The organism is Veillonellaceae bacterium (genome assembly GCA_025992895.1).
Taxonomy (GTDB): domain Bacteria; phylum Bacillota; class Negativicutes; order Veillonellales; family Dialisteraceae; genus Dialister.
On sequence record DAJPGA010000001.1, the window covers coordinates 964,042 to 1,021,712 of the forward strand.

Consider the following 57,671-nt stretch of genomic DNA (forward strand, 5'->3'; position numbering starts at 1 on the left):
ATGCGTATGGCAAAGATCACGGTGGAAATGCTCCGCGACATTGATAAGAATACGGTCGATTTCGTACCGAACTACGATGGATCCCTGCAGGAACCAGTCGTTCTTCCGTCCAGAATCCCGAACCTTCTCGTCAATGGTTCTTACGGCATCGCTGTCGGCATGGCAACGAACATTCCGCCGCACAACTTGAATGAAGTCATCGACGGCCTCTGTGCTATGATCAACAATCCGGAAATCACGGTCGATGAGCTGATGAAGTACATCAAGGGCCCGGATTTCCCGACGGCTGCTATCATCCAGGGACACAAGGGCATCGAAGACACGTACCGCACAGGCCGCGGCAGCATCACTGTCCGTGCCAGAACGGACATCGAAGAAATGCCGCATGGCAAGAACCGTATCGTCGTAACGGAAATTCCGTACCAGGTCAACAAGGCCCGCCTCATTGAGACGATCGCCGATCTGTCCAGGCAGAAGGTCTTAGACGGCATCACGGCTCTGCGCGATGAATCCGACAGAACGGGCATGCGCATCGCCATCGAGCTCCGCGCTGACGTGAACCCGGAAATCATGCTGAACAATCTCTTCAAGCATACACAGATGCAGATCAACTTCGGTGCTATCATGCTGGCGCTCGTCGATGGACATCCGCGTATCCTGAATCTGCGCCAGATTCTGTACTACTACCTGAAGCATCAGGAAGAAGTCGTTACCAGAAGAACGCAGTATGAACTGGACAAGGCAAAGGCCAAAGCCCACATTTTGGAAGGCTTGCTGATTGCTCTTGATCATATCGATGAAGTCATCCGTACGATCAGAGAGTCCCGCACGGACGACATCGCAAGAACTTCCCTGATGGAAAAGTTCGGCCTCTCTGAAAAACAGGCTACCGCAATCCTCGATATGCGTCTCAGAAGACTGACCGGTCTGGAACGCGACAAGCTGGAACAGGATTATAAGGATGTGTTGGAAACGATTGATTACCTGACCGATCTCCTCTCCAGCCGTGACAAGCTGATGGGCGTCGTCAAGGACGAACTCCTCGATGAGAAGAAGAACTTCGGCGATGAACGCCGTACGGAAATCGCTGAAGCTTCGAACGACTTCACGATGACCGATCTCATCCCGGATGAACCGATGACAATCACGCTGACAAAGCAGAACTATATCAAACGCATGGATTCCGCTGATATCCGCGTCCAGAGAAAGGGCGGCCGCGGCGTATCCGGCATGAAGATGAAGGATGAGGACTATGTCTGGAAGCTCCTCAGCACCTCCACTCATAACAGGATCCTCTTCTTCACGAACAAGGGCAAAGTCTACATGAAGACAGCCGTCGAATTCCCGAAGTCGGGCAGAACGGCAAGAGGCAGCGCTCTCATCAATTTCATCCCGGGTCTTGCTCCGGATGAAAGGGTGACCGAGCTCCTCGATATCGATGCAGGCGATAAGGATATGAAGTACCTGCTCATGGTCACGAAGAAGGGCTATATCAAGAAGACGGAAATTGCTGAATACAAGAACATCAACAAGAACGGCCTGATCGCTGTCCGCCTGAATGACGGCGACCGTCTCGTCACTGTCCTTGCTGTCAAGGGTGATGAGGAAATCATCATCGGCACCCGTCAGGGCATGGCTATCCGCTTCTCCATCGGAGACGATGAAGTCCGCACGATGGGCCGCACTACTGCAGGCGTCCATGCAATCCGCCTGTCTGATGACGACGGCGAGCTCGACGAAGTCGTAGGTGCAGTTCTTGCTACGGATAAGGATATCTTCACGATTTCCGCTGACGGCAATGCGAAGAGAAACAAGTCCTCCGCATACCATCTCCAGGGAAGAAACGGACGCGGCGTCCGCAACTTCAAGAAGGGGTACGAAGTCGTCGCTCTCGTAGCCGCTGATGACAATGATGAACTCGTCGGTGTATCTGAACAGGGCATCACCATCAAGACAAAGGCCAGCCAGATCTCCAGCAAGAAGGCAAGAGCCGGCCAGGGCGTCATCCTCCAGAGACTGGAAGACGGCGACCGCATCGCATCAATCGATGTCATTTCCAGCGATGACGACGTCGATGAAGACGAAGAATAATCATTTAATAAGGATGATATAGTATAAAGAAACAGATGTGAGATACTGCAAATGGTATTTCACATCTGTTTTTTATTGTCATTGCTGCCTTGTCAGCTGTCTTTTGCCGTTTGTCCTTCTCATTTAAAAAATATTTAGGAAAATTTTCATGGAAATGCGCTTCTGGAAATGCCCATAAAAAGGGAAAAAATGAGGCATCGGGTTTCATTTTCTTCGATATAACAGGCCTTCCGGGGCATGCATTTCCGCCGCGCCCGATTCTATCGGGAACTTGATAGTTCTTATGCATAACTACCATATATAGGATGCAATTAGTGAATTTGACACCATATAAAGTATTTGGTACTATAGTCATGCACTAAGAAATACATACCCCAGACACCCGGGCGTCTGGTCAGAAACATCTGAAATTATCTTATAAAAAATATCCATTAAAGTGGGGGATCGTTATGAATCACTGGTACGACAATGAAATCAGCCAAGGCATCTTGAGAGAGAAGTATTATCACAAGGGTGAAACAAACCCTGAACAGTTCATGGACCGCGTCAGCTCTATTTTTGATGATGACCTGCGTCCAAGAGTGAGAGGATATCTGGAAGAAGCTTCCTTCTGTCCGGCAGGCCGCGCTCTCTATGCTGCAGGCTCCAAGGGCAAGTTCAAGGTTTCTCTTTCCAACTGCTATATCCTTCCTTCTCCAAAGGATGATCTGGAATCGATCTTCAAGTCCAACTACGAGATCGCCCGCATTTTCTCTTACGGCGGCGGCATCGGCATCAATATTTCGGGCCTTCGTCCAAAGGGCAGTGAAGTAAGAAACGTGGCAAGAACTTCTACCGGCGCCGTTTCCTTCATGAAGATTTTCAACGTGACTGGTGAAGTCATCAGCCAGAACGGCAGAAGAGGCGCTATGATGGTCGGACTGAACTGCGATCATCCGGACATCTATGAATTCCTGCACATCAAACAGAATGAAGAAAAGCTGTCTTCTATGAATATTTCCATCCTCTTCACGGATGAATTCATGGAAGCTGTCAAGAATGATACAGATTACACTCTCCGTTACCATGTAGAATCCACAGGCGAAAATATCGAACGCGTCATCCGCGCAAGAGATTTCTTCATGGAATTCTGCGAAACCCAGTGGGACTGGGGTGATCCGGGCGCGCTCTTCTCTGACCGCCTGAATGATTACCATCTGCTGGCCGGTTATCCGGAATACAAGATCGAAATCACCAACCCATGCGGCGAATTCGGCGGCAATGCGTACAACGCATGCAACCTGGCAAGCATCAATCTCTACAGCATGATCGATGACAAGTTCAGCGATGAACCGAAGTTCAATGAAGAAAAGTTCCGTCAGACTGTTTATGACGGTATTGCAGCTCTTGATGAAATCGTTTCCTATGGCTATGACATTCAGCCGCTCGATGAAAACAGAACCTGCATCGACGACTGGAGATCTCTGGGACTTGGCCTCTTCGGCGTAGCAGATGCTCTCGTTGCCATGAAACTGAAATATGGCAGTGAAAAGGCAAATGCATTCATGGGCGAAGTCATGAAGATGATGCTCCTGACAGCTCTCCGCTCTTCCTGCGACAGAGCCAAGAAGCTCGGCACCTTCGGCAAGTACCGCTGGGAAGCTACCAAGCAGTCCCCGGTCATGGATCTGGTGAAGGAACTCGATCCGGAACTGTATGAAGACATTCATCAGCATGGCCTCAGAAACGGCACACTGCTTGCCATCGCTCCGACCGGCACCATCTCCCTCCTGATGGGCAGCTATTCTGGCGGATGCGAACCGCTCTACAAGATTTCCTATGAAAGAACCACGCATAAGATGGAAGATGTACACGGCAGCTTCCGCGTCTATGCGCACAGCGTCAAGGATCTCCTTGAATACCACAACCTTCCGCTCAACCTGACAGATGAAGAAATCATCGAACGTTTCCCGTGGATTGTGGAAAGCCATGAAGTGCCTTTCGATGACCGCGTGAAGCTGCAGGCTGTCATGCAGAAGTATGTGGATAACTCCATTTCCAGTACCGTCAACCTGAAGCACGATGCAACTCCGGAAGATATCTTCCAGATTTACATGGATGCATGGGAAAGCGGATGCAAAGGCATCACAGCATTCCGTGACGGCTGCCGCCGCGGCAACATCCTGGGCGTCGATGAAAACGCCAAGGCTGATGAAAAGAAGGCTGAAGGCAAGGTAGAAAAGGTTGATTTCGAACCGAAGAAACAGGAACCGACCTGCCCGCACTGCGGATCCCACCAGATCCACGTCGAAGGCCACTGCACCACCTGCAACGAATGCGGATGGTCCACCTGCAGCCTCGTCGAAGGAGCTTGATGAATAACTAAACAAAAAAAGGCTGTGACGAAATGATTGCACATTTCGTCACAGCCTTTTTATATTGTCACATACGGATCAGCGGAATTATTTCAGCATCTGATTGAAATCATTATTCAGCTTCTTTTCAGACTGGTTCAGCTGGTTTTCTGTGGATGCAACCCATGCTTCGTTGTTGGCCAGATCCTTCTTTGCCATCTCGATCATCTTATTGAGTTCAGATGGCTGCGGTCCGCCTTTGACGGCGCGGTTATGAACGATAGCGACAGGATCCTTTGCATTCTTCCATTCCTCTGCTGTCATCGGGAAGGTCTTCGGGATGGACGGGTCTTCCCTGGCAACATCGGCTACGGATTTAGCGTAGATGGTCCTGGCATCTTCATAGGAGAAGTCAGCCGGGGTGATGTTGTTGGCTCTTGCATAGGTAACGACATCAGAAGCGAAGTGGTGGCCTACGCGGAAGGGGATGCCGTACTTCTTCATGAGCTGGTCGGCGATTTCCTGCGAGCAGGTCCAGTCAAGGTTCAGTTCTTCCAGCGAACGGTCCGGATGGATGACAAGGTTGTTCAGGATGCGGTCGAATTCAGTGAGGACTTTCGTTGCCTGCGGCACGATGTCTCTTCTTCCGCTCAGACGTCCGTCAGCCATGCCGGCAGGAATATTGTGGGAGCGGAATGCGGCTTCGACAGACATGCCAAGAAGCGTGGAAGCCTCAGTGCGGCAGGAGTTCAGGATGCCAGGATTTCTCTTCTGCGGCATAGCGGAGGAGACGTACGTATTTCCGCCGCCTTCCTTGAGGAGGATCCACGGACGCGGCTGTGCGTACTGCTGCATGATTTCTTCAATGAAGCTTGTCGTGTGGATGGCGATGGCATTCGTGATGCCGCCAGTTTCAATCGGCGCCTCCTGCGGGAAAATCTGTCCTGCATCGTACGTATTGTAAGCAATGGAGTCAAAGCCGAGGTAATCGGCCATGCGGTCACGGTCAAGCGGCCAGCCGGTGCCGTTCAGGACCATGGAGCCCATCGGGGAACGGTTGAGGCGGGCATAATATTCTCTGACACGCTGCATGTCGCGGTTGTATGCATTGGCATAAGCGATGAGGTAGTGGGCCAGGCTGTTTGGCTGGGCAGCAACACCATTCGTATAGTTCGGGATGATGGTGTCCTTGTTTTCTTCAGCCAGTTTGATCAGGGAGCGCTGCACATTGTCGAGCTCTTTGGCCATAGCCATGAGATGTTCTCTCTGTTCCATGATGCCGACAGTCGTCAGCATATCCTGAGAAGAACGGCCTGCATGGATCTTCGTGACTTCCGGGCCTGCTGCCTGGATGAGGTATGGTTCGAAAGCGACGACATTCGTCGGACGCGGGCCGCCCGGCTTGTTTCCTTCATCAAGGACCTTCTGGATGCCCTGGGCAATGTTCTTGCCTTCAGCAGGGGTCAGGAGCCCTTCATCGGTATTGATGATATCGGAAGCTTTATTGATCTGGCCGAGCCAGTAGAAGTTGTCTCTGGGTGTCTGGTCAGCGGCGAAAATGGTCGAGCCGGACATCAGCGCACAGAGCGTGAGCGCCATCAATGATTTATTCATAGAATCTCCTTTCAAAACAGCAGGCATAAACCTTATTATAAACGGAATCTGTATTTATTATAACAACGGGAAACGTGTCTTAAGTCAATGAAAGTATTTATAAGAAGAGATAGAAGAAATAGTTATATAATGTAATAATACGTAAGGAGACAAGGAAATTTTCCGGGGAGCTTCAGCAGATTTCCCGCTCCATTTTCGTAGCTTTTGCGGCCTTAAAAAGAAATTTCAAAAAAGATGAGGATGTAAAGTTATTTTGCTTGACATGGCGCTCTCCTCCCTGTATAATGATGAACGTTATGGTGATGCTATGTCTTTAGAAAATGTAGTTCAGAACGGCGAGCTCCTTGATTGTTACGGTGAGCTCCTGACGCCAAGGCAGCGTGAATGCCTGGACTTGTATTACAATGAGAATCTCACGTTGGCTGAGATTGCGGAATATTTTCATATTTCCCGCCAGGCGGTGCATGATGCTATGCGCCATGGCGAGGAGCAGCTCCGGACGTATGAGTCCGCCCTTCATCTGGCGGAGGCAAGGATCCGGAGGCAGAAAGCGACCGAATCGCTGGAGGGTATGATCCCTGAAGCGAAGAAGAGCGAAGCGGAACCGCTGCTGCGGATTTTGACGGAATGAAGGTGACCAGATGCCATTTGAAGGTTTAGGAGATAAGCTGCAGTCGGCTTTTAAGGATCTCCGCGGGAAGGGCAAGCTTTCCGAGAGTGATATCGACGCGGCGCTCCGCGAAGTCAGAAGGGCTCTTCTGGAAGCGGACGTCAATTTCAAGGTAGCGAAGGATTTCATTGCTCATGTGCGTGAAAAAGCGATGGGCGAGGAGGTCTTCGGCAGCCTGAAGCCAGACCAGACGGTTATCAAGATCGTCAGGGATGAGCTGACAGAGCTTCTGGGCGGGACGCAGAGCAAGATCACGCTCTCCTCTACTGGCATGACGGTGATCATGCTTGTCGGGCTCCAGGGCGCCGGCAAGACGACGACCGCCGGCAAGCTTGCGCTGATGTTCAAGAAGAAGGGACATCGTCCGATGATGGCAGCCTGCGACGTATATCGTCCGGCAGCTATCAAACAGCTCGAAGTCCTTGGTGAACAGACGGATGTGCCGGTTTACCGCATGCCTCCGAATGTGGATCCTGTCCACATCGCAAGGTACGCAGTCGATACGGCTAAGTCATACAACCGCGATATCGTCATTCTCGATACCGCAGGGCGCCTGACGATCGATGAAAAGCTGATGGCCGAGCTGAGAAATATCAAGGCTGAGGTCCATCCGCAGGAGATCCTTCTGGTGCTCGACTCCATGACTGGTCAGGACGCTGTCAATACGGCAAAGGCTTTCGATGAGAGCCTGGGCATTGACGGGACCATCCTGACGAAGATGGACGGCGATGCCAGAGGCGGCGCTGCTCTTTCCATCAAGAGTGTAACGGGAAAACCGATCAAGATGATCGGCGTATCCGAAAAGCTCGACGGCGGGCTGGAAGATTTCCATCCGGACCGTATGGCAGGACGTATCCTCGATCTGGGCGATCTCGAGACTTTGATCGAAACCGCACAGAGAAACATGGATCAGGATTCGCTGAAGGATGCAGCAGGAAAGATCAGGAAGGGTGAATTCACTCTTGATGATTTCCTGAAGCAGCTCAAGCAGATCAGAAAGCTCGGCTCTTTCCAGAGTATTCTGGGCATGATCCCGGGGATGGGCAAGTTCAAGGATCAGCTGAAGGATGTCGATCTTGACGGCAAGGAAGTCAAGCACATCGAAGCTATCATCCTTTCCATGACACCGGAGGAAAGAGCGAATGTCAAGATTCTGAACGGCAGCCGCAGAAAGCGTATCGCTGACGGCGCTGGCGTGAAGATCCAGGACGTCAACCGTATGATGAAGCAATTCCAGGAAATGCAGAAAACCATGAAGAAAATGAAGAATAAGAAGATAAATCCATCCAAGATGGGCGGCCTCGGTGGTCTCCCCGGGATGTTCCATAAATAATCGAGATCATTTCAAGGAGGTGAAATTATGTTAAAAATTCGTTTGACCCGTATGGGCGCTAAGAAGAATCCTTTCTACCGCATCATCGTCATCGACTCCAAGGAAGCTAGAAACGGCGCTCCGACCGATACCATCGGCTGGTACGATCCGGCTAAACTCGACGCTCCGGTTAAGATTGATGAAGAAAAGACTCTGTCCTGGCTTGGTAAAGGCGCTCAGCCGACCGACACTGTTCGTTCCATTCTGAGAAAGAACGGCATCCTCGCTAAGTTTGCTGAAGCAAAGAAATAAGGGGGACGCACCATGAAAGAATTAGTGGAAACACTCGTCAAGGCTCTCGTGAAGAACCCTGACGCCGTCTCTGTCACCGTAGTCGAAAAGGGCAGCCTGGAAATTTATCAGGTCCATGTTGCCCCGGAAGACATGGGCAAGGTCATCGGCAGAAAAGGACGCATTGCCAATGCGATCCGTACCGTTGTCAAGGCAGGTGCTTTGCGTGAAAACCGCAGAGTGGCTGTCGATATTATCTAAGAGGTGTCGCAATGGATGAAATGCAGATTCTTGTCCCTGTAGCCGTTAAGTCAAAGCTGACTGAACAGCTGAAGGCAACGCTCCTCGCTGAGATCGAACAGAATCTCAAGCGTGTAGACCACGATATGTCCCAGCTGGATTTCGAAGCTAATGGAAAACTGGCAGAACAGGCAAAGATCAACGTACAGGCCGTAGCACCCCTTCGTGCTCAGTACGAGGCTCAGAAGGTCCAGATGCAGCAGATGAAGGATAAATTCCTTGCTGATAAGGATCATCTCGAAAGACTCACCATCGGCGCAGAACTCAACCGTGCTCCGATGAACCGTCTGGTTACCATTCATATCGGTGACGACATGAATGAACTGCTCGGCGGTGAAATCCTGGTTGAAGACGGAAAGATCGTTGAATTCCGCAACTGATATGAAACCCGATGAACTGATAGTTGTCGGCCGAATCGTAGCCCCGCATGGTGTGCGGGGTGATTTGCGTATTCTTCCCGATACGGATCGGCCGGAAATCTTCAAGACGCTCAAGCGTCTCAAAATCGGCGGGAAGTTTTATAAGCTGCTTTCGGGACGTCCGCATAAGAATGTATACATTCTTCATGTGGAAGGTGTGGACGACAGGAATACGGCCGAAACGCTGATCGACAAGATCGTCGAAGTGCCGTTTTCCGAACTGCCGGAAAGACCAGAGGGCACGTACTACTATTTCCAGCTCGTAGGGCTTGAAGTAGTGGATGAAGCGGGCTCTTACGTCGGAAAGCTCAAGGAAATCCTCGAGACCGGGGCTAACAACGTCTATGGCGTTGAAACACCGGACGGCAAGGAAATCTATCTTCCGGCCATCCCTTCATGCATCCTTAAAGTCGATCTCGATGAAGGACGCATGACAGTGGCTATGCCGGAATGGGAATAAGCGGACTCCCCTTTTCTGGGGAAGACGCTGTCTTCCCGAAATAGAGGGCGAGAATGAAAATAGATATATTATCCTTATTTCCCGAGTTCGTTCAGGCGTTCTTCGACCAAAGTATCATCAAGAGAGCGCTGGATGCGGGACGTATGGAGATGGCGGTCACGAATCCCCGTGACTATACCATGTACCGCCACCGTCAGGTGGACGATACGATCTACGGAGGCGGGGCGGGCATGCTCATGATGTGCCAGCCCATTTTTGACGCAGTGCATCATGTGCTTCCTGAGAAAGGCCCCCGCGACCGGGTGATTTTCCTGTCACCTGCGGGAAAGACTTTCAATCAGGAAAAAGCCAAGGAACTGTACCGTGATTATGACCATCTGGTGCTCATCTGCGGGCACTATGAAGGCGTGGACCACAGGGTCGAGGAGTATCTGGCAGATGAACTGATTTCCATCGGAGATTACGTTCTGACCGGCGGAGAGCTGGGAGCCATGGTCATCAGCGACGCAGTGGCCCGCATGATACCGGGAGTCCTTGGAGATGCGGGAAGCGCAGCAACCGATTCGTTCTATGAACCGATTCTGGAATATCCGCAGTATACGAAACCGGCTGACTACAACGGCTGGAAGGTCCCTGAAGTGCTTCTTTCCGGGCATCACGCAAATATTGCGCGATGGAGGAGGAAAGAGGCGCTTCGCCGCACCCTCGAATGCCGTCCGGATCTTTTGAGCGGGCTCAAGATGACCGCAGAAGATAAGAAGCTGCTGGCGGAGATCAAACGAGAGAAGGAGGATCAGTGATGGCACCTGTATATATAGGACTGATACACTATCCGATTTATAACAAACATATGGAAGTAGTCACTACGGCTCTTACCAACTATGACCTTCATGATATTGCCAGAACGGACAAGACGTATGACGTGAAACGCTATTTCATCGTGCATCCGGTGGAAGCACAGCGTGAAATGGCAAACCGCATCATGAACCACTGGAAGACCGGCGGCGGTGTGAAGTACAATGTGAACAGGAAAGAAGCTTTCGAAGAGACGGAACTGGTTCCCACCCTCGAAGAAGCGATTTCCCGCATCGAAAGCGAGACAGGCAGGAAGCCTGCCATCGTCACCACCGATGCCCGTGTGTATCCGAATACGGTCTCCTACTGTGAAATGCGCAGGAAAATCCACGAAGAAGATACACCGATTTTCATCCTTTTCGGGACAGGCTTCGGCATGACCAAGGAAATGATGAAGCAGTTCGATTACATTGTGGAACCAATTTACGGGGCAGGCACGTACAATCATCTGTGCGTACGCAGCGCCGTAGCCATCATCCTCGACCGCCTTCTGGGCGAACCCTGGTGGAATAAAAAGGAGGAATAATTTTATGTCCGGACATTCTAAGTGGGAAAACATTAAGCGCAAGAAAGGCAAAACAGACGCCATCCGCGCAAGAATCACCACTAAAATTTCCAAGGAAATTACAATCGCAGCCCGCATGGGCGGCGGTGATCCAGTCGGCAACATGCGTCTGAAACTGGCTTTGACAAAAGCTAAGCAGAACAATGTACCGAAGGAAAACATTCAGCGTGCTATCGATAAGGGCGTTGGCGCAGCCAGCGGCGCAGGCTTCGATGAAGTAACCTATGAAGGTTACGGACCCGGAGGCGCTGCTGTCATCGTCGAATGCAACACCGATAACCGCAACCGCGCTGCAGCTGACATCCGTCACGCATTTACCCATCATGGCGGTTCCGTAGGAACCCCGGGCTGCGTATCCTGGATGTTCAAGAAGAAAGGCACCATCGTTGTCAGCAAAGAAGCTGCTGATGAAGACACCGTCATGATGGTAGCTCTTGATGCAGGCGCTGAAGACGTAGCAGTCAACGAAGACTCTTACGAAATCACAACCGCTCCGGAAGACTTCCTGACCGTATCCGATGCTCTTGAAAAAGAAGGCATTGCGGCAGAAGCATCCGAAGTCGCTATGGTTCCGGACAACTACGTCAAGCTGGAAGGCGATGCAGCCCAGACAATGGCCCGTCTCACCGGCGAACTGGAAGAACTCGATGATGTACAGGAAGTGTACACCAACGCAGAACTTCCGGAAGACATGGAATAATCCGCAAAGAAAGAACCGTGAAAATGATCCGTCATTTTCACGGTCTTTTTTTATGCGCAGATTCCCTAAAGGAGCTGGCTGTCCGGCAAAAGTCTTGCAGCAGAAGCCGTTCCAGATCTTCCTCCATTTATTTCGGAAATTTTCAAAATATCTTTGATGTAACCATTGACGTTACAACAAAATGATGGTATATTAAATGTAACAAAGATAGTTACATCAAATATTTAAAACATTTAAGGAGGAACTTAAAATGAAATTAGCAGTTGTTGCAGCAAATGGTAAAAGCGGTCGCCTTATTGTGAAGGAAGCCGTCGCACGCGGGCTTGACGTTACCGCAGTCGTACGCGGAGAGAACAAGACAGAAGCTCCGCATACTTTGAAGAAGGATATCATGGATCTCACAAAAGAAGATCTGGCAGGTTTTGATGTCGTCATCGATGCTTTCGGTATCTGGGATCCAAATAAGATGGATCAGCACAGCGCAACGCTCGGCCATCTTTCCAATATCCTTTCTGGCAGCGAGACAAGACTTCTGGTCGTCGGCGGGGCAGGCAGCCTCTATGTCGATAAGGATCACAAGACCATGATTTCCGATCTTCCGGATTTCCCAAAAGCGTATCTTCCAACTGCAGTCGGCATGAAGAATTCACTCAATGCTTTGAGAAAACGTGACGATGTCAGATGGACATATGTCAGCCCGGCTGCTGAATTCATCGCTGATGGAGAAAGAACAGGAGAATACATCCTTGCCGGCGAGGAATTCACCACCAACGAAAAGGGCGAGAGCAAGATTTCCTACGCAGACTATGCGCTCGCCATGGTCGATGAAGCTGTCAGCGGCAGCCACATCCATCAGAGAATCAGCGTACTTGGCAAGTAAGACAATAAAATAAGGAAATAAGGATGGCTGGACAAGGCCATCTTTATTTTTCAGAATGAGTATCTAAAAATATAAATGCATTTCGATGGATATAAAAATATTCTAAGGCAGAATCGTTGACTCGGAAATAGGGTGGTGCTATGATAAATGTAACAAGAGATGTTACAGCATCAGAAGGGAAGGCTCCTGCTTCGTCTCTCTGGCACCTTTTCTATTCCCGGCAGGTTTCCAGCATTTAGAATCATTTCTTATGTATTCATTGATCAAGAAAAGGAGAACATCATGAAAATTACAATTTTTGGCAAAGGCAGCATGGGCAAGGCAATCGGAGACAATTTCGATGCATGCGGCAATGAAGTAGAGTATGCAGGCCGCGAGTTTATCGGCGAACTGGGCGATATCATCGTCCTTGCTGTTCCGTACACGGCAGTGGACGGGATTCTCAGAAAATGGGGTCCGAAGATGAAGGATAAGGTCCTCATCGACATCACCAATCCGGTTGATTTTGAAACAATGGATCATATGCTCGTTCCGGACGGCACTTCTGCTGCTGAACTGATCCAGGGGAAAGCGCCGGGTGCATTTGTCGTCAAAGCATTCAACACGAATTTCGCTAATACACTGGCTACTGGCAAGGTAGGTTTCCATGAACAGACTGTCGTTCTCATGGCTTCCGATTTCCTGAATGCCAAGGATAAGGTCGCAGAGGCTTTGACTGGCTGCCGTCTGAAACTGATGGACGCCGGCAAGCTTCGCCGCGCAAGAGAACTGGAAGCCATGGGCTTCCTGCAGATTTCCCTGGCTTCTGCCGGGAAGCTGCCATGGACCAGAGGCTTTGCCATCATCGACTGATCAGGGGATTGATATCATCCGCGGGACAGTGTACACTAGCAGGACATGGAGGAGGTACTGAACATGCAAATATCCAGCCGCTTCACCATTGCTGTCCATATGCTGTGCTATATCGCACTGTTTCAGGATAAGGAGAAAGTGACCAGCGACATCATGGCAGGAAGCATCAATGCGAATCCGGTCGTGGTGAGAAGGCTGCTTTCGCAGCTCAAACAGCGCGGGATGGTCACAGTCAACCGCGGCAGCGGCGGCGCTTTTCTGGCAATGAAGCCGGAAGACATTGATTTCCTTCAGATTTACAGGACAGTGGAGACTGTGAAAAAGGAAGGCATCTTCCATTTCCACGAAAACCCGAATCCCAACTGCCCGGTCGGGCGGGGGATCCATCAGGCGCTCGACTCGAAACTGATGCGTATCCAGGAAGCTATGGCACGCGAAATGAAGTCGATCACGCTTGCTGATGTACTGAAGGATTTTCCAATCGAAAAATAAAAGAAAAGAGGCTGTTCATGCAATCGCATGGGCAGCTCTTTTTTTGCGTGCAGCACACAAATTTCCAATTATTTTCGCATTTAATCAAGAAGATTGTCATTTTCTTTACAAAAACGGGTTGTTAAATAACAAAAACTCATTTATAAAGCAGAGTTTATACTTTTTTAGAAAGTATATATAAGAATCACGAATTATGTTGTATACTATTCTTGTGGCAGATACGTTATATGACGGATTTATGAAATAAGCATACACATAAAACCGCTGACTGCCCGAATTCAGGAAACTGTAATAGAGTGGGAGGAGATTCAATATGTTTCGTTTTACATTACCGAGAGATATCTATGTAGGCCATGGCGCTATTGAACAGCTGTCCGTTTTAGAAGGACACAAGAAAGCTTTCATCTGCACCGGTGGTCATTCCATGCGCCGTGGTGGTTTCCTGCAGAAGACTGAGGAAGCACTGCACAAGGCTGGCATTGAAACATATACCATGGAAGGTATCGATCCGGATCCGTCCATTGAAAAAGTAAGAGAAGGCGCCAAGGCCATGGAAGAATTCGGCCCGGACGTTATCATCGCTATCGGCGGTGGTTCCCCGATCGACGCTGCTAAAGCTATGTGGGTTTTCTATGAATACCCGGAATTGACATTCGAAGAAGTACAGAAACCATTCTCCCTGCCAACTCTCCGTCAGAAAGCTATTTTCGTTGCTATTCCGTCCACATCCGGCACCGCTTCTGAAGTTACTTCCTTCTCCGTTATCACGGACTATTCCACCGGCATCAAATATCCGCTGGCTGACTTCAACCTGACACCAGATCTCGCTATCCTCGATCTGGACCTGCCGCAGACAATGCCGAAGAAGCTCTGTGCTCATACCGGCATGGACGCTTTGACACATGCAACTGAAGCATATGTATCCAAATTTGCCAATGGCTTCACCGATCCGCTTGCTAAGCAGGCTGTTTCCGACATTTTCGACAGCATCATTGATTCTTACAATGAAGACACTGATGCACGCGACAAGATGCACATCGCACAGTGCATGGCTGGTATGGCTTTCTCCAACGGCCTCCTCGGCATCACGCACTCCCTGGCACACAAGATCGGCGCCGTATTCCATATTCCGCATGGCTGCGCAAACGCAATCCTGATGCCGTATGTCATCCAGTTCAACAAGAAGGCATGCCTTGCCCGTTATGCTGACCTTGCACGCGTAGCAGGACTTCCGGGACGCACAGACGCTCAGCTCGTTCAGTCCTATGAAGAAGCTATCCGCTGCCTGAACCGCAAGATGAACATTCCGCTGAACATCCATGACTATGGTGTTCCGGAAGAACTGTATCTGGAAAAGAAAGAAGCCATCGCTCACAACACAGTTCTCGATGCATGCACACCAGAAAACCCGAGAGAAGTCGACGACGCTCTCATGGGCCGCATCCTCGAATGTGCTTACTATGGCAAACCGGTCAACTTCTAATCCCATTTGATGGAATAATGAACATAAAAAGACGCAGCTTCGGCCGCGTCTTTTTTATTGCCTGCGATGTTTAAGTATGAAAAAATCCCTGCTGAAAGACAGGGATTCTGGTGCGAGCGAAGGGACTCGAACCCTTATGCACAGGGCGCAGGATCCTAAATCCTGTGCGTCTACCAATTCCGCCACGCTCGCATGATGTGCTTTCTATTATAAATCAGGAGTGGGAATAAGGTCAATAGGACAGGCTTTTCAGAAGGATTTCTGCATAAGCAGTAGAAAAGAATACGAATTTTTTCTATCGAAATTGATTTATATAGAATGAGATTATGGTATAATAGGAACAGGAAGTTTTTAGGAAAGGGTTTAAGGAACGGAGGCTTTTAAGATGAAAAAATACGTTTGTAAAGTTTGCGGCTGGATTTATGATGAAGCTTTAGGTGATCCGGACAATGGAATCGCTCCGGGAACAAAATTCGAAGACCTGCCGGCTGACTTCGTCTGCCCGCTGTGCGGTGTAGGCAAGGATGAATTCGAAGAAATCGAATAATTCTGGCAACAGAGAGCGGCGTCCTTACGGGCGCTGCTTTTTAATTATTTTGATTGTCAATGATTGTTATTTTATTTCATAAAATTACTTGACAATAATTGTTAATGGCGCTATTATAATAACGTAAACAAAAGAGAGGCCGTCAAGGCCGTGATGACCTCACTCATTGTTGCCGTTCTTTCTCAACAAGTCAACACCTCGGAAAAGCCTCCTGCCAGGAGGTTTTTTCAATTCCTGAAAACAGAAGATACAATCAAAAAAGAGGCTGCAGCAAAATGACTTTTCATTCTGCTGTGGCCTCTTTTACGTTCAAGTCCGCCTCCTCTGCATGGCAGGGGAGGTATCAGGATTCCGCTGGGAAGGGGAATTCATAGATTATTATCATCTTATTTTTGCGATTTGTCAATCTCAAGAAGGAGCTGCGTCCTGCTGTGGACGTAGAATTTCTTGTACAGCTCTGTCAGATGTTTCTTGATTGTGACCTCGGCGACAGTGAGTTCATCGGCGATTTCCCTGTTTGTCCAGCCATCCCTGACACGGCTGATAATCAATTGTTCTCTTGGAGTCAGCGTTGTATCCTCCAGTGCTTTTTCTGAGATCGGAGTGATTGCCATTTTCTTTGCCTGCTGCAGGAATTGGGCGTAGACAGGATCAGCAGCGAGCGGGAGAAGCAGGGGCTTCAGCATATTGTAATGTTCGATGAAGGGCATGATGAAGTAGTCCTGCAGAGATTCATGCAGAGCAGATTTCAGGAGCGCTGATGCTTCCTGTGTTTTACCGAAGTACTGAAGTGCACCGATGCGCGCAATGGCATCGTAGCAGCGGCTCATTTGCGAGGCATTCGCTGACGGATAGGGATCCCTCGTCTCTGTCGTATGGAGAATCAGATTATACTTCTTGAGGCTCAGATTCAGCCTGTGACGGACGGACTGGCGCATCGTCCGCAGGGCACTGTACTCAGGGAGTTCATTGATGGTGTCGATCAGGCGCTCCTGCTTGGGAGAAGGTTCTTCCAGAAGAGATGACATATGGACTGCAACCATGTCGAGAGACGTTTTCGTCAGGTCATCAGTGATGGCAGATTTGAGTTTCTTGTACAGCTTCTTCCAGTCCTTGAATTCGTAAGCTGTTTTCCGGATGAGAGCGATGCGCGGGTAAAGGAACAGAGCTATAATGGCGCGCTGCTGCCGATCGATGGTATTCCAGGGAGATTTCAGGAAATGAAGAAGGATTTCGTCAGCTGTATCAATATTTCCCTGCATATAGTTCAGTTCGGCTTCAGCGGAAGAGTGCCAGAGACGTCCGTTGAAGTCTTTGATAATGGCACCGCAGATATCATAGATGCTCTGGAGGGTATGGACATTTTCCAAAAGCGTGCCGCTTCTTCTGTAATAAAGCCCAAGCTGTCCTACGACGCCCCTGAAAATGCCCTGGAAGTAGTCGCGGGGCAGCTTCACCTCATTTTCCTTGCAGAAGGAAAGAAGTTTCTGAAGATCTGCTTCTACCGTAGCTGAGTCAGGCAGCGAGTCAAGCGCTTCCAGAAAGAGGAAACGGGCATTTTCTTCCGATGACGGTTCCCAGTCTGCCGGGAGATTGATCATCAGGATGTCTCTTTCTTCCCGGGCATCCTGCGGCGAAGCAATTAGGTTGATGGCCAGAAGGATGAGTGCGCAGGCGTTGAAATTCCTTGCTCTTTCAACAGGTGTTGCATCGCGAAGGATCTGCCGGAGTTCCTGCGGAGAACGTTTGTAGAGGATAGCAAGTCCGCCTTCTGAAATGATGCGGAGCGCCGTGGGATAGGATTTTCCCTTGAGTGCCAATGTCAGTGCATAGTCGTAACTTTTTTCATGCAGTTCCCATCTTGCTGCCCGCATGTATGCGTTCTTCTGCCAGCGCCAGGATTCTGCCTTGAATTTCCCCTGCAGGTACTCGCGGAAGACGGGATGGAAAGCATATGTTCCTTTGGAGTGTTCATAAGCCATGAACGGATTTCTTGCCCAGTGGACAAGAAGGCGTTTCATCGTTTTGGCATTCTGGCAGATGAATTCAGCCTGTGTTTTGGAGAATCTGGGAAAAAGAGAAAGAATCATGCAGACTTCCTGCTCCTTCTTTGAGAGAGAAAGGGAAGTCTGCTCAATCAGGTGGTAAAGGGTATCCTTATCCTTGGAGGAGAAAAGGGAAATGTCAGGTGTACGCAGCTTCCTGAAATTCCTGATGCCTTTGCTGATGGCAAAAAGTTCATTGTCCTTGACAGCTTCATAGGCGATAGAATGATTCAGGTAAGCGATTTCCCATTTTTCTTCAGAATTTTTGCGGAAGACAAAAGCGCAGCGCTGATAAGCCTGCAGGTACATTTTGTAGGACGGGTCTGTTTCCTCAAGAGCACAAATCTGTACAAGCCAGAGGTTTTCATTGAGGGGGTAAATCAATTCCCTTTCTTCGCTCATGTGGCAGGGAATCAGCTGGTCTTTTCCCTGACGGAAAATGCGGGCAACGGTGTCCCGGCCGACCGCATTCATTTCCCGTCCGGCGCCTAGCCAGACGACATCGGGTGCAAGATGGTCTATGAGCGGTTCTATATCCATGTCCTCGATATAGGCATGAAGGATATGCCTGCCGAGGATTAGAACTTCTTCAGAGGTGTCCATGAGTCCTCCTTTTTGATATAGGTCTGGTGATTTATCAAGAGCAATCGTGCTCTATTCCAAAAGTGTATACTAAAGTATACTACTTTAATACTTTTTCTCTTTATATAATATAAATGGAAAACTAGGCTTTGTCCACAAACTATATGTTTTGTATGACTAAAAAGTTCTAGTACTTATCAAAAAATCAATTGGAGGAGTGATTTTTTACGATAAGTCAAGCGGGGGACGGAGGATGCGGCAATAAAAAAAGGATGATCTCTGGAAGAGGATCATCTTTTTTATTGCATTATTCATTATTGTATGAACCGCGGGAAAAACTGCAGGAAAAAACCGCCCTGGCCTGGGCGGTTTCAATGTTTCAATTATTTTGCGGCAGCTGCATCATCAATAACAGCGGTGCAGTGCGGGCAGCGGGTAGCATCGTCAGCAATAGCTTCGCGGCAGAACGGGCACTTGCGGGCTTCCTTGGCCGGAGCTTTCGGGAAGAAGTGGTTCATCTGCTTGATGATGAGGAAAATAACAAATGCAACAATCAGGAAATCGATGACGGAATTAATGAATTCGCCATAAGCGATGACCGGAACGCCAAGTTCCTTTGCTTCTGCCACGGTGGAAACCGGGATCGAGCTCAGCGGGATGAAGAGATTGGAGAAATCAATCCCTCCCAGAAGATAGCCGATTGGCGGCATAATCACGTTTGTCACCAAGGACGAAACGATTTTCCCGAAAGCGGCACCAATAACAACGCCGACAGCCATATCGACTACATTGCCGCGGAGTGCGAACTCCTTAAATTCTTTGAGCATACCCATGAGGGAAACATCTCCTTTCACTCTTCTAGAGCGTATTGATATTGTTAAATTTATTGTAGCATACTTTTTTACAATATAGTAATAGAAAAATTGAAAAAATTCGAACAAGTTTTTAGTTATTTTTATGAAGTACAATAAAAAACGCATAAGTTGACAAATTTTCAACAACAAAGTTATTATTTATTAGAAAACAATGTGAATGAGAGAGAAGGGCAAAGGATAAATCGGGATGAAATGTCCTGTAAAACGGCCTTAAAAGGATGAAATAATTTATTGTAGGTTATGAATAACGCTATTCATAAATAAATCCCCATAAAAACGCATCAATTCATATTTAACACTAAATATTTTTTTCATATATATTATTTATTAAAATAGAAATTAATACCAATTTACCACAGGCTATTGAATTTAGCGTTTTGAGTGGGTAAAATGTGAACATAAGCCGTGCACAAGAGGAGTGAAAGATCAACCGGTGCACAGCAGGCCGTCCGGAGGAATGGACGGCTCTGCCTTTTGTTGATCACGAGGGAGGACTCTATGAAACATATACGTAAAGTATTGGTAGCAAACAGAGGCGAAATCGCCATTCGAGCGTTCCGAGCCTGCAGTGAACTTGGCATCCGCACGGTAGCCATTTATTCCAAGGAAGATATTCTGTCTCTGCACAGAAACCGCGCTGATGAAGCATACCTGGTAGGCGCTGGCGACAAGCCGGTCGATGCTTACCTGGATATTGAAGATATCATCCGCATCTGCAAGGAACACAATGTAGACGCTGTCCATCCGGGCTACGGTTTCCTTGCTGAAAATGCGAAACTGGCTCAGCGCTGCGAAGAAGAAGGCATTACATTCATCGGACCGCACGTAGAACACCTCATCATGTTCGGCGACAAGGTCAATGCCCGCATCCAGGCTGAAAAAGCAGGCATCCCGATGATTCCGGGCACTAAGGGCGCTGTCCATGATTTCTCTGAAGTCAAGGAATTTGCTGAGAAGTACGGCCTGCCTGTCATGATCAAGGCTGTCAATGGCGGCGGCGGACGCGGCATGCGTAATGTCGACAGGATGGAAGATCTGGAAGAAGCGTACAACCGCGCTCGTTCCGAAGCAAAGATGGCATTCGGCGATGATGAAGTTTATGTAGAAAAATGCATCATGAACCCGAAGCACATCGAAGTCCAGATTCTTGGCGATGAACACGGTCATGTCGTTCATCTCTTTGAAAGAGACTGCTCCATCCAGCGCCGTCATCAGAAGGTCATTGAAATGGCTCCTGCATGGTCTCTCCCGCAGAGCCTGCGTGACAAGATCAATGAAGCGGCTGTCAAACTGATGAAGAATGTCAATTATGTCAATGCAGGCACCGTTGAATTCCTCGTCGACCAGGATGAAAAGCATTTCTACTTCATCGAAGTCAACCCGCGTGTACAGGTAGAACATACTGTCACTGAAATGATTACGGACGTCGATATCGTAAAGACACAGATCCTGATTGCAGAAGGCTATTCTCTGGAAGGCCCGGAAATCGGCATCGGCAAGCAGAGCGAAATTTGGTTCAAGGGCGTTGCCATCCAGTGCCGTATCACGACCGAAGATCCGCAGAACAACTTCATGCCGGACACAGGCAAGATCATTGCATACCGTTCCGGCGGCGGCCCGGGCATCCGTCTCGATGCCGGCACTGCATATACAGGCGCAGTCATTACGCCGTATTATGATTCCCTCCTCGTAAAAGTCACCGCGCATTCCCTCCATGCAAAGGACACGATTCACAAGATGCTCCGCTGCCTGGATGAATTCCGCATTTCAGGCGTCAAGACAAATATTTACTTCCTGCAGAATATGCTCCGTACCCGCGATTTCCAGGAAGGCCTCTGCGATGTCAACTACATCGACAGAAACCCATGGCTGCTGCAGGAACCGGATACCGTTTCCGACAGAGGCACAAGACTTCTGACCTATATCGGCGATATCACTGTCAATGGCTATGCAGGCGCAGGCCATCAGGACAAACCGTACTTCGCTCCTGTTCCGGTACTCGATGCTTCTCATGAAACCGCACCGAAGGGTACCCGCCAGCTCCTTGATGAGCTGGGACCGGAAAAATTCGCTAAATGGGTCATGGACCGCAAGGAAGTCATGTTCATGGATACCACCTACAGAGATGCGCACCAGTCTCTGCTCGCTACCCGCGTAAGAACGCATGATATCATGAACGCCATCCATTACACCGCAGTCCACGTACCGCAGCTCTTCTCCTTCGAAAACTGGGGCGGCGCTACATTCGATGTAGCTTACCGTTTCCTCGATGAAAGCCCATGGGACAGACTGCGCCAGATGAGAGAGGCAGCTCCGAACATTCTCTTCCAGATGCTGACCCGCGGCGCCAACACGGTCGGATATACGAACTATCCGGAAAATGTTGTCCGTCACTTCATTGATCAGGCTGCTGATGCAGGCGTCGACGTATTCCGCGTATTCGACTGTCTGAACCAGCTGAACCACATGACAGTCACCATTGACGAAGTCAGGAAAAAAGGCAAACTTGCAGAAGCATGCTTCTGCTACACCGGCGATATCATGGATCCGAATCGTCAGAAGTACTCCCTGAAGTACTATACGGATCTCGCCAAGGAAATGGAAAAAGCCGGCGCAAACATCATTGCTATCAAGGATATGGCAGGCCTCCTCAAACCGGAAGCTTCCTATGCCCTGATTTCCGCACTGAAAGATGCCGTAGACCTTCCGATCCACCTCCACAGCCATGAAGGCGGAGGATGCACGCTCTATTCCTATGCAAAGGCTGTCGATGCCGGCGTAGATATCGTTGACGTCGCAACAGGTGCCCTTTCCGGCGGTACAAGCCAGCCGTCCATGACATCCATGTACTATGCGCTGCAGGATAACCCGCGTCAGCCGCATCTGGATATCGATGCACTCGAAACCATCGACCGTTACTGGCAGGGAGTACGCCCGTACTATGCAGGCGTCGATTCCAAGATGTGCAGCCCGAACACCACACTCTACCAGCATGAAATGCCTGGCGGACAGTTCAGCAACCTGCGCCAGCAGGCAACTGCTGTAGGCCTTGGCGAACGCTGGCCGGAAGTCTGCCGCATGTATGCGAAGGTCAATATGCTCTTCGGCGATATCATCAAAGTTACACCGTCTTCCAAAGTTGTCGGCGATATGACACTCTTCATGGTTCAGAACAACCTGACCGAAGAAGATATCTATGAAAAGGGAGTAACGCTCGATTTCCCGCAGTCCGTTGTTGACTTCTTCGACGGCAAGCTTGGCATTCCGTACGGCGGATTCCCGGAAAAACTCCAGAATATCATCCTCCGCGGAGCCAAGCCGCACCTCGAAAGCCATCCGGCTGATGTAGACTTCGAAAAAGTCAAATTCGAAATGAAGGAAAAACGCCTCCCGACCAGGGAAGAAGACGTATCCTCCTACTGCATCTACCCGAAAGTATTCTCCGACTATATGGAACGATACCATAAGTACGGCGACCTCTCCATCCTCGACACACCGACATTCTTCTTCGGCATGAAACCGGGCGAAGAAATCCGCGTCAACGTCGAAGAAGGCAAGATGCTGCTCCTTCGTCTGAACAACATTACAAAACCGGACGCTGAAGGCAACCGCGAGCTCCAGTTCGAACTGAACGGCATGCCGCGTGAGATCAAAATTCACGACAAGCACGTAGCAGAAGCAAGCGCTTCCTCCCAGAAAGCCGATAAGGACGTACCGGGCGAAGTAGGCGCAACCCTCTCCGGCTCTGTCGTCAAACTCCTCGTTGAAAAAGGCGCCTCCGTCAAGAAAGGCGACCCGATCGTTGTCACCGAAGCCATGAAGATGGAAACCACCATCACCGCTCCGATCGACGGCATTATCAGCGAAATCCATGTCAAAGCAGGCCAGAGAATCGAATCCGGTGATCTGCTCATGGTTATTGAATAAGAATAAGTAAAATAAAAAGGCTGCGAGATGCTATGAAATATCTCGCAGCCTTTTGCTATCTCTACAAGGATACAAGAATAAAGGAAGTCATATGAGAATATAAAGGCAGCGGACCGTGAAGAATAGAAATGAAAAGAAAGGTGTGAAGACAGAAGTGGAAACCTGGATCTGCATTGCAGATATCTTTTACCATTTATAATGGCTAAAAGGGAAGTCAGGAGCACTTTCGAAATGGGGGATGCGTTTTTATACCTCCTCCATCATTTTTCTTTGGAAATGCTGGTTCAAAGTCGATCTGGTATCTTGCGTTTTGATAGTTTGAATGCTAAAATGAGCTAGAACGTTTCAAATTGAATTTGTCAAGAGAAAATTAAGCATAAAGATAAATTCAATAGCAAGAAAAAACATTTTTATAAAAGAAAATAATTTAAGCTCATTATTCAAGTTTTCTTGATACTATTTAAGAACCGAAAGGTTGCAATTTTATGTCTTTTGTAGTAAAATTTACCTTTGCAACGGTTCTTATTTGTATATAGTAAATAGTCAAGAGTCTTATAGGAGTAGTCAAGAGTCTTATAGGAGAATAGCAAGGTACATGAATTTCTGTGGCCCTTGCTTATTTTTTCCGAATAAGCGCGAATTGAGTGTTTGAAATGAAAGGGTGAGGCGAGGAATGCCCAAAAGCAAGATGTTCAGACCTGTGCAGGTTGGCAAGAAGAAGAGATACACCTATGCCAGATCGCAGGAAGTCCTGAAGATGCCACATTTGCTCGATCTGCAGACAAAGTCCTATGAATGGTTCTGCAGAGAGGGTCTCAAAGATGTATTTGCAGATATTTCCCCGATTGAGGATAGTGCACACAAGTGGGCACTTCATTTCGGCGATTATTATTTCGGTCAGGGCAAATACAATATTGAGCAGTGCAAGGCGAAAGATGTGAACTATTCTGCACCTCTGTACGTCAAGGTCCGTCTGGAAAACAAAGAAACCGGCGAATTGAAGGAACATGATCTGTTCATGGGGGATTTCCCAGTCATGACGGATACGGGCACGTTTATCATCAACGGCGCGGAACGTGTTATCGTCTCCCAGCTCGTCCGTTCCCCGGGCGTCTACTACAAGAAGGAAAGAGATGCCTTTGATAAGGAAATCTATTCCGCACAGCTGATCCCGAACCGCGGTGCCTGGATTGAACTGGAATCGGATCCGTCTGGTTCTCTTTCCGTTCGTATCGACCGCAACCGCAAGATGCCGGTTACTGTGCTGATCCGTGTTCTCGGATACTCCACCAATGAAGAAATCCTTGAACTGTTCGATCACGACATCCACATCGAAAAGACGCTGGAAAAAGACAGCACAACGGACAGAAAGTCCGCTCTGATTGAAATTTACCACAAGCTGCGCCCGGGCGAACCGGCAACAGAAGAAAGCAGCGCTACCCTGCTGCACAATTTCTTCTTCGACCCGCGCCGCTATGATCTGGCTAAGGTTGGCCGTTACAAGCTGAATAAGAAGCTGTCCTGGAGAAACCGTCTCCTCGGCCACAAGACCGAAGGCCCGATCGTCAACATGGAAACCGGCGAAGTCGTCATTGAAGCAAACAGCCTCATTGATGATGAAGCTATCGCAAAGATTGAAGAAAGCGGAGTATTCAACGGCAACGGCCAGGTTGAAATCATGACCCAGAAGGATGACGGAACACCGGTCAAGGTGATCTGCTCTTCCGGCAACCGTGAAGATAACTTCCGTACACTGGAAAACTGCGACATCATCGCATGCATTGATTACCTGCTGAACATGATGCAGGGCTATGGCAAGAGCGATGATATCGACCATCTCGGCAACCGCCGCGTACGCTGCGTAGGCGAACTGCTGCAGAACCAGTTCCGCATCGGCCTGACCCGTATGGAAAGAGTCGTTCGTGAAAGAATGACCACCCAGGATCAGGACAAGATGACCCCGCAGGCTCTTGTCAACATCCGTCCTGTTGTTGCAGCTATCAAGGAATTCTTCGGAAGTTCCCAGCTGTCCCAGTTCATGGACCAGACAAACCCGCTGGCTGAATTAACACATAAACGCCGTCTGTCCGCATTGGGACCTGGCGGTCTGTCCCGTGAACGCGCAGGGTTCGAAGTCCGCGACGTTCATTATTCCCACTATGGACGCATGTGCCCGGTAGAAACGCCTGAAGGCCCGAACATCGGTCTGATTTCCTCGCTGTCCAACTACGGGATCATCAATAAATACGGCCTGATCGAAACGCCGTACCGTCAGATCGTTGACGGAAAGGTTACGGATGAATGCAAGTACGTAACTGCTGATATCGAAGAAGACAAGATCATCGCGCAGGCCAGTGAACCGCTGGATGCTGAAGGTCATTTCATTCATAAGAACGTAGCCAGCCGCCGCGGCGCTGACGTGCTCGAAGCTGAACCAGACGAAGTCGACCTGATGGACGTATCCCCGAAACAGGTCGTTTCCATCGGTACATCCCTGATTCCATTCCTCGAACACGACGATACGAACCGCGCACTGATGGGTGCTAACATGCAGCGTCAGGCAGTTCCGCTGCTCCGTCCGGAAGCTCCGCTCGTCGGAACCGGTATGGAATGGGTAGCCGGCCAGGACTCCGGTGTCTGCATTCTCGCCAAGAGAGGCGGCACTGTTGAAAGAGTCACCGGTCGTCAGATCATCGTCCGCGCTGACAATGGCGAGCTCGATACCTACGATCTCATTAAATTCATGCGTTCCAACCAGTCCACCTGCATCAACCAGCGTCCGGTAGTATTCAAGGGCGACCGTGTTGAAGTTGGTTCCACACTGGCTGACGGCATGGCAACAGACGGCGGCGAACTGGCCCTCGGCCACAACGTGCTCGTTGCGTTCGTATCCTGGGAAGGGTACAACCACGAAGACGCCGTTCTGATCTCTGAACGTCTTTGCAAGGACGATCTCTACACCTCCATCCATATTGAAGAATACGAATGCGATGCAAGAGATACTAAGCTGGGCGAAGAAGAAATTACCCGCCAGCTGTCTTCTGTTTCTGAAGACGCTGTCAAGTACCTCGACGAAAACGGCATCATCATGATCGGTGCTGACGTTCGTCCTGGCGATATCCTGGTCGGCAAGGTTACCCCGAAGGGCGAAACCGAACTGACACCTGAAGAAAGACTCCTCCGCGCTATTTTCGGCGACAAGGAAAGAGAAGTCCGTGATACATCCCTGCGTGTTCCGCATGGTGAATTCGGCAAGGTTGTCGATGTCAAAGTCTTCACCCGTGAAAACGGCGATGAACTGGCTCCTGGCGTCAACAAACTCGTCCGCGTATACATCGCTCAGAAACGTAAGATCCGTGAAGGCGACAAGATGGCCGGCCGTCACGGCAACAAGTGCGTATGCTCCAGAATTCTTCCAGTCGAAGATATGCCGTTCACACCAGACGGTCGTCCTGTCGACCTGGTTCTGAACCCGCTGGGCGTACCATCCCGAATGAACATCGGACAGATTCTGGAAATCCACCTGTCCTGGGCCTGCCACATGCTCGGCGAAGAAATTCACGAAGCACTGAAGGATCCGGCTCAGTACAAGATCATGGAACAGCGTCTGCGCGACTGCGGATATGATTTCGATCAGTACGGCATGCCTGAACCGACCGAATCCGGTATCCATATCGCAACCCCGGTATTCGACGGCTGCCGCGATGAAGACCTCGCAGCAACACTGAAAGCAGCTGGCCTGCCGGCTAATGCAAAGACTGATCTTTATGACGGCCGCACCGGTGAAAAACTGGACAACCAGGTCACCATCGGCTGGAAATACATGCTGAAGCTCCATCACCTCGTTGATGACAAGATTCATGCTCGTTCCACTGGTCCATACTCCCTCGTTACCCAGCAGCCACTGGGCGGCAAAGCTCAGTTCGGCGGCCAGCGTTTCGGCGAAATGGAAGTCTGGGCACTTGAAGCTTACGGCGCAGCTTACACACTGCAGGAAATCCTGACCGTCAAGTCCGATGATGTCATCGGCCGTGTCAAGGCATATGAAAAGATCGTCAAGGGCGAAAACATCCCGAGCCCGGGCGTTCCAGAATCCTTCAAGGTTCTCATGAAAGAACTTCAGTCCATCGGCCTGGATGTCCGCATCCTGAACGAAAATGGCGACGAAGTCGTTCTGAAGGAACTCGACGAAGAAGATATGGAACAGGGTTACGGCGGCGGAGAACGCTGGCACAGAGATGAAGTCAAGGAAGCTATGGAAGGCGACACTGCTGTCACCGAATCCAGAAATGCCATGGAATCTTCCATGACAGGCGCTCCGGCTGAAGCTCTCCATGATGATGTAGCATCCTTCAACGATGCCCTTGAAGCTGAAGTCACAGCTCCCGCTTATGAAGAAGCAGGATTTAATGAAGAAGAACTCAATGGCGATTCCGGTCACGACGTTGACCGTGACGAATAAGTCCGGAAAGGAGCGGTACACAATTGTTAGATGTAAACGAATTTGATTCCATGAAAATCGGCATCGCTTCTCCGGAAAAGATCCTCGAATGGTCCCACGGCGAAGTAACGAAACCGGAAACGATTAACTACAGAACCCTGAAGGCTGAAACCGATGGTCTCTTCTGCGAGAAAATTTTCGGACCGACAAAGGATTGGGAATGCAAATGCGGCAAATATAAGAAGATGCGTTATAAAGGCACCATCTGCGACAAGTGCGGTGTCGAAGTAACGAGCTCCAAGGTTCGCCGTGAAAGAATGGGCCACATTGCCCTGGCATGCCCCGTTTCTCATATCTGGTATTTCAAGGGTACCCCGTCCCGTATCGGACTGATCCTTGAAATCGCTCCGCGTCAGCTGGAAAGAGTTCTCTATTTCGCAGCTTACATCGTCCTGGATCCGGGAGATACCAACCTCTCCAAGAAACAGGTCCTGAACGAAACTGAATACCAGACTGCCGTTGCTACTTACGGCAAAGGCTCCTTCAAGGCTCAGATGGGCGCTGAAGCTATCCAGTACCTGCTGAAGGAACTGGATCTGCCGGCTCTCGAAAAAGCCCTGAAGAAGGAAATCGAAGAAGGCAGCGGCCAGCGCAAGGTAAAATGCATCCGCCGTCTGGAAGAAGTCGAAGCATTCCTTCATTCCGGCAACAAGCCTGAATGGATGATCCTGACCGTTCTTCCGGTCATTCCTCCGGATCTGCGCCCGATGGTTCAGCTCGATGGCGGCCGTTTTGCTACCTCCGACCTGAATGATCTCTACCGCAGAGTCATCAACAGAAACAACCGTCTGAAGAGACTTCTGGAACTCGGTGCTCCGGAAATTATCATCAGAAACGAAAAACGTATGCTGCAGGAAGCAGTCAATGCGCTGATCGATAACGGCCGCCGCGGCAGAGCCGTATCCGGCCCGGGAAACAGACCTCTGAAATCCCTCTCCGACATGCTGAAGGGCAAACAGGGCCGTTTCCGTCAGAACCTGCTTGGTAAACGTGTCGACTATTCCGGCCGTTCCGTTATCGTCGTAGGTCCTGAACTGAAAATGTATCAGTGCGGTCTGCCGAAGGAAATGGCAATCGAACTCTTCAAGCCGTTCATCATGCATGAACTGATCAAGAGGGGCATCGTCATCAACCTGAAAGCTGCCCGCAAGAAAGTCGACAAGCTCGCTCCTGAAGTATGGGATGTCCTTGGCGACGTTATCAAGGAACACCCGGTTCTCCTGAACCGTGCTCCTACACTTCACAGACTCGGTATCCAGGCATTTGAACCGATCCTCTGGGAAGGCCGTGCAATCAAACTGCATCCGCTCGTATGCCCGGGCTACAACGCCGACTTCGACGGCGACCAGATGGCATGCCATTTGCCGCTGTCCGTAGAAGCGCAGGCCGAAGCAAGAACGCTGATGCTTTCGATCAATAACATCCTTTCGACAAAAGACGGCAAGCCGGTCGCTATTCCTTCTCAGGATATGATCCTCGGATCCTACTACCTGACCATCGTGGAGACAGCAGCTGACAATAAAGTCGACTTCACGCCGGAAGAAAAAGCTGCTCATCCGGATGCTTCCTTCGATCCTGCCAAGGAATGGAAGAAGGCTGAAGATGAGATGGATACCTCCCATCTGCATGCTTACACTGGTTATGACGAAGTCATGCTGGCTTATGCACTGCATGAAATCCGTATCCATGATTTCATCAAAGTTCATATCCCGAAGGAAGACCGTCCGGACGGATTCAACGATGATGATTCCGATCTTGTCATTTCCACTCCGGGCCGCCTGATTTTCAACTATGCGATCCCGAGAGAACTTCGTTATTTCTACAAGCGTCATGAAAAGAGAGTCGACGAAAACGGCAATGTCACCGAAGTTGTCAACAACGGCCTCGGCGTCACCATCGGCAAGAAGCAGATGGGCAAGCTCGTCAACGACTGCTTCAAGAAGCTCGGCTTCAAGGCAACCGGCGATCTGCTTGACTTTGTCAAGTCCCTCGGTTTCCATTACGCTCTCGTATCCGGTATTTCCATTGGCATCTACGACGTAGCCGTTCCGCCTGAAAAGGATGGAATCCTCGAAGACGGCGATGAAAAGGTAGAACAGATCAAGAGATACTTCAGACGCGGCCTCATGACCGACGACGAAAGATACAGAAGAGTCGTCGAAATCTGGAGTGCAAAGACCGACGAAGTCGGCGCTGCTATGAAGAGCTCCATGAGAAAGTTCAACCCGCTGACCATGATGGCACAGTCTGGTGCCCGTGGTAACGACAACCAGATCAGACAGCTGGCCGGCATGCGCGGCCTGATCGCCGATACATCCGGTAAGACCGTCGAACTGCCAGTTAAGGCAAACTTCCGTGAAGGTCTGACCGTACTGGATTACTTCACATCTTCCCACGGCGCCCGCAAGGGTCTGGCCGATACCGCACTGCGTACAGCAGACTCCGGTTACTTGACCCGCCGTCTCGTCGATGTCTCCCAGGACGTCATCGTCCGTGAAGAAGACTGCGACGTACAGGTACTGAACTTCGACCGTGAAGAAGGCATTCTTGCATCCCGTCCGGATGTAAAGAACACCATTCTCGGCCTGAAACCGACACTCCTCGGATCCGTACTCGATGAAGACATCATCGGCCGCAGAAGCGGTGAAATTCTCCTCGTCAAGGGCAAGACCCTCGATGCTGACGATGTCACCCTCCTGAACCGCCATCTGGTGGAATCCGTCACTGTCGTTATTCCAAGCGCTGATGCTGAACCGGAAACGAAGACATTCGACCTCGGTACCGCTGAAGCTGTCAAGGAATATGATCACGCTATGCGTCATCACCTGACCGTTCATTTCGCAGGCAAGGCTCTTGAAGAAGACGCTCTTGACCGCAGCGGAAATGTTGTTCTTACTGCAGGCACCGTCATTGATGCTGATGCTGCTGAAAAGATTCTGGCCGCTGACGTTCCGGTCATCCGTGTACGCATGGATGAATGCGAAGGCGTCGAAGTCACGAAGATCGAAGAAAACAACCGCCTGATCGAATCTCTGGCAGACCGCATCTCCGGACGCTGCCCGCTGGAAGATGTCGTGAACCCGCAGACTGGCGAAATCATCGCTAAGAAGAATGTGGAAATCACCGACGAACAGGCTTCTGAAATTGAAAAGTACTATGACAGACTGAAGATCCGCTCTATACTGACCTGCCACTCTGCACACGGCGTCTGCGCTAAGTGCTACGGCAGAAACCTGGCAACAGGCCGTCACGTAGAAATCGGCGAAGCTGTCGGCATCATTGCCGCTCAGTCCATCGGCGAACCAGGTACACAGCTGACCATGCGTACATTCCATACCGGCGGCGTTGCTTCCGCAGAAGATATTACACAGGGTCTTCCACGTGTCGAAGAATTGTTCGAAGCACGTAAGCCGAAGGGCAATGCGATCATCTCCAAGATCAGCGGTACTGTATCCATTACAAGTGCTGAAGATAACCCGAACGTCAAGATTATCACGATCTCCAACGATGAACAGTCCGAAAGCGAAAAGATCCCGGTTGCCAAGAAGATCATTGTCCAGGACGGACAGCACATCGAAGCTGGCACACGTCTTTTCGAAGGCAACATCAACCCGCACGATATCCTCGAAGTACTGGGTGTCCAGGCTACACAGGATTACATCGTCAACGAAGTCCAGAAGGTTTACCGCAGCCAGGGCGTTGAAATCAACGATAAGCACATCGAAGTCATCGCTCACCAGATGCTCCGCAAGATCAAGATCATTGAACCGGGCGATTCTGGCTGGCTCCCGGGCGAAGTCGTCGACATTGTCGCATACCGCGGCATGAACGGACGTCTGGAAGATGAAGGAAAGAAACCGTCCCAGGGCATCAACCTGCTCCTCGGCACGACAAAGGCAGCTCTTGCTACCGACTCCTTCCTCTCCGCCGCATCCTTCCAGGAAACGACCCGCGTTCTTACCGAAGCCGCTATCAAGGGCAAGGAAGATCCGCTCCTCGGCCTGAAGGAAAACGTCATCATCGGCAAGCTGATTCCTGCTGGTACAGGCATGTCCCGTTACCGCAAGCTGAAAGTCGTTCACAATGCTGAACCTCCGGCTCCTGTAGAAAAAGCTGAATAATAATGACTCAAATACCGCAGCTTAAAAGGCTGCGGTATTTTTATTGCGGAAGAGGCGCCGGATTTATTTCCTGCGGAAATCTTTTACACTTGAACAATCTCCCTTATTTCTCTAAAATAAAGAGAAAGGCTGTAATTGTATTGATAAAGGAGCCATTATGCTGCGTAAATATATAGTCCGTCTGGCTCTTTCTGCTGTGCTTGTCTTAGGGGGCGCGGCCGGAGCCAGGGCGGATGATCTTGTGATTGACGGGCTGGGAAAGATTCCTTTGGGAAATGCGGTTACCGTACAGAACGGTAATGGGACTGACATCCAGAATTTCCTGAAGAAGGGCGCTGAAAGAAAAGGATATGGCAAGACGTCCAATGCTGCCATGTGGACGCTCATGACAGTGCCTCCGGGAATGAATGTGTATCCGGAGAAGCCTCCGTACCCGTATGAAAGCATGGAGCTTTACCAGCTCCGGAAACGGGATGTCCGCGGTGTCTATACGGCAAGCGTCGTCGTCCTTTCAGGAACGCCTGAGGTATTTTTCCATGAAGGAAACCGGAGGGCTGAGAAATTCTGGAGTGATGCCTTCCGCGAAGATGCCAAGCGTCCTTCGACACTCTTTGGTATGCCGAAAATTCAGCTGAAGGAATTCCAAAATGTCGTCGATGAAGTGCTGAAGGACAAGAAGGGCGGGGCCAACAAAGTGAAGGTCCTGACGGTCAGCCCGTGGCGCGCTTACAAGCAGGAAGACGGGGAGTACCGCTGGGGACAGGATGCCAAGATCATCATGACGATGCCAAACGGCCTTTCCTTCCCGCTCTGGGTGGAAAGCTCTGTTTTCAAACAGGGGGATAAATATTACCTCATTATTATCAACGGAAGCCATGTAGCGGCTGATCAGCTCGGCGATCCGCTTCTCTATGGGTTCTACCGGATGGAAAGGAGCAGCCAATGAAATGGAAGACAGCGGCTCTGGCCGCGTTTTTGACAATCGCAGCTTCCACAGGCGCCATGGCGTACGACATGAATACGCTGGCGGAAAAGACGCTGCCAAAGAGCTTCAAGTACATGTCCATTCCGGGGGAGCAGACCATGGAATTCAACGGTGCTGAAGTTCCTTACAAGATGGGGCAGCTGCAGATCACGCTGAAAAGAAGCCAGAAGTTCTATTCCGGCTATATCATCCGCACGACGCTTCCTCCTGAAGTGGCTGATGCCATGCGTCCGTATTTCAGGCTGAATCCGACTGTGACGGAATGGAGGGGGCTTGCTCAGCTCAACCGCGCTCTCATGAACCCGTCCTCACAGCTCAGAAAGGGAATCAACAAGACACTTCTGAACCTTGCCGTCAATGCACTGGGGCAGGTCGCAAAGGAAGATGTCAAAATCGAGATTTCGGACATTGAACCGTTCCGCCGCCTGGATGCCGGCGAAGCGTACGTGTATACGGCAGGCGGCCGCATTGTTTATGATGCGCAGGGGCTTTTGATGCCGATGTATGCGCGTTCCTATTTCTTCCTTGGCGAAAACGGACTTGAAGTCATGATGCTTCTTGCCCCGGATGAAGGCAAGGACATCCTTGTCTATGCTATCGATGATCTGGCCAAGGCAGCCGCTAAGGAAGATCTTCTTGGCGCAGGCGGCTATGCGGATATCAGTGTCATCCTTGGCCGTCAGGAAATGGGACTTGAAAAGGATCCCGAAGCAGGGGAAAGTGAAGCTGACGAACAGAAGGAACAAGAGCGGATCACACAGAAAGCACAATAAGAAGGAGGCTGTGACAAAATGTGCAATCATTTCGTCACAGCCCCTTTTGCTTGTATATTTGATTAGAGTATTGTCCAACATAGATACAGATTTGTGTTAGCTGAAAACATTAAAACCTCGCTACGCTCGAAGGAGATGAACTATTAAGAACAGTACAACCGGACTACGTCCGTGGAAATGCAACTCATCCGCCCCGTACACTACCATATGAGACATTTGTGCTGCTCCCATTAGTTTCAACTGGTATACGGCGCACCTTCCCTTCCAGGGCAAGGTTAAAGGCCACCAGCTCCCCCTGCGGGGCGAGCTCTGACACCCTGAGCGATGATGCTTCGCCTTCTTAGAAACTGCACCTCTTCCGGCGCATGCGCGCCACTTTCTCCTACGGAGACAGCTCTGCGATGAGAAACAAAAGAACTCGGTTCTTATTTGTTTTAAACTTATATAACTTCGTTCGAGAAAAATAAAAAACATCGTTTTAGTGGATTTTGTCACGGCCTCTTTTTTGACCATTTTTGACTATTCCAATTTGGTAAAAATCAGGGCGTTTCCTATGCCTATTTTGTGGAGCAGGTTTTGTTTTTGTGGTAAGATAGGATTGTGATTTTCGGAATTGACGCATTGTCCGTCGCCGCAATATTTTGCGGATTTATTGGAAGGAGTGTTGAACTTTGTCTGCTATCAGACGTTTATATGTACGCAAGAAAGAAGGATTCCGCCAGGGTGAGGAAAGCCTGACTTCCCAGCTGAATGAAGTACTGGGAAACCGCCTTGCGGAAACCGCCGTGTACCACCGCTACGATGTGGACGGGCTGACTGAAGAGGATTATGAAAAGGCTGTCGCAACTGTCTTCTCTGAACCTCCGGTCGATTCCGTAGAGGAAGCGCTCCCGAAGGGAGACCTTGTCATCGGCGTAGAATTCCTGCCCGGACAGTATGACCAAAGAGCAGATTCCGCTGAGCAGTGCCTTGCCATCGTTACCGGCAAAGACGGCGCACGCGTACGCTGCGCGCTCGTTTATACATTCAATGGCGATTTCATTGAAGGCGACCGTGAAAAGATCGTGAAGTTCCTCGTGAACCCGGTCGAATCCAGGGAAGCAAGCCTTGAACCAGCCAAGACGCTCGATCTGCCGATTGAAGATCCGAAACCGGTTCCGACCGTTGAAGGGCTGACAGGCCTCGACGATAAAGGCCTTGACGAACTCATCGCATCCATGGGACTTGCCATGAGCCATGACGATCTCGTCATGATCCGTGACTACTTCCGTGATGAAGAAAAGAGAGACCCGACTGTCACTGAAATTCGCGTACTCGATACGTACTGGTCCGATCACTGCCGTCATACGACATTCTCCACAAGCCTGACAGATATCGGCGTGGAAGAAGGCAAATTCACGGCTCCGATCGAACGCGCTCTTGATGAATATAAAGAAACACGCATCACCATTTACGGCAAGGACACCAAGCGTCCTGTCACACTGATGGATATGGCAACGGCTGCCGTCAAAGCGCTCCGCAAGGAAGGCAAGCTGGAAAACCTCGACCAGTCCGAGGAAATCAATGCATGCACCATCAAAGTGAAAATTGAGACAGAAGCAGGAAGCGAAGACTGGCTGCTCCTCTTCAAGAATGAAACGCACAACCATCCGACCGAAATCGAACCATTCGGCGGCGCAGCTACCTGCCTTGGCGGCTGTATCCGCGATCCGCTTTCCGGCCGTTCCTATGTATACCAGGCGATGAGAGTCACCGGCGCAGGCGACCCGAGAGCTCCTCTTTCCGATACACTGCCGGGCAAGCTCCCGCAGAGAAAGATTACTCTGGAAGCTGCCAAGGGTTACAGCTCTTACGGCAACCAGATCGGCCTTGCTACCGGACAGGTCCAGGAATACTACCATCCTGGATTCATTGCCAAGAGAATGGAAATCGGCGCAGTCGTCGCAGCAGCTCCAGAAGACCATGTCATCCGTCTCCGTCCGGAACCGGGCGATGTCGTCATCCTTGTCGGCGGCCGTACGGGCCGTGACGGCATGGGCGGCGCTACCGGTTCTTCCAAGGAACTCAATACCGAATCCATCGAAACCTGCGGCGCAGAAGTACAGAAGGGCAATCCTCTGACTGAAAGAAAGATCCAGTGCCTCTTCAGACGCGGCGAAGTTACGCGCCTCATCAAACGCTGCAACGATTTCGGCGCAGGCGGCGTATCCGTCGCTGTAGGCGAACTGACTGACGGCCTTGATATCGATCTCGACAAGGTGCCGAAGAAGTATGAAGGCCTTGACGGAACTGAACTCGCCATTTCCGAATCCCAGGAAAGAATGGCTGTCGTCGTCAGACGCGAAGACGCTGAGCAGTTCATCAAGTTCGCAGCAGAAGAAAACCTCGAAGCTACCATCATTGCTGATGTCACCGATACGAAGAGACTTGTTATGAAGTGGAGAGGCGATACGATCGTCGACATTTCCAGAGCTTTCCTCGATACGAACGGCGCTCAGCAGATCAAAGAAGCATATATCAAGAAACCGGCAGACGAAGGTTTCTTCGGCGTGCCGCAGATCAAATCCATCAGGGAAACCTGGCTTGAAGGCATGAAGGACCTCAACAACTGCTCGCAGCAGGGCCTTTCTGAACGTTTTGACTCCACTGTCGGAGCTGCTACCGTCCTGATGCCGTTTGGCGGCAAGTACCAGAAGACACCGACCGACGGCATGGTTGCCAAGTTCCCGGTCAGAAAGGGTGAGACCGATGCAGCAAGCTTCATGGCGCACGGCTTCGATCCCGATCTTGCTACATGGAGCCCGTTCCATGGTGCTGTCTATGCAGTCCTCCTTTCCGTCGCACGCCTCGTATCCATGGGTGCTGACTGGAGACAGGCATACCTCACGCTGCAGGAATATTTCGAAAAACTGACGGACAAGAACAGCTGGGGCAAGCCGGCTGCCGCTCTCCTGGGTGCATTCCATGCCCAGATGGCTCTTGGTCTTGGCGCTATCGGCGGCAAGGATTCCATGAGCGGTACCTTCAATGACCTCCACGTTCCTCCGACACTCGTATCCTTCGCTATCGCTCCGGGCAAAGCTTCTGAAGCTGTCAGCCAGGAACTGAAGAAGGAAGGGGACACGCTGATTCTCTTCGGCCAGCCGAAGGACGCTGAAGGCATGCCTCTCCTCGACGTATTCAAGGCTCATGCTGATTTCCTCTATGAAGAAGTCAGGAAGGGCCATATCGCTGCCATGAAGGCTGTCGATCACGGCGGAGTCGCTGTGACGATTGCGAAGATGGCATTTGGCAACCGCCTTGGCGTGACCTTTGACAGCAAGCTGCCGCTTCCGAAGTATTTCGCAAACTTCTACGGCGCTATTGTTGTCGAAACGACACCGGAACTGGCTGCTGAATATGCAAAACAGCCGCATACGAAGATCCTCGGCACCGTCGGCGGAGATTCCATGAAACTTCTGGGCGAGGAAGTCACACTGGACGAGCTCCTCAAGGCTTACGAAGGCACACTGGACCCGATTTTCCCAAGACGCGCTGAAAACATCGAAAAGGCAGATCCTGTCATTGAAGAAACAAAGGAAATCCCGGATTTCTACGTACATACCAATGTGGCAAGGCCGAGAGTCTTCATCCCGACCATGCCTGGCAATAACTGCGAAGTCGACAGCGCAAGAGCTTTCGAAAGAGCAGGCGCTGTTTCCGATATCTTCATCTTCAGAAACAGAGATTCCGCGGAACTGAAAGCTTCTGTCGATGAAATGGCAGAACGCATCAGCCATGCACAGATCGTCATGTTCCCGGGCGGCTTCTCTGCCGGCGACGAACCGGACGGCAGCGGCAAGTTCATTGCTGCCGTATTCCGCAACGAAAAGCTCAAGGAAGCCATGGAGCAGCTCCTCCACACCCGTGACGGACTGGCTCTTGGCATCTGCAACGGCTTCCAGGCTCTGATCAAGCTGGGACTCGTTCCTTACGGCGAATTCAAGCCGCTGACGGATACAGCTCCGACGCTGACATTCAACACGATCGGACGCCATCTGTCCCGCTTCGTAACGACCAAAGTCGTTTCCACCAAATCCCCGTGGCTTTCTCTCTGCAAGCCTGGCGATCTCTACAGCATCGCTATCAGCCACGGCGAAGGCCGCTTCATCGCATCCGATGAACAGATCAAGGCTCTTGCTGCTAACGGCCAGATTGCTACCCAGTACACGGATCTTGAAGGAAATCCGACTTACGACAGCCGCTTCAATCCGAACGGTTCCTCCTGGGCCGTCGAAGGCATCACCAGCCCGGATGGAAGAGTCCTGGGCAAGATGGGCCATACAGAAAGAAGCGGAGCCAACATTGCCAAGAACATTTCCGGCAACAAAGCGCAGCCGCTCTTCGAATCCGGCGTGAAGTACTTCAAAGGCTGATTCTTACGTTAACCGCATAATAAAAATCCCGAGGGCATGTGCCTTCGGGATTTTTTTATTCGCAATATTTAGCCGGCTTTCATCGTGATGGAGAAGGTGATTTTTCCATCTTTGTACGATACGGAAAGGGGAGCCTGCAGCAGGGAGGATAGTTCTCCTGCAATGGAAAGGCCGATGCCGTAGCCTGCTTTTTCGCTGTTGTGGGACTCGTCGTTCCTGTAGAACCTTTCAAAGAAACGGGAGTAGTCGACGCCCTCGCCTTCCTTGTAATCGTTTGTGACAGAGACCGTGACATTCTTCTTCGTGCCCGATGCCGAGACGGAGATGGTGCCGCCCTTGTCGCAGTACTTGACGGCATTGTCGAGGAAGATATGGATGAGTTCATTCATGCACTTCCAGTCGCTCATGCCTTTCAAGCCTTCCGGGCAGGAGACGGTGAGTTTCTTGCCGCCGTCTTTTACAAGAAGGTCGAATTCACTGGCCGCCGCGGAAAGGAGTTTCTTCAAATCAAGCGGTTCTACCTTGAGCTGCAAACGGCTCATTTCACTCGCCTTGGAAAGAAGGATGAGGTGATTGATGAGGTTGGAGAGGTGGCGCACCTGTTTTAAGATGCCCTCTGTCCAGTCATTCTTGCCGTTCATCATTTCAATCGCTTCTGCATTGACGGAAATGATGGCAAGAGGGGTCTTCAGCTCATGGCTGGCATTCGTGATGAACCGTTTCTGGCTTTCCAGGTTATGCACGAAGGGCGCGATGGCCTTGTTGGAAAGGAACGCGAAGATAGCGACATAGAGAAGGATGCAGAAGAAGCCGAACCAGATGGAATAGCTGAGGAAGGTATGGAAATCGGCAAAGTCTCTTGTACAGTCCATGACGACGATGAGCTTGCTGCCGTCAGGATATTCCGTCTTCATGAAACCGTAACGCGCCTTGTTCTTCTGCATGAAGCCGGTCGCCGATGGAGACTGGAGCGCTGTCTTGGAAAAGGCGATGGCCTGGTCTTCCGAGAAGGCGACGATGTTCTTGACGTTGACGGAAGTCATCCTGTTCTCCGAATCAAGATGAATGGAGAAGTAACGCGTCTGGTAGGCAAATTCAGGGGTGTCTGCCGGGGAATTGGCACCTGGAATCGGGAGCCAGCCGGCAGAGGTGGTATCGTTTTCATGGATCCTTGAAGGAAGCGTGCCGCCGTTCTGCGTAATGGCTGTCATCGTATCGACGACGTGCGAGCGCATGGCCGCATAACCAAGCGTATTGATGAGACCGAGCGCCCCGATCACGATGATAAGGACAGCGACCGTTGCCAGAAGGATGAACTGACGGCGGAGCCGTTTGATGAGGTTCATGTTAATCCCTCCTTGGCATCAGAGTGAATGAACCGCCTTCCTCTCCATCGATCTGCAGATCCGACATGACAGCAAGGAGCTTGCCGCGAAGGTAGGAAATGTAAATCCATACGACGCTTTCATCGACATCTTCTTCCTTGCTCCAGATTTTGTCGAAAATGAATTTCGTATCCAGGCCTTTCAGCGGATTCAGCATGAGGAGCTTCATGAGCTTCGTTTCCTTGCCGGAAAGGCGGATGGAATTATGGCAGGACAGTTCCTGTTCTTCCGAATCAAGGGAAGTGGATCCCACGCTTAGTTTGGACGGCGACATGTCCTGTCCGCGGCGGGTGAGCGAGCGGATGCGGGCGAGGAGCTCGCCGACAGAAAATGGTTTTGTCAGATAGTCATCAGCGCCTGAATCAAGGCCGGAAATGCGGTCGTCGATTTCAGACTTTGCCGTGAGCAGGATGACAGGTGTCACGTCTCCCTTGCTGCGAAGAGTTTTCAGTGCAGTCAGGCCGTCCATCACGGGCATCATGATGTCCATGACCATGCAGTCATAATTATTTTTCATAGAAAGGTCCAGCGCTTCCTGCCCGTTCTCAGCAAGGTCGACTTCGTAGCCGCTGTGCTTCAGGATCGTGGTAAGAACGTTGGACATGTCTCTTTCATCTTCTGCAAGAAGAAGTCTCATACAATCACTCCTTTATGAAAAAAGGTGCGTCCCGGGCGCGGACGGCCCGCGGACGCACCGCTTAGTGTTCATCACGGATGAGGTTCCTGATCGTCTGCATGGAGAGGTCGCAGGAAGCAAGCTCGTCAGCGCAGCGTTTCAGCTCGCGGACAATCATTTCCGGATTCTTGATATCTTTCTTGTACTTCATCTGATGTTCCAGACTTGCCCAGGAATCCATGGCAATCGTGCGCAGCTGGATTTCTGCAAAGTACTGGCCCGGATTCTGCCCCAGGACGTCCTCAAAGGGCACATCCATGCGGAGAATCATGTGGAAGCTCCGATAACCGTTCGGCTTGGCGCTTTTGATGTAATCCTTGCCGACGATGACTTTGGCTCCGGGAATGGATTCGATGAATTTGATATTGTCGTAAATGTCATTCAAAAAGCAGCAGACGATGCGGATGCCGATTGCGTCATGGATATCATAGAGCGCAGACTTCGGCACGGGCGGAAGGCCCTTTCTCTGGCATTTCTCCCGCATGCTGTCTTCGGATTTGATACGGTAGATAAGGTGCTCGTAAGCAGGCTCACCTGTTTCTTTTTTCTTTGTTTCGTTGTAGTTTTCTATCTGGGATACGAGGTGCTTGAGGACGGCGGGAAGTACCTCTTTGTGTTTTCCATAAATTGATTCAGCCATGTATGCCTCCTGAAATAGTATATTCTTTATTATATCACGGAAAGAGGGTACGCGAGGGAAACGCACCATAATTTATAACTTGCCGGACTTTTAAAAAAGCCGGAAAAATCTAAGAAAAAATGAATGGGAATACGGTTTCTTTATACTATGCGGACTTTTCAAATTTGCGATAATATGGTAAAATTAATTGTATTTCTAGTATAAGCGTATATAAAGACAGGCAGTCCTGCGGATTTGTGCAGGAGCCGTTGTTTTTAGAAGTAGTACCCGAGGGGGAAAAGGAAAGAAATGAAAAGAGAAGATATTCGTAACATTGCCATTATCGCGCATGTCGACCATGGTAAAACGACTCTCGTAGATGCCATGCTGAAGCAGAGCCATATTTTCAGAGACAACCAGAAAGTGGCTGAACGTGTCATGGACTCAAATCCTCTGGAAAGAGAAAGAGGAATCACCATCCTCGCCAAGAACACATCTGTGATGCATGACGGTGTAAAAATCAATATCGTCGACACCCCAGGGCATGCCGATTTCGGCGGCGAAGTAGAACGTATCCTCAACATGGTTGACGGCGTTCTTCTTCTGGTAGACGCACACGAAGGCCCGATGCCGCAGACGAAGTACGTACTGCGCAAGGCCCTTGAACATAAACTGAAACCGATCGTTGTCATCAATAAGATTGACCGTCCGGATCAGCGTATCAGCGATGTAGAAGGCGAAATCCTTGAACTGTTCATGGAACTCGACGCTACTGACGAACAGCTTGATTTCCCGCTCGTTTATGCATCCGCAAGAAGCGGCATCGCAAAACTCCATATGAATGATGAAGGAAAGGATCTCACTCCTCTCTTCGATACCATCCTGAAGTACTGCCCGTGCCCGGAAGGCGATGCTGACGGCGGACTGCAGGTCATGGTCACCACCCTTGAAGCTGATGACTACCTCGGCAAAGTCGCTATCGGCCGTATTACCCGCGGTACAGCCAAGCAGGGAATGACCGTTGCCATCACTGACGGTGAAAAGATCCGCACCGACCACATCGGCGCTCTCTTCAACTGGCAGGGAATGAAACGTACACCGGTCACCGAAGCTAAGATGGGCGACATCATTGCTATGGCCGGCTTCAAAGACATCAACATCGGCGAAACCGTTGCTGACGCAGCTAATCCGGAAGCTCTTCCGGCTATCCATATCGACGAACCGACCCTGTCCATGGTATTCCATGTCAACAAGAGCCCATTCGCAGGCAGAGAAGGCGATTTCGTCACCTCCCGCCACATCCGTGCAAGACTCTACAAGGAAATCGAGACCAACGTGGCTCTCCGCGTAGAAGACACTGATACATCCGACGCATTCAAGGTATCCGGCCGCGGCGAACTCCACCTGTCCGTCCTGATCGAAACCATGCGCCGTGAAGGCTTTGAACTCGAAGTTTCCAAGCCGCAGGTTATTTACAAGGAAATCAACGGCAAGAAGTGCGAACCACTCGAACGTCTGACCATTGAAGTTCCGCAGGAATTCATGGGTGCCGTTATGGAAGGTCTTGGACCGAGAAGAGCTGAAATGATTTCCATGGAAGAAATCGCCGGCTACATGAGAATGGAATTCTCCATTCCGGCCCGCGGCCTCATCGGCTTCAGAAATGAACTGTTGACCACCACCAGAGGCACAGGCATCATGTACCACGTATTCCAGGGCTATGCTCCATACAAGGGCGATATTCCGGAAAGAACAAAGGGCTCCCTCGTCGCATTCGAATCCGGCACAACGACCGCTTACGGCCTGAACTCCGTTCTCGACAGAGGCGAACTCTTCCTTGAACCGGGCGTAGAAGTCTATGAAGGCATGATCGTCGGCGAAAATGCCCGCGACCAGGACATGGACGTCAACCCGTGCAAGAAGAAACATCTGACCAACACCCGTGCATCCGGCTCCGATGATGCCATCAAGCTGCCGCCATGCCGCAAGTTCACTCTGGAAGGCGCTCTCGAATGGATCAACGACGACGAACTCGTCGAAGTCACACCAAAGAGCATCCGTATGAGAAAGATGGTTCTTTCCCGCCAGGCTCGTTATAAGAACGCAAACGTTAAAAAAAGCCAGCAGTAATTGCTGAATGAAATATCCGCGCCATCAAGACGCGGATATTTTTATGTCATTGAGACTTCGGCAGGCCTTTGAACGATTGAAATTCGTTCCGAATATCTTTTCCATCTGTTCCAAGAGTGTCAATTTCATGTATAATAAGTTAGGATTTCATAAAGGCCGGACGGACGGCGGAAGGAGAGTGCCATGGAAGAGAAAATCACTGACTCTACAGCGGTGTATTTTCTGAAGCGCATGATCAATCGTTTCAATGACGATAATGTCACAGCGCTGGCGGCAGAAAGTACATACTACTTCATACTGGGACTGATTCCTTTCATGATCTTCTTCGTGAACGCCATGCTTTTCTTCGCGGCACCGCAGGTCGACCTTATTACAAAGGCAGTCCATTACTTCCCTCAGCAGGTCGCTGTCACGCTGCAGGCTAATATCAACCGTATCCTGCAGGCAAGAAGCTCCATCTGGCTGGTTGTCGGTCTTGCTACCGCCTTGTGGACAGCCTCCCAGGGGGTCACGACGCTGATCCGGTCCATGGACTGCGCCTTCTACGGAGACAGGGACAAGCAGTCTTATATCAAAGTCAAAATCAAGTCGCTCATCTTCACGATGTTCATCTCATTTGCAATGATCCTGTCTCTTGGTCTTATCGTTTTCGGAAACGCAGTCGTCTATGCGATTGCCTACTACTTCAATGTGGCGGATGTGTTCCTTGAAATGTGGACGATGGCCAAGTTCGGTATCCCGTTCGTGATCTTCACTTTCTCGCTGGCCGGTTTCTACCAGTTCGCGCCGGCAGGAAGGAGAAGCGAATGGAAACGCATCATTGCGGCATCCTTCATCGTGACAATCGTGCTCTTGGGACTGACAGCCGCTTACGGGTACTATATCCTTCATGTATCATCGATGGGCATCACGTACGGCTCCCTGATCGGCTTGATCGTTCTCTTCATCTGGTTCCACCTGACAGCCATGACAATCATCACAGGCGGTGAATTCATCATGGCATGGGATGAAACGGCAAGACGGCATGATCTGGACGAAATCATAAAAAGTGAATGAAAAATGGCAGTAAAAAAGATGTGATCGAAATCGGTCACATCTTTTTGTTTTCAGCATAGGAATCAGGGTTTCATGTTCAGGTTGATGAAGCTCTGCATTTCTTCAAAAGCATCAACGCTGTCCTGTATCTCAGGAACACAGAAGGGAAAGTCGTGGGACATATAGGGATAGACGGTGAGCGTCACTTTGACATCGTCAGAAGCGGCTTTCTCGGCAAGCTTCATGCCGTCATCCAGGAATACTTCATATCCGCCAGTCTGGATCAGCATGGGCGGAAGTCCCGTGAGGTCGCCGTAAAGAGGGGAGAGGTAAGGGTCATCCAGCTTGGCGCCTTTGGCGTAGGACGGATGATTGATTTCATAGAACATGTTTGGATTGATCTCTCCAAGGATCAGGTCCTTTTTCACGCTGCCCTGCCTTGATGGAGAAATCGTTTCCATCGCCGTCCACGGTGAGTCAAGGATAAGGAGCCCGGGCTGGGGAAGGTTTTCGTCTTTCAATTTGAGCGAAAGAGCCAGGGCAAGATTTCCTCCGGCAGAATCACCAAAGACGATGATGCTCTTGGGATCGCAGCCGCCTTTGAGGAGTGACTGGTACGCCGTGAAGGCATCATCCAGCGCGGCCGGATATGGATACTTCGGCGCAGTCCGGTAATCTACCATGTAGGTGTCCCTCGCATTGGAAAGGACAGACTGGCGCATGCCGATCCTCCTGTATTCGGAATGGAGGGGCGTGGTGTATCCGCCGCCATGAAGCTGGAGAACGGTCCTGTTCGGTGATCCCTTGGGATTTACCAGTTTTTCCATGTAGAAACTGCCCATATCAAACCTTGTGTATGTCCAGTCATCCGGTACTTCAAAGGGATGGCTGACAGGCTTTGCATCCTTGGCAGGATGGAAGCTTGCATACATTTCCTTGTAAATATAGGCCTGCTTGGAAGCATTGTCCATCTGAAGGCCGGATTCAGGCAGCGACCAGGCAGGTGCGGCAGAAGCGGAAAAGCTTCCTGTGAAAAGGGCAAAGCCCATAATACCGGCAGCGGCAAGACGTGAAAGTTTCCTGTTCATAAAATCCTCCTTGACCTGTTTTTATAATTTGTATATATCATACCCCAAAAAGAGGCGCCTGTGTCAAGGAATCGGAAAGAGGCAATGAAAAAAGATGTGACCGAAAGGGAAGGGTCACACCTTTTTATTTAGGTGATGGAAATCACGGTTTCATGTTCAGGTTGATGAAGTCACGAATTTCTGCAAAGGAATCGATGCTGTCCTGAAGTTCCGGCAGGCAGAGCGCAAAGTCATGCGACATGCCGGGATAGACAGTGAGCGTCACTTTGACATTGTCAGCGGCGGCTTTCTTCGCCAGCTTCATGCCGTCATCAAGGAAAAGCTCATAGCCACCTGCCTGGATCAGCATAGGCGGGAATCCCGTGAGGTCGCCGTAAACAGGCGAGAGGCGCGGGTCGGAGAGATTCATGCCTTTGGCATAGGTGGGGTGATTGATTTCGTGGAACATGCCCGGATTGATTTCACCAAGGACTAGATCTCTCTTCACGCTTTCCTGACGTGAGGGGGATTCTGTCTCCAGCGTCGTCCATGGCGAATCGAGGATGAGGAGCGCCGGCTGAGGAAGCTTTTCTTCCTTCAGTTTCGCGGAAAGGGCGAGCGCCAGATTGCCTCCGGCAGAGTCTCCGAAAACAATAATGTTTTCAGGCTTGTATCCCTTCTTCAGCATGAACTTATAGGCGGTCATGGCATCATCGAGAGCGGCCGGATATGTATGTCTTGGCGCGAGCCGGTAGTTCACCATGTACGTATCGCGCGCGTTCGAAAGGACAGCCTGACGGACGCCCTGATTCCGGTACCCGTTGTGAAGAGGGCCTATATAGCCGCCTCCATGAAGCTGAAGGACGGTGCGGTTTTCTGAGCCTTCCGGGTTTGTCAGTTCTTCAAGGACAAGTCCGTCCTGGGAATATCTTGTGTAAGTCCATCCGTCCGGGGCTTCGAAGAGAGCGGGTTTGGCAGAAGATGCTGCAGGGTGGAAGCGTCCGTACATTTCCTTGTAAATGTAGGCCTGCTTGGCAGTATTGTCCATCTGGACGCCCTCAGAGGGGAGCGTCCATGCCGGCGCAGCATAAGCGGGAAGACTGCTGCCCCAAAGGGTCATTCCGAGAAGACCTGCAGCAGCCAGGCGGAGAATTTTCTGATTCATGATAGTTTCCTTCTTTCTTCAAACTAACTGTAATTATCATAGACCTTAGAGTCAGCTTGAAGTCAAGAAAATTAAATGGATCTTGTCTCAGCGGCGGGAGCCATTTCCTTCTCTTCATCCTTTCCTGCACACCAGGAAGCGAAGAGGGATCCGGAAATGTTGTGCCATACGGAGAAGATAGCACCTGCGATGCCGCCGGCCGCCGTGAAGTACATGAGGGCAAGCGTGGAGGCAAGGCCGGAATTCTGCATGCCGACCTCGATCGACATCGCGCGTACCTGTGCTTTTGTCATGCCTGCTTTCCTGGCCGCAAGGTAACCGAGCGTCATGCCGCCAAGGTTGTGGAGGATGACGACGCAGAGAATGATGAGGCCACTGTCAAGAATCGTACGGCCGGAAAGGGATACGACGCATCCGACGGTGAAGATAATGACGAGGGAAGAAAGCATCGGCGTAATCTTCGTGACTTTCGAGACGGCCTTTGGGAAGAAAATATTGAGAAGGACGCCTGAAAGAAGGGGCAGAAGCACCATTTCTATGATGGAGATCATCATGGATGTGAAGCTGATATCGACCCATGCGCCGGCGGTGATCCAGATCAGGAAGGGTGTCACGAAGGGGGCGAGAATCGTATTGACCATTGTCATGGAAACAGAGAGCGCTACATCGGCGCGTGCAAGGTAGGAAATGACATTGGAAGCCGTGCCGCCCGGGCAGCATCCGACCAGGATGACACCGATGGCAATGGCCGGCGGGAGAGCGAAGAGCTTGACGAGCGCGAAGGCAAGCGCCGGCATGAAGATGAACTGGAAGAGCGTGCCGAGCGCAATATTCTTCGGATGATCGAAGACGTTCTTGAAGTCGCGGGGCGTAAGGCTCATGCCCATGCCGAACATGATGACGCCAAGGAAAATCGGGATATAGCGGGCAAAAGGCTTCATGAGGGAAGGCCAGATAATGCCGCATACACCGGCAAGGATGACGCCGGCAGCCATGTACCTGGTACAGAAATGAACGAGTTTTTCAAGCATGGAATCACTCCTTTAGGGGGAAAAACAGAAAAAGGAATCAGACGGTTTCTCTTTCTTTTTCCGTACCTCTTTCGCGAAGGATGTGATTCTTGTCATCGACCATGACGACTTTCGGGTCAAAGCCTCTGGCTTCTTTTTCATCCATACCTGCATAAGCGATGATGATGACGATATCTCCGACAGCAGCCATGCGTGCCGCAGCGCCGTTCAGGCAGACAACGCCGCTTCCTCTTTTTCCGGCAATGGTATAGGTCTCAAGGCGCGCGCCATTATTGTTGTTGCAGATCTGCACGCGTTCGCCGGGAAGGATGCCTGCAGCATCGAGAAGGTCGGCATCAATCGTGATGCTTCCCATGTATTCAAGATTGGCTTCCGTGACGGTCGCGCGGTGGATTTTTCCATGCATCATTGTATAAGTCATTATTCTGCCTCCAGGATTACGTTATCAATAAGTCTTGTCTTGCCGAAGCAGACGGCGACAGCAAGAAGGGCATTTCCTTCAATCGTTTCAGGAAGCTCTGCCAGGCCGGGCATTTCATACATTTCCACGTAATCGATGTCGCTCATGGGTTCTTCTTCGATTTCATTCCTGACAAGAGAGAGAAGTACGTCCTTATTTCTTTCACCCTTCTGGAACGCTTCTTTGGCATGGGCAAGGCTTCTTGAAAGGACGAGAGCCGCCTTTCTTTCTTCCTGAGAGAGGTAAACGTTCCTGGAGCTCTTGGCAAGGCCGTCTTCCTCGCGTACGATCGGCATCAGGCGGAGTTCCACATTCATGAAAAGGTCGTCGACCATGCGCTGGAGGACCTGTGTCTGCTGCGCATCCTTGAGACCGTAGTAAGCGCGGTCGCATTCGGTCAGATTGAAGAACTTGGCGCAGACCGTCGTAACGCCCCTGAAATGGATCGGACGCGTGCGGCCGCAGAGGATCTTCGTCACGTGGCCGGTGACTTCGACCCAGGTCATGTCTTCATGCGGATACATGGCAGACGGAGCCGGTGCGAAGAGGAGGTCGGCGCCGCATTCTTCAGCAAGCGCACTGTCCTTTTCAAGCGTCCTGGGGTAGGCGTCATAGTCTTCATTCGGGCCGAACTGGGTCGGATTGACGAAGACGGTCGTGATGACGATGTCGTTTTCCTTTCTGGCGGCGCGGATGAGGGAAGCGTGTCCCTCATGGAGAGCGCCCATGGTCGTTACAAGTCCGATGGATTTTCCTTCTTTTTTACAGCGGCGGACGAAATCTTTCAGTTCGCCAATTTCATGGCAGATAATCATCATTACAGCATCCTTTCCGGAGAAACTCCTGAAGGCTTTTCTGCAACGAGCGGGAACGAAAAAGAGCGCATTCCAAAACAGAATGCGCCCTAAATGGGGATCAGGATATGGGAAATAAAAAAGCATCCCCGAAGGATGCCAGCTATTCTGAACCATGCATTCGTCTCGGTCATTACAATCCAAGCGATATGAATTTTAAGCAAGGCACGCGCGGATCTCTTGTTTCCATGCTCCGCTATGATTCAGCTGATATCATGCAGGTGGAAATTTCCAGTTCCATAAGCGCTGGCCATTCTTTCCTTTCATAAGACTCTGTAAAGATGCCCTTGAATGGAGGTGTATGGCCCATGCCTTTCGGGAAAAGGATACCCCATGAGGAATGACTTGTCAAGGTCAAAAAAGCAATTTGACAAATTGGGAGATGCATTATAAAATAAAGTCCTTGAATTCAAAAATATGCCATTTTTCACTTAATTTTATACTACAGATAGTATATAATAAATGTATAAGGGAAAACCTAGGCGGAAGGAGGAGTCCTCATGAAGAAATTGGCAATAACGGCGGCAGCAGTGCTGGCAGCGGCATTCCTTGGGACAGGCACAGCGCATGCCCTTGTACCAGGCGTAGATATCATGGACACGGAAGTTGGCTACGGATACAATGCAGCCAAAGACGGCATCCATAGTGCCCATATTGAAATCAAACCGATCCCGAAAGTAGTCGTGGGCGCGGAATACCGGCACTGGAACCATGCAGGCAATGAAACGGATGTGTATGCAAAGTACAAAATCGGCCACCTCTATATCGGCGCAGGCAATAGAAACTATTATGACAGAGATGCGAAGCTTTTCGGACTTGTTGAAGGACGCGCAAACGTCTTGGGACCAGTCGATGCTTATGCAGGCCTCAAAGTATCCAGCGAAGAACGCGAATACAAAGCAGGACTCCAGCTCGATCTCGTACCGACATCGTTTGATGTGGATGTCAACTACACCTACTATGACAGAGATGATGTCAAGAACGAAGGCGGCCTTGGCGTCGGTCTCAACTATCACTTCTAAGAGCCATAAAAAAAACTGCATGCAGCAGATTGCGTGCAGTCTTTTTTTATTTTACATACAGCGGGTTATTCGTCAGTGATTTTGTCGATGTCCGGTCTTCTGTCGCGGAATACATTGATCTGTGAACGGACTTCCTGAATGACGTCCGTATCGATGCGGCCGAAAGCGATTTCCTCTTCGTCTTCCAAACGGCAGATTTCTTCGCCCCATGGATCGAGGAGGAGTGAATTTCCTGCATATTCCAGTCCGCCCGAGCGGCCGGCCTGATTGACAGCGGCGAGGTAGAACTGGTTTTCAATGGCCCTTGCCTGATTGAGGCGTACCCAGTGGGTGTTCCTGATCTTTGGCCATGCGGCAGGGACGAAGAAGAGGTCGACGCCCATCAGAGCTTCCCTTCTGATCAGTTCCGGGAAGCGGATGTCGTAGCAGACAGCCATGGAGCAGGCGACGCCGTCCAGATTGAAGTGGGCGAGGTGGTCTCCCATGCGGAAATAGCCAGGCTCACCGGAGAGTGAGAAGCCGTGGATCTTATCAAAGGTTTCCGCAATCTTCCCTTCGCGGTTGAAAACGTAGGAGCGGTTCAGGATATCATTCCCTATTTTGGCAGCGACCGTTCCTCCGACGATATTGACATTGTTGTTTTTAGCGAACGTAGAGAGCATCTCCTGCGTTCTTTCTCCGTTCTTGTCAGCAAGCTCGTCCAGATTCTCCGCGGGGAAGAAGCCGACATTCCATGTCTCAGGGAGCACAAGGATGTCCGGTTCGTGCTTCATGGCCTTTTCCATGAGCTCAAGAGCGTGAGCGTAATTGACGTCGGGCTTTCCCAGCTCGACATGCATCTGCAGCAGTCCGATTCTAAGTTTCATATATCCTCCTTTTCAGATGAAATGCAAGGGAAACTAAATCTTATCTATATTATAGCATTCCTGCATGATAAAAAGGGGCTGTGACAAAATCCGCTAAAACTCTCTTTTTCCTTTTCTCGAACGAAGTTCGAGAAAAGGGTGTTAACCTTGCTCCGAAAGGAGAAGGTGTCAGCGTAGCTGACGGATACAGTAGTTCTCGAGCAAAGCGAGGTTTTGTGGTTTTCAAACAGAACAATAAATACATTTGTTAGATAACCCTTTAATGGAATATCCCAATAGGAAAAGGGGCTGTGGCAAAATGATTACACATTTTGTCACAGCCCCTTTTCTTTTACAAACTTTATGCAAAAAATGCGGTGCATGCGTCAACCAGGTAAGCGGTATCCTTGACGCCGGCAGTCTCGTAGGAGGAGTGCATAGCCAGCTGTGCAAGGCCGATATCCACGGTCGGCATAGCCACTTTCGTGTTGGAAATGTTGCCAAGCGTCGATCCTCCGGGATTGTCGCTCCTGTTCGTGAAGGTCTGCGTCGGGATATGATTCTCTTCGCAGAGATTCCTGAAGTAAGCGGCGGAGAATGCGTTGGTGGCGTAGCTCTGGCGGGCGCTGAACTTGACGACGATGCCTCCGTTGATGACGGGGCGGTTCACAGGATCAGCGTATTCCGGATGATTCGGATGGACAGCATGCGCATTATCGGCAGAAATCATGAAGCTTCTGGCAATGGCAGCCATCGTTTCATCATAAGAAAGGCCCAGCGACGAAGCAAGGCGCATCAGGACATTGTAAAGGAATGTCGAACCGGCGCCCTGTGCTGTCTGACTTCCCACTTCTTCATTATCGAAGAGAGCATAGACGGAAATGGCTTCTTCCTTCTTTCCGAGGGTGAATCCGCGGAAAGCGGCAAAAGCGCACTGCAGGTCGTCGAGCTTGGGAGAGGAAACGAATTCACGCTCTTCGCCCCAGATCGTGCCGGGCACGCGGCTGTAAAGATAAAGGTCATGAGCGAGGATATCTTCTGCTTTTACTTTGGCCGATGCGGCAATGACATCCATGAAAGGTGTCTTGCCGGAAGACAGGCCATAGAGGGGAAGAAGATCCTTCTGCACATTCCAGGACTTGTTCTGGTTCACCTGGCGGTCCATGTGGATCGCAACGGAAGGGATGACAAGCATCGTGCCGTCGACAGCGACGAGCTTCTGGGCCAGATGGCCGTTTTCCCTTGTAATCAGGCGGCCTGCTACGGAAAGCGGGCGGTCCATCCAGGTACTCATGATCATGCCGCCGTAGCCTTCCACATTCAGACGGACATAAGGACCGTCCTTAATTTCAGGATTTTCCTTGATCTTGAATGTAGGGGAATCGCAGTGAGCTGCGGCGATGCGGAAGAATTCTCCGCCATTCTCAGGCACGGCAAAAGCAACGAGCGCACTGCCGTCCCTGGTGACCACGTATTTCCCGCCCTTTTCAATCTGCCATGTATCTTCTTCGCGCAGCTCAGTAAAACCCGCGTAAGCAAGCGCAGCCTTCACACCGCGGACGGCATGGAAGACAGAAGGGGACTTGGCGATGAAATGGAGCAGGTCGCGGCTCATGTCATCAGGCGTATTTAAAGGTTCCATTATTTCTTATGGTTGACTTTTCTCTGATAAACAGCTTCAGCCATTTCAGCGCGGGCTTTGACGACCGGATTGGTGGAGTTGACGGAAGTTGGTGTGAAGTTGCTGGTATAGTGCAGTGTCTTCGTTTCCTTTTCCATTTCAACGACCTGAATGGTGCCTGCTGTACGGTCATAAGCGTATGTATAGGTGCAGGTGCCGTCCGGAATCGTCTGAATAGCTACGAAATTCAGGATTTCATGGCCGTTCGTTGTTTTCTTCAGGCTTGTTTCATCAAGATCGATCGTCGTCGTGTCGTTGTACTTCCAGTAACTTTCAGCGGAGACGGTCAGTGTTCCTGCGGCAATGGCAGCAGCGGCCGCCAGAGTCATCAGCATTTTTTTCATTAAAAATCACTCTCTTTCAAAAACGGGGATACTGTCCCTTGAAGTGGATACTATTCGGTGTATAACCTTTTCCATTATATCATAAAATCGATCAATGAAAGAAGAAACTATTGGTTAAGAGTCAATTTTTTTGAAATTCGAGGCATAAGAAACTGAAGCTTATGCAGCTAAGCGATTGGAGGATCATTTCGAGACCATGATGCAGGCCGTGAAGCAGGAGCATCTTCACTCCCTGGAAATTCTTGTGTCCTAAGCCTGAGGAGGTTTTCCTTTTTCTATGAGTCCTTTTTGTTTTACTGCTGTTTCCGGTTCATCCAGTCTTTGATCTGGAATGGAGGCAGGTTTTTCTTGTCAATGGCAGGAGGGGTTTTAAAGGGGATTTGCTGGTTTTCTCAAAATTATTCATTGGCTTTGAATCACTTTTTCTTTTTTCAGAGGCCTTTTCCGTATATAATGAATATATCGGGGCATGTGGCTCCGGAAAGGAATATATATGACAAACTATGCAATGATCGTGTCCTATGACGGGACGCGCTATGAAGGATGGCAGAAACAGACCCGCACGAAGGAAACCATTCAGGGAAAGATCGAGGATGCGCTTCTTCAGGTGACAGGGGAGGTCTGCCAAGTGAATGGGGCCGGTAGAACGGATGCGGGCGTACATGCCAAAGGGCAGTGTGCCAATTTCCGTCTGCCTTTCCAAGTCCCGGCCGATAAGCTGATGGATGAATTGAACCGTGCTCTTCCTGATGATATCGGCATCATGTCTTTGAAGGAAGCAGCGGAGAATTTCCATGCGCGCTTTTCTTCCTCGGGGAAGCGGTACCGCTACCGCATCCGCACTGGAAGTCTCAAGAATGTATTCGAGAGACGGTACGTGTGGCAGCTTGGAAAGCCGCTCGATGTGGAAGCAATGAGGAAGGCAGCCCGCATTCTGGAAGGGACGCATGATTTCACTTCCTTTACCAGCAACCGCCATATGAAGAAGAGTGCGGTCAGGACGGTCGAGGAAATCCGCCTGACAGAAGAAGAAGGAGAGCTTCGTATCGACTATACGGGAGACGGCTTCCTGCAGAATATGATCCGCATCATGACAGGGACGCTTGTGGAAATCGGCGAGGGAAAGAGAAGCGCTGATGATCTTGCCGCAGTCCTTGAAGGGAAAGTCCGTGCAGAGGCTGGTTTCACGGCCCCGGCTGCAGGGCTCACGCTTCTTCGTGTATTTTACGATTAAAAAAAGCTCCCCTAAGGGAGCTTTTCTCAAAACTTCTAATTTATCTGATAACCATGACGGGGCATTTTACGTGGCCTAAAACATACTGGCTGACGCTTCCCATGATGAAGGAGGAAATGGCGCCTCTGCCACGGCTTCCCATGATGATCATGTCGATGTTGTTGTCTTCGGCAAGGGAAGTGATGACACGGCCCGGATCGCCGATCTTGACGAGTGCAGTCAGTCTGGTGCCGACAGGAATCTGCGCTTTCAGATTGCTTAAGACTTCTTCTGCTTGCTTTCTCATGGAAATGAAGCCGTTTTCATCGAGTGTGACCTGCAGGACTGGATAGGCAGCGTCGTTCATGTCAGCTACGTAGAGAAGGAAGAGTTCCGCATTGTGCTTGATTGCCATATCAAGGCCGACTTTGAAAGCTTTTTCGGCAGTTTCAGAGCCGTCAACGGGGACAAGGATTTTCTTGAATTCCATTCAAAACACCTCCGGGTTAAAAAAGTAAATATGCCGCTCTCTTATATCATTATACCATGAGACTTATTCTGGAACAGGGATTGAGGCTGAAGATTTGAATATTCTTTCGGATTTTCCGAAAAAAGGAGAACATATGAAATTAAAATCAGGAAAGAAACTGCTGGGAGCTCTTCTTCTGGCATCGCTCGTCGGATTCGCATCGCTTCCTGCGGTTTCTGCAGAAGACGCATCTGCTGCAGATGGTAATGGGCCGGCTGTAGAAACGAGGGAACCTTCGTATCCGGCAGTCAACGGGCATTACAAGAATGAAGCGTTCGGCATGGAGTTCGATCTTCCATCTGCTTATACGGAAGATGCAGGGGACAAGCCGTACATGTACCAGGCACACCTTACGGATTACAATATGGGACTGATGGTCCTGATGCAGGGAAGAAAGGCAGGAATTTCTGACAGCCGCCTGAAGGAAGAAGTCAAGCAGGTCGAAGAGATTCCGGACCAGATGGCTAAGGGTTCCAAGGATGTCAAAATCATGGACAAGAAGATGGTGAAGGCCGGCGGCTATGATACGCTCCAGTTTGCTGTCCGCGGCGAGCATGACGGGAAACCGTTCATCAGCGTCAATGATTTCATCCTCACAAATTCAGCGACGTACATGATGAGTTTCACCATGAAGGATACGGATTACAAGAATAATCAGAATGAAATTAATGAAATCCTGAAGAGTGTCCGCTTCTTTACCGTATGGAGGACAGAACCGGTCCGCACGACAAAGTATGCGTATGATCTTCCAGTGGATGTGAAGGTGGGAGCTTCCGGCGGCATCAATCCGGATCATATCCTCCTTGGGACGAATGGAAGGCTGCTGACGGGCGTCATGGTCGTCAAATCATCGAAGAGGGAATCACTTTCCTTCTGGCCGGAAAACCTTTCTGGACTCACTGAAGAGGAGAAGAAGGGAGTCCTTGACCGTCTTAAAGGCTACCTTTCCCTGGATCCTGCCATGAAGGAAGCCAAACATCTCACGATGGATTTCATGCAGATGAAGGCAGGGGATGCAGTCAGGGTCGATTATGATATCGACGATGAACATACGTCTGCCTGGTACTTTGCCAAGGATAAGAATTTCATCTGCTTCGACTATACGTATGGAAAGGAAGATGCTGACTACGCGGCAGGAATCGTTGAAAAGTCGGCAGCATCCATTACGCTGTAACAGGTGATTTCCTTTTTATAAAAGCTCCTTTATAATAGAGGAAATGAGTATGACGGAGGTGCGGTTTTGTTATTTAATCTTTTTGGAAGCAATAAAAAACAGGAATTTATTGATGGATATGCCCAGAAACTAGCTGATGCGGCTGTCGAGGGTGAAATCGATGCAGATCTCCTGGAAGAGCTGATCGATTATGCCCGCGAGCATGACCTCAGCAACAAGCAGCTCGCCAGCGCACAGGCGCTTGCCTGTGACAAGGCCTTCGAGGAGCTTTTCCAGAACGGGTACCTGGATGATGACGAGTATGATCTCTACAAGGATCTCATCGATACCTGCTACATGCTGAAGGAAGACCAGAAGTACAAGTACACGACGATTTCCAAACGCTGCAATGCAATCTACAAGATCCAGGAAAAGGGCCTTCTTCCGAAGGTGGATCCTGAATTTGCCAATGTGGATTACAGGGAGGGCGAGGACCTTCACTTCGCAGGTCCGGCCAAGCTGATGAAGGAAGAAAGCGGTGCAGAAAAGCTCTCCGGCGGTGTCATCACCAAGGGAACCTACTACAAGACGGGCGGCCCGATGGTTGGGGAATCCCCGAAGGGCTGGAAGGAAAACGGACCGGGCGTGCTCTGGATCACGACCGAACGTATCGGATACCGCGGAAAGAAAGGAAAGTTCACTCTTGAGATTGAAGATCTCGATCATGCCGAACTTGCCAAGGGACTTCTTCTTTTCTATGAAAAGGGAGAAGAACATCCGGAAGCCGTCAAGCTTGACGATCCGGAAATGGCAGGCCTTATCCTTTCCCGTATCATCAACGGTCCGCCGGAAGAATCCGAAGAATGAAATAAAATGACAGATAAAAAGCTCTGCAGGCAACGGTCCGGCAGAGCTTTTTCTTATTTCCTATTTCTTATTTTTGTCATGTTTCTTTGATTCGAACTGGATTTCTATGATGCGGCTGGGACGGCCGGTCTTATCCGTGAAGCGGCGGCCGACGTCCTGGGCAAGGTGATGATCGATGAGCTTGGCAAGGATGCGGTTGATCGTGCGCGGCGTGACGCTTGTCAGATCGGCAAGCTCGGAAGCGGTGAAGCGCTGGCGGCCTGTATCGCGGCAGGCGTGGTAAAGGTCGGCGATGATCCTCACGCTGACGCCGGATTTCTTGGACAGGTAGAGGAACTGCTCATCGATGGGATGTTCCTTCTTTTCCTGCGAGGCCTGCCCGTTTTTGGACATGGGGACGCGGGAGAAGAGTTCCTTCCCGATGATATAGGCGCGGTTTCCGCCGGAGGCTGAGGAGTGTTCCATGCCCTGCAGCGCATTGTACTTCGCTTCGGCTGCCGTTTCCCCGTATCCGATCCCGATTGAAAGGGTGAAGGCGGTCGTTTCAGCAACGTTGGAAAGAAGCGAGAAATGATGGTAATGGTCTGTTGCATTCTCGATGAGGGCAGGGGTCGTGAAAAGGAAGAACCCGGAAGGCGGCTGCTCGATGCAGGCAGCATCCAGGAAATGGGCAAAGCGGTGGATTTCACGCGAAACCTGCAGCTTTTCCATCGAAAGGCGGTAGTCGTTGTTATTGGGAATGGATTCCTTGAGCGCGTCGATGTGGATGGCTATGACAGCAAGCCTGTTGCCGCGGTCCAGCATGGATTCGTGGGTGAGGACGAGGCGCTGCAGCCCGTTCCGGATGTCATCGAAGGATGGCTGGAGGATGTAGACGGGAATGCCCTTGGAATCAAGGATGTCACGGACCTTGTAGAAGAGGGTGATGCAGAAGGAAACTTTACCCATACGGTAGAGCTTTTCCATGGCGGCTGCATTCTTGATGAGGAGGCCTTCATTGTAGGCAAGGATCGGAAGTATTTCGAGGGAAAAGTCATTTTCACTCATCCCGATTTCCTTGAAGGCAAGGTCGAAGAAATCTCTCCGGTCAAGATCGGTCGCAATCCGCATGGGATATCCCTTGTCACGCGCCCGATAGAAAAGGCGCAGAAGCGAAGCGGAGGACCTGGGAATCGTCAGCCATTCTGTCGCGTGCGGCACGGCTTTTTCCGCATAGCGGCGGGCTGTGTCTCCCAGAAAGAGGAAGGTCTCGACGCTGTTCTGGCGGCCGGAGAGGAGATCCGGGATTTCCACGATGGAATGATAAGGAAATGGGACGGCTTCGATTTCCGGAAATTCTCCGGAAAGGAAGGTGATGATTTCATCAATGATTTCTGCGGGAACTACGATACCGATACGCATGGCGCACTTCCTTTTTGGTCATAATAAAGGTCTATTAAGGACATGTTCTTTTCCTTATGATATTCATAAGTGAGGTAAAAGTAAATAACTGGTTCGTCAGAAATCA

General features: G+C 50.4%; 45 protein-coding genes and 1 tRNA gene (1 of these 46 running past the window's edge). 29 read left to right on the forward strand and 17 right to left on the reverse strand.

Annotation, left to right across the window (positions count from 1 at the left end; genetic code table 11):
• Together gyrA and OIM03_04015 are read left to right on the forward strand one after the other, a co-directional pair.
• Nucleotides 1-2,091 carry the 3' portion of a DNA gyrase subunit A gene (gene gyrA / locus OIM03_04010; GenBank protein HJI73444.1) on the forward strand. 375 nt of this gene lie to the left of the window's left edge, so 2,091 of the gene's 2,466 nt are visible here — the last part of the coding sequence; the start codon falls outside the window, past its left edge; its stop codon occupies nt 2,089-2,091.
• A gap of 449 nt (nt 2,092-2,540) precedes the next feature.
• Entirely contained in the window at nt 2,541-4,445 is a 1,905-nt protein-coding gene (locus OIM03_04015) for an adenosylcobalamin-dependent ribonucleoside-diphosphate reductase (protein HJI73445.1), read from the forward strand.
• An 87-nt stretch (nt 4,446-4,532) separates the two neighbouring features.
• Here the strand turns inward: OIM03_04015 and OIM03_04020 are convergent, their stop codons facing one another.
• Complete coding sequence (locus tag OIM03_04020) at nt 4,533-6,038, reverse strand: lyase family protein (protein HJI73446.1); 1,506 nt, start codon at nt 6,036-6,038, stop codon at nt 4,533-4,535.
• Nucleotides 6,039-6,300: 262 nt separating this feature from the next.
• Here OIM03_04020 and OIM03_04025 point away from each other — a divergent pair, with 262 nt between their 5' ends.
• The 13 genes from OIM03_04025 to OIM03_04085 all read left to right on the forward strand — a co-directional run bounded on the left by OIM03_04025 (nt 6,301) and on the right by OIM03_04085 (nt 15,317).
• Nucleotides 6,301-6,669 carry a DNA-binding protein gene (locus OIM03_04025; GenBank protein ID HJI73447.1) on the forward strand — a complete coding sequence of 123 codons (369 nt, stop codon included), beginning with the start codon at nt 6,301-6,303 and terminating at the stop codon, nt 6,667-6,669.
• Between the two features lie 10 nt (nt 6,670-6,679).
• The gene (ffh, locus tag OIM03_04030; GenBank protein ID HJI73448.1) at nt 6,680-8,041 is read left to right on the forward strand and encodes a signal recognition particle protein; all 1,362 of its coding nucleotides are present in this window, start codon (nt 6,680-6,682) and stop codon (nt 8,039-8,041) included.
• 24 nt (nt 8,042-8,065) lie between these two features.
• Nucleotides 8,066-8,332, forward strand: coding sequence for a 30S ribosomal protein S16 (gene rpsP, locus OIM03_04035; protein ID HJI73449.1), 267 nt, complete (start codon nt 8,066-8,068; stop codon nt 8,330-8,332).
• Between the two features lie 12 nt (nt 8,333-8,344).
• A complete protein-coding gene (locus OIM03_04040; GenBank protein HJI73450.1) occupies nt 8,345-8,572 on the forward strand; it encodes a KH domain-containing protein in 228 nt (75 codons plus the stop codon).
• An 11-nt stretch (nt 8,573-8,583) separates the two neighbouring features.
• Nucleotides 8,584-8,991, forward strand: a complete 408-nt coding sequence (locus tag OIM03_04045; GenBank protein HJI73451.1) for a YlqD family protein — start codon at nt 8,584-8,586, stop codon at nt 8,989-8,991.
• A gap of 1 nt (nt 8,992) precedes the next feature.
• Nucleotides 8,993-9,490, forward strand: coding sequence for a ribosome maturation factor RimM (rimM, locus tag OIM03_04050; protein HJI73452.1), 498 nt, complete (start codon nt 8,993-8,995; stop codon nt 9,488-9,490).
• 53 nt (nt 9,491-9,543) lie between these two features.
• Nucleotides 9,544-10,290: a tRNA (guanosine(37)-N1)-methyltransferase TrmD gene (gene trmD / locus OIM03_04055; protein HJI73453.1), complete on the forward strand. Its 747-nt coding sequence runs from the start codon at nt 9,544-9,546 to the stop codon at nt 10,288-10,290.
• Complete coding sequence (locus tag OIM03_04060) at nt 10,290-10,871, forward strand: RNA methyltransferase (GenBank protein ID HJI73454.1); 582 nt, start codon at nt 10,290-10,292, stop codon at nt 10,869-10,871. Before trmD ends, OIM03_04060 begins: the two co-directional genes overlap by 1 nt.
• Before the next feature lie 4 nt (nt 10,872-10,875).
• Nucleotides 10,876-11,610, forward strand: coding sequence for a YebC/PmpR family DNA-binding transcriptional regulator (locus tag OIM03_04065; GenBank protein HJI73455.1), 735 nt, complete (start codon nt 10,876-10,878; stop codon nt 11,608-11,610).
• A 250-nt stretch (nt 11,611-11,860) separates the two neighbouring features.
• Nucleotides 11,861-12,490, forward strand: coding sequence for an NAD(P)-dependent oxidoreductase (locus tag OIM03_04070; protein ID HJI73456.1), 630 nt, complete (start codon nt 11,861-11,863; stop codon nt 12,488-12,490).
• Nucleotides 12,491-12,772: 282 nt separating this feature from the next.
• Nucleotides 12,773-13,342 (forward strand): NADPH-dependent F420 reductase, encoded by a 570-nt coding sequence (locus OIM03_04075; GenBank protein HJI73457.1) that lies wholly within the window; start codon nt 12,773-12,775, stop codon nt 13,340-13,342.
• Between the two features lie 63 nt (nt 13,343-13,405).
• Entirely contained in the window at nt 13,406-13,834 is a 429-nt protein-coding gene (locus tag OIM03_04080) for an Rrf2 family transcriptional regulator (protein ID HJI73458.1), read from the forward strand.
• A 313-nt stretch (nt 13,835-14,147) separates the two neighbouring features.
• On the forward strand, nt 14,148-15,317 hold the full coding sequence (locus OIM03_04085) for an iron-containing alcohol dehydrogenase (GenBank protein ID HJI73459.1): 1,170 nt from the start codon (nt 14,148-14,150) through the stop codon (nt 15,315-15,317).
• 108 nt (nt 15,318-15,425) lie between these two features.
• Here the strand turns inward: OIM03_04085 and OIM03_04090 are convergent.
• A tRNA-Leu gene (locus tag OIM03_04090) sits at nt 15,426-15,509 on the reverse strand.
• A 193-nt stretch (nt 15,510-15,702) separates the two neighbouring features.
• Here OIM03_04090 and OIM03_04095 point away from each other — a divergent pair.
• Nucleotides 15,703-15,864, forward strand: coding sequence for a rubredoxin (locus OIM03_04095; protein ID HJI73460.1), 162 nt, complete (start codon nt 15,703-15,705; stop codon nt 15,862-15,864).
• A gap of 386 nt (nt 15,865-16,250) precedes the next feature.
• Here OIM03_04095 and OIM03_04100 read toward each other — a convergent pair whose 3' ends face one another.
• Together OIM03_04100 and mscL are read right to left on the reverse strand one after the other, a co-directional pair.
• Nucleotides 16,251-18,512 (reverse strand): LuxR C-terminal-related transcriptional regulator, encoded by a 2,262-nt coding sequence (locus OIM03_04100; protein ID HJI73461.1) that lies wholly within the window; start codon nt 18,510-18,512, stop codon nt 16,251-16,253.
• A gap of 362 nt (nt 18,513-18,874) precedes the next feature.
• Nucleotides 18,875-19,324, reverse strand: a complete 450-nt coding sequence (gene mscL / locus OIM03_04105; GenBank protein ID HJI73462.1) for a large conductance mechanosensitive channel protein MscL — start codon at nt 19,322-19,324, stop codon at nt 18,875-18,877.
• Nucleotides 19,325-19,864: 540 nt separating this feature from the next.
• Here mscL and OIM03_04110 point away from each other — a divergent pair.
• The 6 genes from OIM03_04110 to OIM03_04135 all read left to right on the forward strand — a co-directional run bounded on the left by OIM03_04110 (nt 19,865) and on the right by OIM03_04135 (nt 38,088).
• On the forward strand, nt 19,865-23,293 hold the full coding sequence (locus tag OIM03_04110) for a pyruvate carboxylase (protein ID HJI73463.1): 3,429 nt from the start codon (nt 19,865-19,867) through the stop codon (nt 23,291-23,293).
• A 673-nt stretch (nt 23,294-23,966) separates the two neighbouring features.
• Nucleotides 23,967-27,755: a DNA-directed RNA polymerase subunit beta gene (gene rpoB / locus OIM03_04115; GenBank protein ID HJI73464.1), complete on the forward strand. Its 3,789-nt coding sequence runs from the start codon at nt 23,967-23,969 to the stop codon at nt 27,753-27,755.
• Nucleotides 27,756-27,778: 23 nt separating this feature from the next.
• A complete protein-coding gene (rpoC, locus tag OIM03_04120) occupies nt 27,779-31,915 on the forward strand; it encodes a DNA-directed RNA polymerase subunit beta' (protein HJI73465.1) in 4,137 nt (1,378 codons plus the stop codon).
• Between the two features lie 157 nt (nt 31,916-32,072).
• Nucleotides 32,073-32,861 carry a hypothetical protein gene (locus OIM03_04125; protein ID HJI73466.1) on the forward strand — a complete coding sequence of 263 codons (789 nt, stop codon included), beginning with the start codon at nt 32,073-32,075 and terminating at the stop codon, nt 32,859-32,861.
• The gene (locus tag OIM03_04130; protein ID HJI73467.1) at nt 32,858-33,673 is read left to right on the forward strand and encodes a hypothetical protein; all 816 of its coding nucleotides are present in this window, start codon (nt 32,858-32,860) and stop codon (nt 33,671-33,673) included. The genes OIM03_04125 and OIM03_04130 overlap by 4 nt, the downstream gene beginning before the upstream one ends.
• Before the next feature lie 671 nt (nt 33,674-34,344).
• Nucleotides 34,345-38,088 carry a phosphoribosylformylglycinamidine synthase gene (locus tag OIM03_04135; GenBank protein ID HJI73468.1) on the forward strand — a complete coding sequence of 1,248 codons (3,744 nt, stop codon included), beginning with the start codon at nt 34,345-34,347 and terminating at the stop codon, nt 38,086-38,088.
• Between the two features lie 68 nt (nt 38,089-38,156).
• Here the strand turns inward: OIM03_04135 and OIM03_04140 are convergent, their stop codons facing one another.
• From OIM03_04140 to OIM03_04150, 3 genes are all read right to left on the reverse strand, one after another.
• Nucleotides 38,157-39,434, reverse strand: a complete 1,278-nt coding sequence (locus OIM03_04140) for a HAMP domain-containing histidine kinase (protein ID HJI73469.1) — start codon at nt 39,432-39,434, stop codon at nt 38,157-38,159.
• Between the two features lies 1 nt (nt 39,435).
• On the reverse strand, nt 39,436-40,110 hold the full coding sequence (locus OIM03_04145) for a response regulator transcription factor (GenBank protein ID HJI73470.1): 675 nt from the start codon (nt 40,108-40,110) through the stop codon (nt 39,436-39,438).
• A gap of 61 nt (nt 40,111-40,171) precedes the next feature.
• Nucleotides 40,172-40,789, reverse strand: coding sequence for a GTP pyrophosphokinase family protein (locus OIM03_04150; GenBank protein HJI73471.1), 618 nt, complete (start codon nt 40,787-40,789; stop codon nt 40,172-40,174).
• Nucleotides 40,790-41,077: 288 nt separating this feature from the next.
• Between OIM03_04150 and typA the strand changes: the two genes are divergently transcribed.
• On the forward strand, nt 41,078-42,898 hold the full coding sequence (typA, locus tag OIM03_04155; protein ID HJI73472.1) for a translational GTPase TypA: 1,821 nt from the start codon (nt 41,078-41,080) through the stop codon (nt 42,896-42,898).
• Nucleotides 42,899-43,081: 183 nt separating this feature from the next.
• Nucleotides 43,082-43,954: a YihY/virulence factor BrkB family protein gene (locus tag OIM03_04160; GenBank protein HJI73473.1), complete on the forward strand. Its 873-nt coding sequence runs from the start codon at nt 43,082-43,084 to the stop codon at nt 43,952-43,954.
• A 62-nt stretch (nt 43,955-44,016) separates the two neighbouring features.
• On the opposite strand, the gene OIM03_04165 is transcribed toward OIM03_04160, so the two are convergent.
• The 5 genes from OIM03_04165 to panC all read right to left on the reverse strand — a co-directional run bounded on the left by OIM03_04165 (nt 44,017) and on the right by panC (nt 48,474).
• Nucleotides 44,017-45,021: an alpha/beta hydrolase gene (locus OIM03_04165; GenBank protein HJI73474.1), complete on the reverse strand. Its 1,005-nt coding sequence runs from the start codon at nt 45,019-45,021 to the stop codon at nt 44,017-44,019.
• A gap of 142 nt (nt 45,022-45,163) precedes the next feature.
• Complete coding sequence (locus OIM03_04170) at nt 45,164-46,165, reverse strand: alpha/beta hydrolase (GenBank protein ID HJI73475.1); 1,002 nt, start codon at nt 46,163-46,165, stop codon at nt 45,164-45,166.
• A gap of 71 nt (nt 46,166-46,236) precedes the next feature.
• The gene (locus OIM03_04175) at nt 46,237-47,196 is read right to left on the reverse strand and encodes a bile acid:sodium symporter family protein (GenBank protein HJI73476.1); all 960 of its coding nucleotides are present in this window, start codon (nt 47,194-47,196) and stop codon (nt 46,237-46,239) included.
• A 37-nt stretch (nt 47,197-47,233) separates the two neighbouring features.
• Nucleotides 47,234-47,617: an aspartate 1-decarboxylase gene (gene panD, locus OIM03_04180; protein HJI73477.1), complete on the reverse strand. Its 384-nt coding sequence runs from the start codon at nt 47,615-47,617 to the stop codon at nt 47,234-47,236.
• Nucleotides 47,617-48,474 (reverse strand): pantoate--beta-alanine ligase, encoded by an 858-nt coding sequence (gene panC / locus OIM03_04185; GenBank protein HJI73478.1) that lies wholly within the window; start codon nt 48,472-48,474, stop codon nt 47,617-47,619. The genes panD and panC overlap by 1 nt, the downstream gene beginning before the upstream one ends.
• A gap of 104 nt (nt 48,475-48,578) precedes the next feature.
• On the opposite strand from panC, the gene OIM03_04190 reads away from it, so the two are divergent.
• Together OIM03_04190 and OIM03_04195 are read left to right on the forward strand one after the other, a co-directional pair.
• Complete coding sequence (locus tag OIM03_04190; protein ID HJI73479.1) at nt 48,579-48,779, forward strand: hypothetical protein; 201 nt, start codon at nt 48,579-48,581, stop codon at nt 48,777-48,779.
• A 231-nt stretch (nt 48,780-49,010) separates the two neighbouring features.
• Nucleotides 49,011-49,532: a transporter gene (locus tag OIM03_04195; GenBank protein HJI73480.1), complete on the forward strand. Its 522-nt coding sequence runs from the start codon at nt 49,011-49,013 to the stop codon at nt 49,530-49,532.
• Nucleotides 49,533-49,597: 65 nt separating this feature from the next.
• Here the strand turns inward: OIM03_04195 and OIM03_04200 are convergent, their stop codons facing one another.
• The 3 genes from OIM03_04200 to OIM03_04210 form a co-directional block, all read right to left on the reverse strand.
• The gene (locus OIM03_04200; protein ID HJI73481.1) at nt 49,598-50,398 is read right to left on the reverse strand and encodes a carbon-nitrogen family hydrolase; all 801 of its coding nucleotides are present in this window, start codon (nt 50,396-50,398) and stop codon (nt 49,598-49,600) included.
• 340 nt (nt 50,399-50,738) lie between these two features.
• Nucleotides 50,739-52,019 (reverse strand): M18 family aminopeptidase, encoded by a 1,281-nt coding sequence (locus OIM03_04205; GenBank protein ID HJI73482.1) that lies wholly within the window; start codon nt 52,017-52,019, stop codon nt 50,739-50,741.
• Entirely contained in the window at nt 52,019-52,402 is a 384-nt protein-coding gene (locus OIM03_04210) for a hypothetical protein (protein HJI73483.1), read from the reverse strand. Before OIM03_04210 ends, OIM03_04205 begins: the two co-directional genes overlap by 1 nt.
• Before the next feature lie 493 nt (nt 52,403-52,895).
• On the opposite strand from OIM03_04210, the gene truA reads away from it, so the two are divergent.
• Nucleotides 52,896-53,636 (forward strand): tRNA pseudouridine(38-40) synthase TruA, encoded by a 741-nt coding sequence (gene truA, locus OIM03_04215; GenBank protein HJI73484.1) that lies wholly within the window; start codon nt 52,896-52,898, stop codon nt 53,634-53,636.
• Nucleotides 53,637-53,676: 40 nt separating this feature from the next.
• Here the strand turns inward: truA and OIM03_04220 are convergent, their stop codons facing one another.
• Nucleotides 53,677-54,105, reverse strand: coding sequence for a universal stress protein (locus tag OIM03_04220; protein HJI73485.1), 429 nt, complete (start codon nt 54,103-54,105; stop codon nt 53,677-53,679).
• Between the two features lie 133 nt (nt 54,106-54,238).
• Between OIM03_04220 and OIM03_04225 the strand changes: the two genes are divergently transcribed.
• Both OIM03_04225 and OIM03_04230 read left to right on the forward strand, forming a co-directional pair.
• Nucleotides 54,239-55,318, forward strand: a complete 1,080-nt coding sequence (locus OIM03_04225; protein HJI73486.1) for a hypothetical protein — start codon at nt 54,239-54,241, stop codon at nt 55,316-55,318.
• A 66-nt stretch (nt 55,319-55,384) separates the two neighbouring features.
• The gene (locus OIM03_04230) at nt 55,385-56,164 is read left to right on the forward strand and encodes a hypothetical protein (protein HJI73487.1); all 780 of its coding nucleotides are present in this window, start codon (nt 55,385-55,387) and stop codon (nt 56,162-56,164) included.
• A 60-nt stretch (nt 56,165-56,224) separates the two neighbouring features.
• On the opposite strand, the gene OIM03_04235 is transcribed toward OIM03_04230, so the two are convergent.
• Nucleotides 56,225-57,565, reverse strand: a complete 1,341-nt coding sequence (locus OIM03_04235; protein ID HJI73488.1) for a hypothetical protein — start codon at nt 57,563-57,565, stop codon at nt 56,225-56,227.
• Between the last annotated feature and the right edge of the window lie 106 nt (nt 57,566-57,671).

Bases quoted from the DNA above. Each gene is read 5' to 3' on its own strand.
- OIM03_04165 (HJI73474.1), bottom strand. From the start codon at position 45,021: ATGAACAGGAAACTTTCACGTCTTGCCGCTGCCGGTATTATGGGCTTT.
- truA (HJI73484.1), top strand. From the start codon at position 52,896: ATGACAAACTATGCAATGATCGTGTCCTATGACGGGACGCGCTATGAA.
- OIM03_04040 (HJI73450.1), top strand. From the start codon at position 8,345: ATGAAAGAATTAGTGGAAACACTCGTCAAGGCTCTCGTGAAGAACCCT.
- OIM03_04100 (HJI73461.1), bottom strand. From the start codon at position 18,512: ATGGACACCTCTGAAGAAGTTCTAATCCTCGGCAGGCATATCCTTCAT.
- OIM03_04235 (HJI73488.1), bottom strand. From the start codon at position 57,565: ATGCGTATCGGTATCGTAGTTCCCGCAGAAATCATTGATGAAATCATC.
- OIM03_04225 (HJI73486.1), top strand. From the start codon at position 54,239: ATGAAATTAAAATCAGGAAAGAAACTGCTGGGAGCTCTTCTTCTGGCA.
- panD (HJI73477.1), bottom strand. From the start codon at position 47,617: ATGACTTATACAATGATGCATGGAAAAATCCACCGCGCGACCGTCACG.
- typA (HJI73472.1), top strand. From the start codon at position 41,078: ATGAAAAGAGAAGATATTCGTAACATTGCCATTATCGCGCATGTCGAC.
- OIM03_04175 (HJI73476.1), bottom strand. From the start codon at position 47,196: ATGCTTGAAAAACTCGTTCATTTCTGTACCAGGTACATGGCTGCCGGC.
- OIM03_04110 (HJI73463.1), top strand. From the start codon at position 19,865: ATGAAACATATACGTAAAGTATTGGTAGCAAACAGAGGCGAAATCGCC.
- OIM03_04125 (HJI73466.1), top strand. From the start codon at position 32,073: ATGCTGCGTAAATATATAGTCCGTCTGGCTCTTTCTGCTGTGCTTGTC.
- rpoB (HJI73464.1), top strand. From the start codon at position 23,967: ATGCCCAAAAGCAAGATGTTCAGACCTGTGCAGGTTGGCAAGAAGAAG.
- ffh (HJI73448.1), top strand. From the start codon at position 6,680: ATGCCATTTGAAGGTTTAGGAGATAAGCTGCAGTCGGCTTTTAAGGAT.
- OIM03_04080 (HJI73458.1), top strand. From the start codon at position 13,406: ATGCAAATATCCAGCCGCTTCACCATTGCTGTCCATATGCTGTGCTAT.
- OIM03_04200 (HJI73481.1), bottom strand. From the start codon at position 50,398: ATGAAACTTAGAATCGGACTGCTGCAGATGCATGTCGAGCTGGGAAAG.
- rimM (HJI73452.1), top strand. From the start codon at position 8,993: ATGAAACCCGATGAACTGATAGTTGTCGGCCGAATCGTAGCCCCGCAT.
- OIM03_04070 (HJI73456.1), top strand. From the start codon at position 11,861: ATGAAATTAGCAGTTGTTGCAGCAAATGGTAAAAGCGGTCGCCTTATT.
- OIM03_04140 (HJI73469.1), bottom strand. From the start codon at position 39,434: ATGAACCTCATCAAACGGCTCCGCCGTCAGTTCATCCTTCTGGCAACG.
- OIM03_04210 (HJI73483.1), bottom strand. From the start codon at position 52,402: ATGAAAAAAATGCTGATGACTCTGGCGGCCGCTGCTGCCATTGCCGCA.
- OIM03_04195 (HJI73480.1), top strand. From the start codon at position 49,011: ATGAAGAAATTGGCAATAACGGCGGCAGCAGTGCTGGCAGCGGCATTC.
- OIM03_04060 (HJI73454.1), top strand. From the start codon at position 10,290: ATGGCACCTGTATATATAGGACTGATACACTATCCGATTTATAACAAA.
- panC (HJI73478.1), bottom strand. From the start codon at position 48,474: ATGATGATTATCTGCCATGAAATTGGCGAACTGAAAGATTTCGTCCGC.
- OIM03_04045 (HJI73451.1), top strand. From the start codon at position 8,584: ATGGATGAAATGCAGATTCTTGTCCCTGTAGCCGTTAAGTCAAAGCTG.
- OIM03_04130 (HJI73467.1), top strand. From the start codon at position 32,858: ATGAAATGGAAGACAGCGGCTCTGGCCGCGTTTTTGACAATCGCAGCT.
- OIM03_04020 (HJI73446.1), bottom strand. From the start codon at position 6,038: ATGAATAAATCATTGATGGCGCTCACGCTCTGTGCGCTGATGTCCGGC.
- OIM03_04220 (HJI73485.1), bottom strand. From the start codon at position 54,105: ATGGAATTCAAGAAAATCCTTGTCCCCGTTGACGGCTCTGAAACTGCC.
- OIM03_04145 (HJI73470.1), bottom strand. From the start codon at position 40,110: ATGAGACTTCTTCTTGCAGAAGATGAAAGAGACATGTCCAACGTTCTT.
- OIM03_04065 (HJI73455.1), top strand. From the start codon at position 10,876: ATGTCCGGACATTCTAAGTGGGAAAACATTAAGCGCAAGAAAGGCAAA.
- OIM03_04160 (HJI73473.1), top strand. From the start codon at position 43,082: ATGGAAGAGAAAATCACTGACTCTACAGCGGTGTATTTTCTGAAGCGC.
- trmD (HJI73453.1), top strand. From the start codon at position 9,544: ATGAAAATAGATATATTATCCTTATTTCCCGAGTTCGTTCAGGCGTTC.
- OIM03_04015 (HJI73445.1), top strand. From the start codon at position 2,541: ATGAATCACTGGTACGACAATGAAATCAGCCAAGGCATCTTGAGAGAG.
- OIM03_04205 (HJI73482.1), bottom strand. From the start codon at position 52,019: ATGGAACCTTTAAATACGCCTGATGACATGAGCCGCGACCTGCTCCAT.
- OIM03_04190 (HJI73479.1), top strand. From the start codon at position 48,579: ATGGGAAATAAAAAAGCATCCCCGAAGGATGCCAGCTATTCTGAACCA.
- OIM03_04075 (HJI73457.1), top strand. From the start codon at position 12,773: ATGAAAATTACAATTTTTGGCAAAGGCAGCATGGGCAAGGCAATCGGA.
- OIM03_04150 (HJI73471.1), bottom strand. From the start codon at position 40,789: ATGGCTGAATCAATTTATGGAAAACACAAAGAGGTACTTCCCGCCGTC.
- OIM03_04170 (HJI73475.1), bottom strand. From the start codon at position 46,165: ATGAATCAGAAAATTCTCCGCCTGGCTGCTGCAGGTCTTCTCGGAATG.
- mscL (HJI73462.1), bottom strand. From the start codon at position 19,324: ATGGGTATGCTCAAAGAATTTAAGGAGTTCGCACTCCGCGGCAATGTA.
- OIM03_04095 (HJI73460.1), top strand. From the start codon at position 15,703: ATGAAAAAATACGTTTGTAAAGTTTGCGGCTGGATTTATGATGAAGCT.
- OIM03_04085 (HJI73459.1), top strand. From the start codon at position 14,148: ATGTTTCGTTTTACATTACCGAGAGATATCTATGTAGGCCATGGCGCT.
- OIM03_04025 (HJI73447.1), top strand. From the start codon at position 6,301: ATGGCGCTCTCCTCCCTGTATAATGATGAACGTTATGGTGATGCTATG.